The sequence below is a fragment of the Lewinella sp. W8 genome, from assembly GCF_004375085.3.
Taxonomy (GTDB): domain Bacteria; phylum Bacteroidota; class Bacteroidia; order Chitinophagales; family Saprospiraceae; genus Neolewinella.
In genome coordinates this window covers 1-57,671 of the sequence record NZ_SNAQ03000001.1, presented here as the reverse complement: position 1 = coordinate 57,671, position 57,671 = coordinate 1, and the positions used below count along the sequence as shown (strand labels likewise).

41 protein-coding genes and 1 tRNA gene (1 of these 42 running past the window's edge) are annotated in these 57,671 nt (G+C 55.0%); 11 read left to right on the top strand and 31 right to left on the bottom strand.

Annotated features, from left to right (window positions below; translation table 11 throughout):
• Positions 1-1,131: the 3' portion of an NADP-dependent isocitrate dehydrogenase gene (gene icd, locus E1J53_RS00210; protein ID WP_134269967.1), read on the top strand. Its footprint begins 99 nt before the window's first position; 1,131 of the gene's 1,230 nt are visible here — the last part of the coding sequence; the start codon falls outside the window, past its left edge; its stop codon occupies positions 1,129-1,131.
• 1,102 nt (positions 1,132-2,233) lie between these two features.
• Here the strand turns inward: icd and E1J53_RS00205 are convergent.
• The 9 genes from E1J53_RS00205 to E1J53_RS00165 form a co-directional block, all read right to left on the bottom strand.
• Positions 2,234-2,941, bottom strand: coding sequence for a sulfotransferase (locus E1J53_RS00205; RefSeq protein ID WP_134269966.1), 708 nt, complete (start codon positions 2,939-2,941; stop codon positions 2,234-2,236).
• 13 nt (positions 2,942-2,954) lie between these two features.
• Complete coding sequence (locus E1J53_RS00200; protein ID WP_134269965.1) at positions 2,955-3,623, bottom strand: hypothetical protein; 669 nt, start codon at positions 3,621-3,623, stop codon at positions 2,955-2,957.
• A 276-nt stretch (positions 3,624-3,899) separates the two neighbouring features.
• Complete coding sequence (locus tag E1J53_RS00195; RefSeq protein ID WP_134269964.1) at positions 3,900-4,637, bottom strand: LytTR family DNA-binding domain-containing protein; 738 nt, start codon at positions 4,635-4,637, stop codon at positions 3,900-3,902.
• Between the two features lie 19 nt (positions 4,638-4,656).
• Positions 4,657-7,680: a histidine kinase gene (locus E1J53_RS24595; protein WP_134269963.1), complete on the bottom strand. Its 3,024-nt coding sequence runs from the start codon at positions 7,678-7,680 to the stop codon at positions 4,657-4,659.
• Between the two features lie 26 nt (positions 7,681-7,706).
• Positions 7,707-8,084, bottom strand: a complete 378-nt coding sequence (locus E1J53_RS00185; protein ID WP_134269962.1) for a MarR family winged helix-turn-helix transcriptional regulator — start codon at positions 8,082-8,084, stop codon at positions 7,707-7,709.
• Between the two features lie 67 nt (positions 8,085-8,151).
• On the bottom strand, positions 8,152-8,919 hold the full coding sequence (locus E1J53_RS00180; RefSeq protein ID WP_134269961.1) for an alpha/beta hydrolase: 768 nt from the start codon (positions 8,917-8,919) through the stop codon (positions 8,152-8,154).
• 160 nt (positions 8,920-9,079) lie between these two features.
• Positions 9,080-9,763, bottom strand: coding sequence for a leucyl/phenylalanyl-tRNA--protein transferase (aat, locus tag E1J53_RS00175; protein ID WP_134269960.1), 684 nt, complete (start codon positions 9,761-9,763; stop codon positions 9,080-9,082).
• 5 nt (positions 9,764-9,768) lie between these two features.
• A complete protein-coding gene (locus tag E1J53_RS00170; RefSeq protein WP_134269959.1) occupies positions 9,769-10,062 on the bottom strand; it encodes an ATP-dependent Clp protease adaptor ClpS in 294 nt (97 codons plus the stop codon).
• Positions 10,063-10,106: 44 nt separating this feature from the next.
• Positions 10,107-10,574, bottom strand: a complete 468-nt coding sequence (locus tag E1J53_RS00165; RefSeq protein ID WP_134269958.1) for a redoxin domain-containing protein — start codon at positions 10,572-10,574, stop codon at positions 10,107-10,109.
• Positions 10,575-10,697: 123 nt separating this feature from the next.
• Between E1J53_RS00165 and E1J53_RS00160 the strand changes: the two genes are divergently transcribed.
• Complete coding sequence (locus E1J53_RS00160; RefSeq protein ID WP_134269957.1) at positions 10,698-11,588, top strand: DMT family transporter; 891 nt, start codon at positions 10,698-10,700, stop codon at positions 11,586-11,588.
• A 323-nt stretch (positions 11,589-11,911) separates the two neighbouring features.
• Here E1J53_RS00160 and E1J53_RS00155 read toward each other — a convergent pair whose 3' ends face one another.
• From E1J53_RS00155 to E1J53_RS00130, 6 genes are all read right to left on the bottom strand, one after another.
• Complete coding sequence (locus tag E1J53_RS00155; RefSeq protein ID WP_134269956.1) at positions 11,912-12,385, bottom strand: biopolymer transporter ExbD; 474 nt, start codon at positions 12,383-12,385, stop codon at positions 11,912-11,914.
• Positions 12,386-12,505: 120 nt separating this feature from the next.
• Entirely contained in the window at positions 12,506-13,063 is a 558-nt protein-coding gene (locus E1J53_RS00150; RefSeq protein ID WP_134269955.1) for a biopolymer transporter ExbD, read from the bottom strand.
• A gap of 21 nt (positions 13,064-13,084) precedes the next feature.
• On the bottom strand, positions 13,085-13,597 hold the full coding sequence (locus E1J53_RS00145) for a hypothetical protein (RefSeq protein WP_134269954.1): 513 nt from the start codon (positions 13,595-13,597) through the stop codon (positions 13,085-13,087).
• Positions 13,598-13,631: 34 nt separating this feature from the next.
• On the bottom strand, positions 13,632-14,345 hold the full coding sequence (locus E1J53_RS00140; protein ID WP_134269953.1) for a MotA/TolQ/ExbB proton channel family protein: 714 nt from the start codon (positions 14,343-14,345) through the stop codon (positions 13,632-13,634).
• A gap of 234 nt (positions 14,346-14,579) precedes the next feature.
• Positions 14,580-14,667 (bottom strand) — tRNA-Ser (locus E1J53_RS00135).
• Positions 14,668-14,774: 107 nt separating this feature from the next.
• On the bottom strand, positions 14,775-15,608 hold the full coding sequence (locus E1J53_RS00130) for a TatD family hydrolase (RefSeq protein ID WP_134269952.1): 834 nt from the start codon (positions 15,606-15,608) through the stop codon (positions 14,775-14,777).
• 47 nt (positions 15,609-15,655) lie between these two features.
• On the opposite strand from E1J53_RS00130, the gene E1J53_RS00125 reads away from it, so the two are divergent.
• Complete coding sequence (locus E1J53_RS00125; protein WP_134269951.1) at positions 15,656-16,327, top strand: viroplasmin family protein; 672 nt, start codon at positions 15,656-15,658, stop codon at positions 16,325-16,327.
• A gap of 15 nt (positions 16,328-16,342) precedes the next feature.
• Here the strand turns inward: E1J53_RS00125 and def are convergent, their stop codons facing one another.
• The 6 genes from def to E1J53_RS00095 all read right to left on the bottom strand — a co-directional run bounded on the left by def (position 16,343) and on the right by E1J53_RS00095 (position 24,366).
• Positions 16,343-16,897 carry a peptide deformylase gene (gene def / locus E1J53_RS00120; RefSeq protein WP_134269950.1) on the bottom strand — a complete coding sequence of 185 codons (555 nt, stop codon included), beginning with the start codon at positions 16,895-16,897 and terminating at the stop codon, positions 16,343-16,345.
• A gap of 63 nt (positions 16,898-16,960) precedes the next feature.
• Positions 16,961-17,371, bottom strand: coding sequence for a Holliday junction resolvase RuvX (gene ruvX, locus E1J53_RS00115; protein ID WP_134269949.1), 411 nt, complete (start codon positions 17,369-17,371; stop codon positions 16,961-16,963).
• A 272-nt stretch (positions 17,372-17,643) separates the two neighbouring features.
• Complete coding sequence (locus tag E1J53_RS00110; protein WP_134269948.1) at positions 17,644-21,120, bottom strand: efflux RND transporter permease subunit; 3,477 nt, start codon at positions 21,118-21,120, stop codon at positions 17,644-17,646.
• Positions 21,101-22,288: an efflux RND transporter periplasmic adaptor subunit gene (locus E1J53_RS00105; protein ID WP_173021309.1), complete on the bottom strand. Its 1,188-nt coding sequence runs from the start codon at positions 22,286-22,288 to the stop codon at positions 21,101-21,103. The genes E1J53_RS00110 and E1J53_RS00105 overlap by 20 nt, the downstream gene beginning before the upstream one ends.
• Positions 22,289-22,371: 83 nt before the next feature.
• Positions 22,372-23,727, bottom strand: a complete 1,356-nt coding sequence (locus tag E1J53_RS00100) for a TolC family protein (RefSeq protein WP_134269946.1) — start codon at positions 23,725-23,727, stop codon at positions 22,372-22,374.
• A gap of 9 nt (positions 23,728-23,736) precedes the next feature.
• Positions 23,737-24,366, bottom strand: a complete 630-nt coding sequence (locus E1J53_RS00095) for a TetR/AcrR family transcriptional regulator (RefSeq protein ID WP_173021308.1) — start codon at positions 24,364-24,366, stop codon at positions 23,737-23,739.
• 559 nt (positions 24,367-24,925) lie between these two features.
• Between E1J53_RS00095 and E1J53_RS00090 the strand changes: the two genes are divergently transcribed.
• From E1J53_RS00090 to E1J53_RS00060, 7 genes are all read left to right on the top strand, one after another.
• On the top strand, positions 24,926-26,122 hold the full coding sequence (locus E1J53_RS00090) for a hypothetical protein (protein ID WP_134269944.1): 1,197 nt from the start codon (positions 24,926-24,928) through the stop codon (positions 26,120-26,122).
• Positions 26,123-26,537: 415 nt separating this feature from the next.
• Positions 26,538-27,710, top strand: a complete 1,173-nt coding sequence (argE, locus tag E1J53_RS00085) for an acetylornithine deacetylase (RefSeq protein ID WP_253929742.1) — start codon at positions 26,538-26,540, stop codon at positions 27,708-27,710.
• A 133-nt stretch (positions 27,711-27,843) separates the two neighbouring features.
• Entirely contained in the window at positions 27,844-29,028 is a 1,185-nt protein-coding gene (locus E1J53_RS00080) for an OmpA family protein (RefSeq protein ID WP_134269943.1), read from the top strand.
• Between the two features lie 280 nt (positions 29,029-29,308).
• Positions 29,309-30,772: a DEAD/DEAH box helicase gene (locus E1J53_RS00075; RefSeq protein ID WP_134269942.1), complete on the top strand. Its 1,464-nt coding sequence runs from the start codon at positions 29,309-29,311 to the stop codon at positions 30,770-30,772.
• Positions 30,773-31,217: 445 nt separating this feature from the next.
• Positions 31,218-31,970 carry an SDR family oxidoreductase gene (locus E1J53_RS00070; RefSeq protein ID WP_134269941.1) on the top strand — a complete coding sequence of 251 codons (753 nt, stop codon included), beginning with the start codon at positions 31,218-31,220 and terminating at the stop codon, positions 31,968-31,970.
• A gap of 80 nt (positions 31,971-32,050) precedes the next feature.
• On the top strand, positions 32,051-32,644 hold the full coding sequence (locus E1J53_RS00065) for a TetR/AcrR family transcriptional regulator (RefSeq protein WP_134269940.1): 594 nt from the start codon (positions 32,051-32,053) through the stop codon (positions 32,642-32,644).
• Positions 32,645-32,685: 41 nt separating this feature from the next.
• Positions 32,686-33,645 carry a class I SAM-dependent methyltransferase gene (locus tag E1J53_RS00060; protein ID WP_134269939.1) on the top strand — a complete coding sequence of 320 codons (960 nt, stop codon included), beginning with the start codon at positions 32,686-32,688 and terminating at the stop codon, positions 33,643-33,645.
• On the opposite strand, the gene E1J53_RS00055 is transcribed toward E1J53_RS00060, so the two are convergent.
• Together E1J53_RS00055 and E1J53_RS00050 are read right to left on the bottom strand one after the other, a co-directional pair.
• A complete protein-coding gene (locus E1J53_RS00055) occupies positions 33,642-34,442 on the bottom strand; it encodes a hypothetical protein (protein WP_134269938.1) in 801 nt (266 codons plus the stop codon). The two genes, E1J53_RS00060 and E1J53_RS00055, sit on opposite strands and share 4 nt — an antisense overlap.
• Before the next feature lie 257 nt (positions 34,443-34,699).
• Positions 34,700-35,707 carry a hypothetical protein gene (locus tag E1J53_RS00050; protein WP_134269937.1) on the bottom strand — a complete coding sequence of 336 codons (1,008 nt, stop codon included), beginning with the start codon at positions 35,705-35,707 and terminating at the stop codon, positions 34,700-34,702.
• Between the two features lie 479 nt (positions 35,708-36,186).
• Between E1J53_RS00050 and E1J53_RS00045 the strand changes: the two genes are divergently transcribed.
• The gene (locus tag E1J53_RS00045) at positions 36,187-37,506 is read left to right on the top strand and encodes a GntP family permease (RefSeq protein ID WP_134269936.1); all 1,320 of its coding nucleotides are present in this window, start codon (positions 36,187-36,189) and stop codon (positions 37,504-37,506) included.
• A 258-nt stretch (positions 37,507-37,764) separates the two neighbouring features.
• On the opposite strand, the gene E1J53_RS00040 is transcribed toward E1J53_RS00045, so the two are convergent.
• The 8 genes from E1J53_RS00040 to E1J53_RS00005 all read right to left on the bottom strand — a co-directional run bounded on the left by E1J53_RS00040 (position 37,765) and on the right by E1J53_RS00005 (position 57,287).
• On the bottom strand, positions 37,765-48,207 hold the full coding sequence (locus E1J53_RS00040; RefSeq protein WP_173021307.1) for a T9SS type A sorting domain-containing protein: 10,443 nt from the start codon (positions 48,205-48,207) through the stop codon (positions 37,765-37,767).
• Between the two features lie 412 nt (positions 48,208-48,619).
• Positions 48,620-50,494 carry a CocE/NonD family hydrolase gene (locus E1J53_RS00035; RefSeq protein ID WP_134269934.1) on the bottom strand — a complete coding sequence of 625 codons (1,875 nt, stop codon included), beginning with the start codon at positions 50,492-50,494 and terminating at the stop codon, positions 48,620-48,622.
• A 37-nt stretch (positions 50,495-50,531) separates the two neighbouring features.
• The gene (locus tag E1J53_RS00030; protein ID WP_134269933.1) at positions 50,532-51,458 is read right to left on the bottom strand and encodes a bestrophin family protein; all 927 of its coding nucleotides are present in this window, start codon (positions 51,456-51,458) and stop codon (positions 50,532-50,534) included.
• 72 nt (positions 51,459-51,530) lie between these two features.
• Entirely contained in the window at positions 51,531-52,640 is a 1,110-nt protein-coding gene (gcvT, locus tag E1J53_RS00025; protein ID WP_134269932.1) for a glycine cleavage system aminomethyltransferase GcvT, read from the bottom strand.
• Between the two features lie 139 nt (positions 52,641-52,779).
• The gene (locus tag E1J53_RS00020) at positions 52,780-53,781 is read right to left on the bottom strand and encodes a sensor histidine kinase (RefSeq protein ID WP_368671721.1); all 1,002 of its coding nucleotides are present in this window, start codon (positions 53,779-53,781) and stop codon (positions 52,780-52,782) included.
• 12 nt (positions 53,782-53,793) lie between these two features.
• Positions 53,794-55,368, bottom strand: a complete 1,575-nt coding sequence (locus E1J53_RS00015; RefSeq protein WP_134269931.1) for a phosphate ABC transporter substrate-binding/OmpA family protein — start codon at positions 55,366-55,368, stop codon at positions 53,794-53,796.
• Positions 55,369-55,459: 91 nt separating this feature from the next.
• Positions 55,460-56,470, bottom strand: a complete 1,011-nt coding sequence (locus tag E1J53_RS00010) for a hypothetical protein (RefSeq protein WP_368671720.1) — start codon at positions 56,468-56,470, stop codon at positions 55,460-55,462.
• A gap of 130 nt (positions 56,471-56,600) precedes the next feature.
• On the bottom strand, positions 56,601-57,287 hold the full coding sequence (locus E1J53_RS00005; RefSeq protein ID WP_134269929.1) for a hypothetical protein: 687 nt from the start codon (positions 57,285-57,287) through the stop codon (positions 56,601-56,603).
• Positions 57,288-57,671: the final 384 nt, after the last annotated feature.

The following is a 57,671-nucleotide window of genomic DNA, read 5'->3' as shown; positions in this document are numbered from 1 at the left end:
TGGGCGGCCGCCAGCCGCGTCCTCCAAGCCGCCGTGCAAAAAGCCTATAACGGCGAAAAGGAAATCGTTTGGCGGGAAGTCCTCGCCGGACAAAAAGCCATGGACAATACGGGCGAATGGCTGCCCCAGGAAACGCTGGACGTCATCGGAGAATACCTCGTCTCCATCAAGGGTCCCCTCACTACCCCCGTTGGAGGTGGCATCCGCTCCCTGAACGTGGCCCTGCGCCAGAAGCTGGACCTCTACGCCTGCGTGCGCCCGGTACAGTACTTCCAGGGTGTTCCCAGCCCCGTCAAGAACCCCCAGGACGTTGACATGGTCATCTTCCGGGAAAACACGGAGGACATCTACGCCGGAATCGAGTTTGCCGAAGGCACCGACGAAAACGCGGCCTTCCTGCAGTGGCTCAAGGAAACCTACCCCGAGCGCTACGCCAAGGTCCGCTTCCCGAACACGGCCGGTATCGGCATCAAGCCCGTCAGCCAGGAAGGCACCAACCGCCTCGTAAAAGCGGCCATCCAGTACGCCATCGACAACGGTAAGGACAGCGTAACCCTCGTCCATAAGGGTAACATCATGAAGTTTACCGAAGGGGCTTTCCGCGACTGGGGATACGAAACCGCTGCCCAGGACTTCAACGGCGAAGTACTGGACGGAGGTCCCTGGCACGTCATCAAGACCGAAGATGGCCGCACCATTACCATCAAGGACGTGATTGCCGACGCCATGCTTCAGCAGATCATCCTCCGCCCGAAGGAGTACAGCGTAATCGCTACCCTGAACCTCAACGGTGACTACATCTCCGACGCCCTGGCCGCCCAGGTGGGTGGTATCGGTATCGCTCCCGGAGCCAACATCAACTACGACACGGGGGTTTCCATCTTCGAGGCCACCCACGGTACGGCGCCCAAGTACGCCGGACTCGACAAGGTGAACCCCAGCTCCGTAATCCTCTCCGGAGAAATGATGTTCCGCTACATGGGATGGACCGAGGCCGCTGACCTCATCATCAAAGGAATCGAAGGCGCCATCTCCAAGAAGCGCGTAACCTACGATTTTGAGCGTCTGATGGACGGAGCTACCCTGCTCAAGTGTAGCGAGTTCGGTGACGAGATCATCGCCAATATGTAAAAAGGACTGAATAACCGACCTGAGCTGGTTTTCAGTAATGAAGGGCGCCCGTAACCGGGCGCCCTTCTTCTTTTTTTAAGTGGAAGAAATGGCCATAGTGATACGAAGTATGTGGGTTAGCGCAAAGTTATAACCCTTGTTGTAGCATAGAGTTATAACCCCTTTCTCCTGGTATGTATTCCCTTAATAAACTACTTTTCTGGTATTAGGTGGAGGTGTGATACGGAAGTCCACCCATCACTGATTTTAGATAAAGACGGACATTTTTCTCGCTATCCAAGTTTGGTACTTTTGTCGGCCAAAAGTACCGCAAAAGCCTCCCGTCTAAATTGCCGGCTTAACGGGCTCACGGCACTTTTGGCGCCTACGAAATTGAAACTCGCCGCACACTACTTTTTTCAAAGAAAACCCATCGATTATCGACCCCTTGTTTTTCAAGCAATCATCAAGTATTGGCTCAAACACCAATTCCGCTTCACGGCCCAAAAGCACCGCTCCCCCTACCAGCAATTAAGGCCGGATATAAAATTTTTTCTCGTTGCTATCTTTGATTAAAGTATTTGCTACTTCCAAGCTTTCCTTAGGGGTTTGTTCGGTTTTTCCCTGCTCCCCCTCTTTTTCGGCCTTCGTCATCGGTAGGGAATGGAGGCCTTTGCGACCGTTGGCGCCAAGCTGTTGTATGAGCACCCCAAGGCTTTTAAAAAGTCCCTAATGATGTGTAACCGATTAGTGATCTTTTATCCACTAAGTAGGTTGCGAGTTTCGGCTTTGTAGGTCAGCAAAGGTCTTCATTCCCGTTAAGCCGATGATGCAGCCGAGGGCGTTCGCTTCGCGGCTACTTCGTGGTTGGCCCCACCTTTTGGCCAGCAAAAGGTGGAAAACTTATGGGGTAGAATTGTCCTTGGCGTTTTGGAGTAAATTTAGAGGTTTCTTACGTACCCCTAAGCTACTGCACTCATCTGACCCAATTTGTAAATTGTTACAACCTTCCTTTTGGCAGGGAAGAACTAAAAAAGACTGAATTCATCTGAAAGGACAATCTGTGTGCTATCAAAAGGGGTATAACCCTATGCCATCCCACAAGTACTACGGCCCTACGTTGCTAATAATTGCCAACCCGATGCTGCAACACTTCGGCGGGTAATTGGGTCAGTCCAAGGAAGCTGGCTAAGCGCCGCAGTTCTTCCTCCGCGCGCTCGTCGCACAGCGCCGCGTAATCCAGAAAATAGGTTTGCTCGGGCTTGAGCATCTGGCGGGCCATGGCTTCGAACTGCTGAGCATTATTCCTGAAGTAAGCTTCGTCCTCGGAGGTGGTAACGATTCCCATGGTCCTGGCCGAGGCCAGACACTCTTTCACGTCCCGCACCACGTACACCGTCCGGGAGGCGGGCAGGCGTTGCTGCCAGAAAGCCAGGTTGGGTGGGTACCACTCCGGCAGTTTCACCCCCCACCGCCGGTCGGTTCCGGCGGCCATTGCGTAGCCCTCGCACAGACTGTCCATTACCTTATCCTGCAAGAGGACGTAATCCTTCATGAAGGGCAGCAGGTCGGGAATCCATTGGTTGACCTTTCCGTCGATAACTTCCTGCAGCATCCGGTCGCGCTGCCCGCCGCCCATGGCGACCATTTGTTTTTTGTATTGCATGACCTGCCCCAACTGGAAGAAATCATCCGCCGCCAATTCCCCGAAGACGATGGCCTCCCCGGAGCCACAACACAAACGCTGGAGCAAGGTGGTGCCGGATCTTCTGACGGGTGCGGCAATGAAGATTGGCGCGTCCTGCTGACGGTCGTAGGTTGGTTCGGCCATAGTGTGGAGTATCTTAGGCGGGTAGGCTCCGTCGCACCAGTTCCAGGGTCGCGAGAGACATCAGCAATTGTTCTTCCTTGTCGTTGAGGTCATCGGGAATAAACTCGAAGGCCCGTTGGCTCAGGGGGTCCGTTTTGGAGGCCTGGGTCGTAGACAGGGCTCCTACTTCCCGGTTGCCAACGCTGATGGGAAGGTAGTTCTCTTTAGCCTCGGCACTGATCCGGGCCAATTCCTTTCCGGTCCGCTGCCCGAAAAGCACTTTGTTGTCGATGGTACCCACGGGCTGATCGTCAATCTCCAGACTGGTCTTACCGTTTTCGGTCCAGAAAACGTAATCGTGTTCCGCCGTGCGGGCGTAGAGTAACTCGTTGACCTTTTTGCCAAGGTACCGCCGGTAGGAATAGCTCACTACGGGTTCATGAAAAATGGTCGTAAAGGTGCCTTTCGCCGATTTGCCGGCGCCCCGCTTCACGACTTGCTTGTCCTGCGCCAGACTGAACAGGTCCAGCTCTTCTTTATTGAGGGGGACCAGATTCTCGCTCCAGCTATCCATATCTTCCTTCAGCTCACGAACCACGCGGGCGCGCTGCTTTTTACCCGGCATGCGGTTGGAAGACCACATCCGAAAAAGCATCATCATCGCTACGAGAAGTACTACACTCAGGATCGTCAAGGGTATCATAACAGAAAAGCTTATTGGCTAAGGTAAGAGCTTGTTTGGAATTTAGTAATTGACCTCCATTTGGCCTTTTTTGGCGCTAGCTTCGTTGGGAAAATCCTCACTTAGCGCTGCTAAAATCCAATTTTCCCGCCTTGCCACCACCAAAAAAAATCTCAAATCCGGTCAGACGACCAAAATCCCAAACAAACTCTAAGAAGATTACGCCTTGGCGCCCCGCATAGTTGTCCTGCTCGTCGATGGATTGCCGAGACTCGTCTTTATCGGGCCCGGACTACACTACCGGAGAAGATCAATGACCTCGGCCCTCTTCCTGCTGGCTACGGGAACTTCATCTCCGTTGGTCATCCGCAAATAGCCGCTGTCCACCTTCTTGAATTCTACCACGTGACGCAGGTTTACCAGATGAGATTGATGCACCCGAATGAAGTGATGCCCCTCCAGCATACCCTGATAGTGCTTGAGGGTTTTGGTCACGAATACCGGTCTTTCCTCCGTAAAGAAAAAACGGGTATTGTTCCCGTCGGCCTCACAACGAATGACCTCCCGCACCGGGGCCACCAGAATTTTCTCGGAAGTATGCAGAGAAATGCGGTCCGGCAATACTTCTGGCTGCCGGATAGTGTTGCGCAGGAGTTCCAGGCTATCTGCACTCGATATGCCGTGGCGCGTCCGGGCGCGCTGCAGGGCTTCCCGCAGGGCCTCCTGGTCGACGGGCTTCAATAGATAATCTACCGCCGCAAACCGAAAAGCGCGCACGGCAAATTCGTCGGAAGCCGTAATGAAGATTATCTGTGCGTCCAGGTCAGGGATCAGCTCAAGGATATCGAAACCCGTTCCGTCACCCAGCATGATGTCCAGGAAAAGCAGATCCGGCTTTAGCGACCGTAACTGCTTTGCCGCATCAATCACCCCCGCAGCAGTGCCAATGATTTCGAGGTCCGGCGCTACCCGGTGGAGGTCGGAGGTCAGGGCGGCCAGTGCTTCTGGCATATCTTCAACGATAAAGGCGGTCATGAATACATTATTAGGGTGGTTACCAGGCCGGTTGCACCGGAAAGTTAAGCACAACGCGGGTTCCGGAAGGCTGACGGTCTTCCAGCCTCACCGTTCCGCCCATTGCCCGCAGCCGGTCTTCGGTGACCTGCAGGGCCACCGACTGATGCCCCGGCTTTCGCTTCTCCCGGCGGGCCGCAGCAGCTTTCCGGCCAATGCCATCATCTTCGATGGTCACCAGTAACCTGCGTCCCCGAAGGACGAAATTGATGGTGACCTTTCCGGGGGTTTCCCGACCGGAAAGACCGTGGAGGACCGCGTTTTCCACGAAGGGTTGTAAGATCATGGGCGGAAGCAGCCAGTCTTCGGGGTCCTGCCCCTCAATACCCTGAATCTCGTAGTCAAACGCGAAGGGTTGACAAAACTGCTCCATGCGGAGATAGTCCTCCAGAGTCTTTATCTCCGCCGCCAGGCTGATGGCGTCCTTCCGGCTGTTGTCCAGGACCCCGCGCATCAGGCTGGCAAATCGATTAATCTGGTGACTGGCATCTTCGTCCTGCCCGCTGTCGACCAGCCCCCGAATACCGTTGAGGGCATTGAAAATGAAGTGTGGGTTCATTTGGAGCCGCAGCGCCTGTTGCTCCAGTTTCAGCAGCTGGTTACGCTTTTCCAGTGCTTGTCGTTTCTTGCTCTCCCGTCGCTCCACGTTCCGATACAACCCGTAAACAGTGCCGATCAGGAGGAGAATACCCGCCAGCGCCACCACCCCCAAAAACCAGGGCTTCCGCCAGGTTTGGGTGGTAATGCGAAACGCATAATGGGCCTCCTCGCCCCAGGTCTTACCGTCGTCCGTGGTGGCTGCTACTGAAAACTGGTACATTCCCGGCTCCAGGCCCGCGTAGCGGACGGCCAGATCGGCAGACGGCGGAGACCAGGAGGTTTCGATACCCTTCAGTTTCCAGCGGTACCGGATGCGCTCGGGATAACTCAGGTCAACGGCCCGAAAACGGAAATTGAAGTGATTGTCGCGCGGCTTAAACTGGGGGACACCGCCCTCCAGTTGATAGTCGGAAGTATTTACTTTCTCGTAAAAGAGATCAATCGATTCAAAGTGCACCCGCGGTGGGTCGAGAAAAACGTTGGGATCATCACGGACAAATCGTGTCAGTCCGTTCATGGTGCCGAACCACAGCTCTCCCTCAACGCCGGACACTACCGCATCGTGGCAGGTTTCCACCCCTAAGAATCCCTCCTCCGGCCCGTAATGCTTGATCCAGTCGGGGCGGCCATTTCGGTCCAGAAAAAGCCGGTATACTCCGCGTTCGGTGCCGATCCAGACCTCGCCGGCATCAACCGGCGTGAACAGCTGGTAGAAACTGGTGGTGGGCGGACGCAGGCTCGCCGGTAAAGGAAAGAAATGAAGATTTTCCATCCGGAGGTCCGTAAAGTAGATTCCGTATCCTTCCACGGCAACCCAGAGTTGGGTCGACAACCGGACCGCCAGTGCCCTTACCCGCCCGGGCGGCAATCCCTGGGCGTCGTCAAAGACCGTAACGGTTTTTCCCTCCCGAAAATGAATAACCTCCCCGGAACTAGTTCCAAGTAATACCCCGCCTTCCGGATGCGCGATGGCGGAGGAAATGGAGTTCGTGGGTAATGCATCCGTTCCCGCGTAGGGCCGCACCCTCCACAAAGAATCTTCCCGTACTACTTCCGCCAGTCCGTCGGCGTAGGTCACCGCCAGTACGCCCCCACGGTCACGGGGCAACAATTTCAAAATCCAGTTACTGGGTAACCCCTCCCGAACGCCAATACTGGTAACGGCACTACTGTCCAAAATCCGGATACCGCCCCCTTCGGTGCCGAGAAAAATTCGTCCCTGCTCGTCCTCGGTGATGGTCTTGATTTTTGGTCGCCCCGGGCTACCCCGTAGCGGGGGTTCCCGAAAGGAGGTTGAATCCAGGAGCTGAAGTCCGCCGGAAGTACCCAGCCAAAGGGTGCTGTCCCGGCTCTGGTGCAGGGCGTACACGCGTTCGCCGGACAATCCCTCCCGCAGTCCGAAATGCCGTAAGCCGGTTGGAATCATCCTGGCCAGTCCACCGCCGGAAGTGGCTGCCCACGCCCGGCCCTGATGGTCCAGGGCCAAATCCCGGACGTTGGGGTGCGGGAAGCCATCGGCCTCGCGGAAATTTTTCAGTACTTCCCCTTCGGGGTTGAGCAGCAGCAGGCCACGGTTTCTCGTGCCCGCAAGCATCTGCCCACTGGGTAAGGAGATCAGTCGCTGTACGTACCTTAGAGCCGGGGCCGGTTGCTCGACGAGTTCTTGGGTGGTTATGGAATAGTGCAACAGGCCCCGTTCGGCTACCCCCAGCCAAAATCCATCATCCCCCACGGGAAGTATGGCCTCTACCCCGCTCAATTCCAGCAAAAGTTCCGGATGATCAGCTTGCTCCGCAAGAGCATAGACGCCCCGGTCAGTAACGATCAGGGTCCTTTGGTCATCCACCGCCCTGATTTCCCGGATCCACTGCTTGCCCATTCCCGCAAAAATGCGGACGAGTCCGTATCCTGCCGCAGAACGGTCCAGGACGTAAAGGCCATGGTCGGTGCCCACCAAAGTTTTTGTGCCCCACCGGCCCAGGGCCCGGATGTTCATGGCTCCTCCGAGTACCCTGGCACCTGCGCTCGGCGCCCCCGGTAAATCAAAGAGCAGTGCGGTGATAAATTTTCCATCTTTATTCGAACGGATACTTAAGCCACGGTTGGTGCCCACCAGTAAGTGGTCATCCGACGTAAAGTCGAGGGCCGTGATGTAATCAGACGGTAGGCCATCCGCCTGGGTGAAGGTCTCGAAGGTCGCCCCATCGAAACGGGCCACCCCTCCGCCCTGTGTCCCCACCCAGAGATAATCCTGCGGACCGGAGACGAGGCTGTAGACCTGAGACTGCGGCAATCCCTCGCGGATGGAGTAGGTCAGGAAACCGTAGGGCTGGGCGTACAGGGCCGCCCCCCAACCGAGTAGAAACAGGATGAACGGCAGCCTTGAAGGGGGAATTTTTACCACTGGACCCGGTGAAATCAGTACACCTACTAATCTCCGAAATTATTCCGGATTTGTTGCAGCAGACTGGTGAAGGTCTCGTAATCCTCTTCCGTCATCCCGGACCAGGTCTGCACCCGCAACCCCTCGACTTTGGGAATGAGTAAATCGTGGATGCGTTCTCCTTCTGCGGTCAACTGGACCATGTAGCGCCGGCGATCGTTGGGAAATCTTTTGCGTTCCGCCAGCTTCTTCTTGGCCAGTTTGTCGATGATGCGACTGACCGTCGGCGCGTCCTTGAAGGTTCCGTTGGCCAGTTCCGTCTGAGAGGAAGCTCCCGCAATCCGGAGGTGGTCCAGCAGTACCCACTGTTCGGGGGTCAGGTCCACGCCGGCTTCCCGGAAAGTACGCTGAAAATGAGCTTTCATCAGGCGCGTGGTACGGTCTAGTAACGTACCAACATTAGAGTAGGATAAGGGAGGCAAAACGAAGGAATTATTGGTGTATTACTCGGTGAAGGTAATAGTCCAGCAGCAAATGCTCTGGTAACCAATGACTCCCCCGGTAGGGAAGGACCGTTACGGAGGGCAAGGGGCCGTACATTCCCGCGAGCCTTTCGTGGTGCAGCAGCGGGTCCCGGTCTCCCGCAAAAACGGTGGCCGAAATTCCCCGCTGGCCCAGTGCCGCTTCCAGCGCCTGTGGTTGCGGGGGAAAGTTCAGGACACTGCGCAGGGTCCCGGCCAGGCGGCGTCGGAATGACTGATCGCGGAGGTTATGGTGGAGGTATTCGGCGGAGTAACGGTTAATGATACCCCGGCGGCGCAACCAATTGCTCACCCGCAAGATTCCCCGGGGCCGCTTGGTGAGGGTAGCCAGCGGACGAACCATGCGCTTGGGCAGCGTATCCACCCAGTTGGTATAACGCCCCCCGGCGCCGTCGGGCGCCACGAGCGCCAGATCACGCAGGTCGGGATGCCGTAAATCCGGCAGACAGCTGCTCAGAATTCGTCCCCCCAGACTATGCCCCAGTAAGAACACCGGACGATCAGCGTAGGACGCCAACAGGGTATTGAGGAGCGAAGAAAAGTTGTCCGGGGTATACTGATCTGCGGCCCACTGGCTGTTGCCGTGGTAGGGTAAATCCGGTGCCAGCGTAGTGAATTCGTCCCCCAGACGGTGGGCCAGCCGTGCCATCCTCCCCCCGTGCCGGCCAAAGCCGTGCAGGGCCAACAGTATGGCCGGACCCTGTCCGTACTGACGCACGTAGATTCCGCTCTCCGTATTGGAGTCAGAGGCGGGTATAATTTGATTTGGGGTTACAAAGAGGTCTGCCAGAATGGGAATGTTTTACGAAAGATATACGACAGAGATTGTCCGGTAGTTCATTCCTTCCCGAATTTGGGGGTAGGAGAAAGCCCAGGGGTCAGGACCACTTACTGGCATTTATTTTACCGTCGATTCCGTCTCCCAACAGGGTAAGGAATTTTTTCCGGGAGATGGATCGTCCCCCAAGGCTCTTCAGGTGCTTGGTTTCCTGTTGACAGTCGATCATGGTGTAGCCCTCCACCAGAAGCCGGCGAACGAGGGAGATGAACCCAAACTTGCTGGCGTTGGGTTGGAGAAAGAACATACTTTCACCAAAGAACACCGTACCCAGCGCCAGGCCATAAAGCCCGCCCACCAGCTCGTCTTCTTCGTAGACTTCCACGCTGTGAGCCAGCCCGCGTTCGTGCAGGCTGACGTAGCCCGAAATGAGATCCTCAGTAATCCAGCTGCCCCACTGTCCGGGGCGATACAGGTTACGGCATTCTTCCATCACTCTCCGAAACTGGCCGTCGTACTCCACCCGGTATTTACCTTGATTAAAGTAGGGACGCATGCTTTTGGAGACCTTCAGCTCATCGGGGAAGAGGACGAAACGCGGATCGGGATGCCACCAAAGAATCGGCTCTCCTTCGCTGAACCAGGGGAAGTAACCCAGCTGGTAGGCGAAGAAGAGCCGTTCCGGGCTGAGATCCCCGCCGAAACAGGCGGGGCCAGTCCCGTTGGTCTGCAGGGGATCAGGAAATAATTCGGGAAATCGCGGATCGAGGCGAAATAGGGGCATGGAGACTATCTACCTTCAATGGTAGCCGATAGCCCCCGGTCGACCAAAGCTTCCCGCTTCGGGCGTAACTCGCTCAGGGCAGCGGACTTTACGGTTGCCTTGCCCTTGAAGTGAATCAACAGGGCCAACTGCTCGCTCTGCTCGGGGCTATGCCCCAGGACGTCAACGAAACACTTCATTACCCAATCGAAGGTGTTGTGATCATCATTGTACACAATGAGATCAGCGGGCTCTCCCGTCCCAACGTCAACGTCTTCGTCGAGCAATACATCTTCCTGTCCTGAGCTGGCGTATAACATGTTGTGCGGCAATAGTTTAAATCGAAGCTGCAAATAAGGAACCCCTAAAGTTGGGCCAAAGTTTCTTTTACCGCCCCAAAGTTAGGTAAATCTCCGGCTGAATCGAGCACCTCGGCGTAGCGGACGATGCCCTCCCCGTCGATCACGAAAGCCGAGCGCTTGCTGACGCCCTGCATTCCGAAAACGAAATTATCGTACAGCGAGCCGTACTGACGGCTGACCTCCTTGTTGAAGTCACTCAGAAGGGGGAAATTTAACCGCTCGGCCTCCTTGAATTTTGCCAGCGTGAACGGAGAGTCTACGCTGATGGCGACCACGTCCGTATTCATGTTATTGTACTCGGCCAGTGCGTCCCGCATCGTGCACATTTCTTCGGTGCACACGCCCGTGAAGGCCAGGGGGAAAAACAGCACGACCAGGTTCCGTCCCTGGTAATCCTGGAGGCTGACTTCTTTGGTTTCGTCGTTCACGAGCGTGAACAGGGGGGCTTTATCGCCAACTTTAAGGCTCATATTGCTGTGTTTGATTGCGTTGTTGATTATACACTAGGAGTACCATATTGTTGCGCGTAATCACCAAAATCCCGGCGCGGAATTATCTGCTCCCATTTTCCCCGCCCCACCCTATCTTGCGCCGTGACCTATTCAACTTCACGTGCCTATCTGGAGCTGCACCTCGCAGTCTTCCTCTGGGGTTTCACCGCCATCCTCGGCGATCTGATCACTCTCAATGCCCTCACCCTGGTGTGGTGGCGGGTGCTGCTCACGAGTATTAGCCTCGTTGCCTTCGTACGCCTGGCGGCCATGGTACGGGAAATTGGCAAACGGCAGTTGATCATTTACGCCGGTATCGGGGTCCTGGTCGCCATCCACTGGGTCACCTTCTACGGGTCCATAAAACTGGCCAACGCCAGCGTGGCCCTCATCTGCATGGCCACCACCTCGCTGTTTTCCAGCATCATCGAACCCTGGATCGTCAAACGTCCCTTTCGCTGGTACGAACTGTTGCTCGGTTTATTCATCCTGCCGGGCATCTGGCTGATTGCCGACGGGGTATCCAGCGATATGGAGGTAGGCATTTTGGTGGGGCTGCTGTCTGCCTTCCTCGTCGCCCTTTTCACGTCGCTGAACAAGCGGTACGTGGAAGGAGCCGACCCCCACCGCATCACCTTTTTGGAATTGTCCGCCGCTACCCTCTTTCTGACCCCATTCCTCCCATTCGTGGGGGACCTCCGCTGGCCCAGTACCATGGATTGGGTTTACTTGCTGGTGCTGGCGCTGTTGTGCACCACGCTGACCAACCTGCTCTTTTTGCGGGCCCTGCGGAAGTTGTCGGCCTTTGCCTCGAACCTGACGGTAAACCTCGAGCCCGTTTACGGCATTTTCCTAGCCTATTTCCTCCTGGACGACGCCGAGGAGCTGAACGGTCAGTTCTACCTCGGCACCCTCCTCATCATGATCGCCGTTTTCGGGTACTCGATCGTAAAACGCACCCTGCGAAAACGAATGGAGGCGGCCCATCGCTAAACGTCAACAATTGTGGTGGCCAAGGCAGGTGCCAAAATTATCCCGGTGGCCGCGTTGGTTGAAATGTTGGCTAAGCTGAGGCTGACGAATCGATGGCTTTGAAATCATGAAGCAAGCGACTCGACCACAACGAAAGGCAGGTAGGCTTATCCAAAAGCCGCGTGGTTGGCCCCCATGCCAGGCACGAGGTTTCCGCCTTGCTCCGTTTGGCGACGCTCACAGGACCGCATAATCAGGACCCGATCAATCATTGGGGTTGGGACATTAAAAAAGCCGCTCTCCCGGTGGGGAAAGCGGCTTTTCCGGAGTGTGCGGTTGATGCTCTAGAGGTCATCCACCCGCTTACCGGCAGAGTAGTTGACTTTCAACTGGTTACTCTTGCGGAGTTTGGTCTTTACGTCCTGAACGATACCCATCGTTACTTCACCGTCTACGCGGAGGGAGGAAGTAATGCGGGGGTGCTTCGCTTCGGGGACTTTCACTTTGTGCTTTTCGAGGAAAATGGGGATATCGTCTACGTTGGAGATTTTATCACCCAACTGGATCCGGGGGGAAGTACCGTACAGCTTCTGATTCTGCTTAGTGGGCCGGCCGATGTAAATGTAATTTACGAGCGACTTTTCCTCCAGCTTCGTCAATTCAGTTGCTTCGGGCGTATTCACCTGCAGCTTCAGTTCGGAATCACGCAGTACGGTTACCATCATGAAGAAGAAGAGCAACATGAAGATAATGTCTGGCAGTGAAGCCGTAGAAATTGCGGGACTGGACTTACCTCGTTTTTTAGAAAACTTAGCCATGATTGAATCTTAGAGGATTAAGGACAATGCTGTCCGTTAGATGCCGCCCGGGCGGCTGGTGGTGGGTGAAGGAAAAAAATTCAGGTGCCGGCTTACCGGAGTAAGCCGGCACCCGTAAGATTAGTCCTCTTCACCAAAGTTGGTGGGTTCCGCTTCGGAGATTACGAAGGGAATCTCGTCCCGGATGGCCTTCCGCTGGGCGAAGGGCATATCATCCGTGTAGGGTTCACCGTACCGTTTCATGGCCAGTTCATCCCAGAGTTCTTCGTAGGCTCCCTTTAGTTCGTTGTAAACTTCGAGGTAGGTTTGGTAGTTCGTACCGCGGTCGTTTTTCAACGAAATAATGGCGCTGGTGGGGCGTTCTGCGAGGTCAGGACGGCCGGCGGGGTTCATGATGAACTCCTTGGCGTTTTCCCGCAGGTCCCCGATGCGCATGGATTGCTCCCGCACCAGCAGCTGGTTCTGGGCGTTTACGAGTACGGAGTACACGTTACGCTCCTTCAGCTTCGTAATATCGGGCTCTTCATCAGACCAGGGCGGCAACTTTACGAGGATGCCCTTGTCTTCTGCGATCGTAGTTGTCACCAGGAAGAAGATCAGCAGCAGGAAGGCGATGTCCGCCATAGAGCCTGCATTGATCTCATTGTTCATCCGGTCTCTCGTCTTGGTCTTAGCCATGGTCGTTGGAAGTTTTGCGGATTACTTAAAGATACTGCGAATGCCGAATACCACCAGCGTAAGGATCGAAAGGCCGATCATCACCATGGCGGCCAGAATTGAACCTGAGATAAATTTCAGGTTTCCGCCCGTAAAGGTTGTTTCGTTGGAGTCTTCAAACTTCGCGATGGCGTTCTGAATCTCGGCGGATTCTGAGGCAATGTCACCATTGGCCGAAGAGTAGCCGACGAACACGATAATGGCAAGAACGGCGAGGCCGGCCAGTCCCTTGATGGAGCCTTTGGGGTTACTTGCGAACTGCATGATCCCGAAGATCAGTGCAGCAGCAACGGCTACCACGACCAGGAGGCCAGCAGCGTACATACCGAAGTTGAAGATGTTGGTCTCGTACTTCTCTTCTCCCGCACTCTCCGAAGCTAGCGTTTCGAAGACGGGGTCGGGAGCACTGAAGATGCCGCCGAGGAAGATGATGGTAATCAGCACTCCAATCCCGAAAGCCAGCAACTGGCCGTATTTATTCAAAAATGCGTACATGCTATTGATTGGATTTTGAAAGAATGAGGGCTGATTAGGCCTTGAAGCTGTTGTTCGTTGCCATGATATCTACCAAGGCAATTGAGGCATCCTCCATACGGTTTACGATACCGTCAATCTTGTTGACGATGTAGTTGTAGAGAATCTGGAGGATAATGGCCACGATCAGACCGAATACGGTGGTCAGCAGGGCTACCTTAATACCACCGGCAACAACTGCGGGGCTAAGGTCACCAACCGTTTCAATCCGGTTAAAGGCCTGGATCATACCGATTACCGTACCCATGAACCCGAGCATGGGCGCAATGGCGATGAACAGAGAGATCCAAACCAGGCCACGCTCGAGAAGTCCCATCTGAACGCTACCGTAAGATACAATTGCTTTTTCAACGGCATCAGGACCTTCGCTGCTGTGACGGAGACCTTCGTAAAGGACGCTCGCCGTGGGGCCCGCCGTAGACTTAGCTACTTCTTTGGCACCTTCCATGTCTCCGGCTTCAAGACGCTCACCGATGCGGGAGAGCAGCTTGTCCGTGTTGGTGGAAGCAAGGTTGAGGGTAATGATACGCTCGATACAGAAGGCCAGTCCGAGAATCAGACAGATCAGTACGATGGCCATGAAGCGCCAGTCGCCGTCGATGAATTGCTTTTTCAGTACCTGGAATCCAGCGGAATCCTGAGCCATCAGGTCCGTAGCAGAAAAAGCTACCAGCGAAAGGGCCGCCAGCGTCTTAAATAGATGTCGCATAGCCGTAATTAAGGTTTAACGAATAGTTTGCGCGTGAAGAGAAAATGCCAAAACACACCATAGTGGCGTGTGACTGGCAATTAATGTTTATCCACCGTTGTGGAAAGACCTTTAAGATACCACCAAGAAGGGGGCATCCGATAATGGAGGGCTAAATAAGCCACTTTTTTCCCGGAAACGAGGTAATAATATACCTTTTCTCCGAAATAATCCGGCTAACTGACCTCCGCCATGCGGAGAGGAAGGGATTCGAACCCTCGATACGGGGTTACCGTATACACGCTTTCCAGGCGTGCCTCTTCAACCACTCGAGCACCTCTCCAAAAGAATACATTCTCTTTGGGAATACTGTAATCCGTTGACCACAGCTCCCAGAATAGACGCAAAAATTGTAAAAACGATCAACAAAACAAAATTTTTATTGGTCGGCTACTCGTTTATCGCATCCTTTACGGGTGGTCTCAGGCCCCACCAGGGGCAGTCAGGTTTTGCAAACCGGTCAAGTTCAAAGAGTTGCCACGCATTCTGGCTCGTTAGTCGGCCAACTTCCTCCGGTGAAGTTTCCCAGAGCGTAGCAATTTTTTCGGCCACGAATTTCACGTAGGCCGTTTCATTCCGCTTGCCGCGTTTGGGAACCGGCGCCAGGTAGGGAGCGTCCGTTTCCAGCAGAATCCGTTCCCGGGGCAGCTCCAGCAGTACGGGTTCGAGTCCTCCGTTCTTGAAGGTAGCCACTCCTCCCATACCGAGATAAAAACCGAGGTCTACGGCCTGACGGGCCTGCGCCACATTTCCGGTAAAGCAGTGAAAAACCCCGCGTAGTTTCGGATTATTTACCCCCCTGATCAGTTCCAGCAGCTCATCGATGGCCTCCCGGGCGTGAATACAAATCGGCAAATCGTAGTCAATGGCCCACGCACATTGCTTCAGAAAGGCCTTCACCTGCTGATCCCGGAAGGTTTTATCCCAGTAAAGATCCATGCCGATTTCGCCGATGGCCACCCAGGGACGCTGCTGCAGATATTTTTCCACCACGGCCAGTTCCTCCTCGTAGTTTTCCCCGACGCTGACCGGGTGGAGCCCGATCATGGCCAGCACCCAGTCGGGATAGGCCGCTTCGAGGGCCAGCATGTCTTCGTGGCTGCTGCGGTCAACCGCCGGGAGAATCGCCAGGTCCACGCCGGCGGCCCGGGCCCGCTCCATCACGGCCGGACGGTCTTCAGAAAATTTGCTGCTGTAAAGATGGGTGTGGGTATCAATAAACATGGACGGAAGGTGCTACTCGGCACCTGGTTGGTGGTTACCTTCGCAACATGGCGAAGAAAAATAAGTTCTACGTCGTTTGGCTTGGGCACGTCCCCGGAATCTACACCGACTGGGCGGACGCTAAACGCCAGATTGACGGCTACAAAGGTGCCAAGTATAAATCATTTACGGATCGGCGACAGGCCGAAGCAGCCTTCCGTAAGGGTTTTGAGAGCTATATCCGCGCGGCTACTACCGGAAAAACTTCGCACCTGCCCGCCGGGGCAAAAAATCCTGGTACCAAGCGCCGGAGCAATGCCCCCACCACGGACCGCATTATCGGCCGCAGCATCAGCGTTGACGCCGCCTGCGCCGGTAATCCGGGAGTGATGGAATATCAGGGCGTAACCACCTCCGGGCGCAAGCGCCTCTTTCATCGGGCATTCCCCCTGGGCACCAATAACATCGGTGAATTCCTTGCCCTCGTGCACGCCCTGGCCTTCCTCAAAAATCAGGACCAACCCCAACTACCAATTTACAGCGACAGCCAGATCGCCATCGGGTGGGTAAAAAAGGGTAAGTGTAAAACGACCCTGGCCAGAAATGCCAAAACCGAAGAGCTCTGGGACTACATCGACCGGGCCGAAGGCTGGCTGAAGCAGAACCAGATCACCAATCCGATTTACAAGTGGAACACGAAGGTATGGGGAGAAATCCCCGCAGATTTCGGTCGGAAATAGGGGAACGGTAGGGCGCTATCGAATGAACTTCATTCGGTAGCGGACGTCAATTTCTCCTTTTTTGATTCTGTCCAGTTTCTTTTTCACCAGGCGCTTCTTAATCGGCTTAAGGTATTCGGTAAACAGAATACCTTCAATGTGGTCGTATTCGTGCTGAATGACCCGGGCGTTCATGCCGTCGAAAAACTCAAGATGCTCCACAAAGTTTTCGTCCTGGTACCGGATCGTCACGCCTTCGGGTCGCTCCACGTCGCCGTTGATGTCCGGGATACTCAGACAACCTTCATTGTGGGTCCAGTCTTCTCCGGATTCTTCCACGATTTCGGCGTTGATGAACACCTTTCTGATCCCCTTATCTTCTTCGCCTTCGTCCTGCATGGGGCGGCTATCCACAACAAATAGCCGGATGCTGAGGCCAATCTGGGGCGCGGCAAGCCCTACCCCGTTGGCGTATTCCATTGTTTCCCACATGTTGGCAATGAGCTCAGTAAGCCCGGGGTAGTCGGGAGTGATGGGCTTGGCAACCTTTTTCAGGACTGGCTGCCCGTAGGCGTAAATTGGAAGGATCATAAACTGAGGCGCATTTTTAACCAAACAAACTTCTTGGATGGAATGAGATCATGATGAGGAGGGTCAGCGTAGGGTTTCCATAAAATCCTGCAGAATTATCGTAGCGGCAATTTTATCCACCCGGGCCTTTTCCTGTCGCTTTTTTCGTCCAAGCCCCATGTCTAACATGGCTTGCTTCGCTCGCTGTGAGGTGTAGAACTCGTCTTGTCGATGTAGGGTAATGGCGGGATAAAGCTTCGTGAATTTACGCTCAAATCCCACAATTTCGGAGTGAATTTTGTTCGGCGTACCGTCCTTATGACGGCTCTCCCCGATCACCAAATCCCCTACTTGCTCCTCCTTCAGGTAGCGTTCTAACCACGCCAGAAGCTGCCCCGTAGGAACAGTTGCTAAACCTGTAGCAATTATTCGCAGGGGGTCAGAAACGGCAATACCGCATTTTTTTGCTCCGTAATCAATAGCCAGAATTCGCATGGTAATAACTACACACTTCCCGAAAAAACGTTAAATCCGGGTATTTAGTTGGGACAAAAATGGAGGCCAGAAGAAAAATATCGGGCCGTAAAGAACAAAAAAAAGTACATAAAGACTCAAATGTCCACTCCCTTTTGCCGGCCTTCACCGCTCCGGGGGCAATATTATGTTTTTATCGTACAAATTACCCACAAAAAGCAACGGCGAGGTCGGTTGGATGACCTCGCCGCTACTGCTGTGTTCCTGGCCAGAGTGGCCGGTAAACCAGGAGACTATCCGGACACCAGATTACTGTCCAGTACTCCCCCATCCTCTTCGGGTTCGGGAGGAGTACTCATCCCAAACCAACGTTTGAGCTTGCGACGCGCCCGGTAGATCAACCACAGCATCACCGGAACCACTACCAGCGTCAGGAAGGTGGCAAACACCAAACCGTAAATCACCGTCCAGGCCATGGGGCCCCAGAGGGCCGTATTGTCACCCCCCAGGAAGAAGTTATTGCTGAAGCTGAGATCACCGATGAAGCCGAAGAAGTCGAAGTTGAATCCGACGGCCAGCGGAATGAGCCCCAGCACCGTAGTAATGGCCGTAAGCAGTACGGGCCGTAACCTCGTGCCACCACCAATAATGATGGCCTCCTTAATGTCTTCCAGGTCCAAATCGGAAATCTTCTCCAGCCCCTTCTCCTCCACCTTATTCTGCATAAGGAGAGTGGTGTAGTCAATGAGTACGATGGCGTTATTGACCACTACCCCGGCCAGAGAGATGATCCCTACCCCGGTGAAGACTACCGAGATTACGCCCCCAAAGAAGAAGTAGCCCAGCAGCACCCCAATCGTAGACAAAACCACCGAAGTGAGGATGATGAAGGGAGAACTGATACTGTTGAACTGCGTCACGATGATCACGAAGATCAGGAACAGGGCAAAGATGAAAGCTCCGAGCAGGAACCCGATGTCTTCCTCCTGTTGCTGCTGTTCGCCGGTGAACTCGTAGGAGAATCCCTGCGGCAAATCGTAAGACTGCAGGACCTCATCAATTTGGGGAATGATCTCGTTGGCGTAGTAGCCATCCAGCACGTTTGAGCTGATGGTGATCACCCGGTCGAGGTCCTTCCGTTTGATGGAGGAATAGGTAGAGGTGTAGTCCACCGAGGCGACCGTACTGATGGGGACCTGACTGATCTGGCCGGTGGCCGGATCTCGGAAGGTAACCCGCTGGTCCAGTAGTTTGTCTACCTCATTGCGGTCAGCATCGGCTAATCGGATGAAAATGGGAAATTCGTCTTCTCCGAGCTTGTACTTGCTGACTTCCTTACCGAAAACCGAGGTCCGGAGTGCGGAGGCAATCTGGAAGGTAGAGAGTCCGTAGCGGCGGGCGGCTTCCCGATCGACGTTAACCGTCAGCTCCGGTTTACCCACTTTGATGTCGGCCTGGAGCTGCTCAATACCGGGAATCCCCTGAGCGTTGATGTAGGAGATCACGTCGTCTCCCAGTGTTACCAGCTTGTCGATGTCCTCTCCGCTGATTTCCAGGTTGATGGGTTTGCCGGTGGCCGGGCCGTTGGGGTTTTGGTCCACCGTTACCAGTACACCGGGGATTCCCCGGACTTTCTCCCGCAATTCTTCCATGATCTGGCGGGTGCTCACCCCTCCACGGTCCCGGAAGGGGGCAAAGCTCACCGTGATCCGCGCCTTGTTGGGCGTGAAGCCCGGCTCGGGGGGCTGGTTGGGGTCGGAAGTATTTTCACCGATTTGGGTCAGCACCGCCTCCACTACGTCGCCGTACTGTTCCAGGTGTCCCAGCATCCGGGTTTCCAGCTCCCGCGCCACCTCGTCGGTAGCCGAAATATCGGACCCGATGGGCAGTTCTACGAAAGCATTGACGTAGAGCGGATCCGCACTGGGGAAGAATTCGACCTTTGGGGGGAAGAACCTGGTAAGTAGTGAAGCAAGCACCAGCAATAAGAATGTGCCCCCCAGTACTGTCCTGGAGTACCGCAGGGCGAACCGGATGGTCCCGTTGTACCGTTCTTCCAGCCAGGGGAGGAAGCGGCCCTGAAAGACAAAGGAAGCGGGCCGTAGGGCGAAGAAATACAGCAGCGTAACGATGATGGTCACGATGGCAAAGTTGAACAGCCACTGCTGCCCGGCGGCCAGGCCCAGTAGACCTACGCCCAGCATTACTGCCATCGAAATCAGCACCCGATTGCGCTTCTTTTTGCGTCCGGCCGCCGTTTCGGAACGGGCGTCCACCTTCATGAAACGGCTGGCAATAACCGGGTTGATCACCAGGGCCACGATCAAGGAAGACAACAAAACCAAAATCAGGGTAATGGGAAAATACTTCATGAACTCCCCCACGATTCCCGGCCAGATGGCCAGTGGAAGGAAGGCCGCCAGGGTAGTTGCCGTGGAGGCAATGATGGGCCAGGCCACCTCACCCGCACCGTACTTTGCGGCATCTTTGGGTTTGGTTCCCTGCTGCATGAACCGATAGATATTCTCCACGATCACGATGCCGTTATCCACCAGCAGTCCCAGGGCCAGAATTAGGGCGAAGAGCACCACAATATTCAGCGTAACGCCCGTCAGCCAGATCCAGAGAATACCCATCAACATGGATAGTGGGATGGCAATTCCTACGAAGAGCGCGTTGCGCAGTCCCAGGAAGAAGAGCAGTACCAATACCACCAGAATCACCCCGGAGATGATGCTGTTTTCCAGGTTTTCCACCTCCGTCCGGGTATTGTCCGACTGGTCGTTGAAGTACGTAATTTCCAGATCCTCGGGTAACCGTGGCATCACTTCGGCCACGGTCTGCCGCACGCCGTCGGCGGTACTCAGCAGGTTTTCACCCGATTTCTTGATGATGTCCAGGCTGATCACCGGCAACCCGTTTGCCCGGGCAATACTGGTTGGATCCTCGTATCCGAAGGAAACGTCGGCAATGTCCCGCAGGTACACGAGCCGCTGGCGTTCATTCTTTACGATGGTATTGGACAGCTCCGAAACATCATCGTATTCACCCACCACGCGGATGGCCCGGCGGAAGCCGTTGGTAATTAACTCTCCCCCGGAAAGCGTAAGGTTTTCTCCCGCAATGGCGTTTTCGATGTCCTGAAAACTGATCTGGAGACTTTCCATCTTCCGGACGTCAACGGAAACTTCCACTTCCCGTTCCTGAACGCCCTTGAGGTCTACGTTGCTCACGCCGTCCACTTCCTCCAGTTCGTCCTCCAGTAATTCCGCGTAACGGCGTAATTCTTCGGGCGGATAATCACCACTGACGTTGACCGTCACGATGGGCAATTGAGAAAGGTTAATTTCCAGTACCGTAGGGTCGGTATCCAGGTCCGTGGGCAGTTCAGGCTTGGCCTGGTCCACGGCGTCCTTGGTCCGGCGAACGGCATCGTCAAAGTCTTCGTCGGAGTTGAATTCTACCGTGATGACGGAAAAATCCTGGATACTCGTAGAGCGGATGACCTTTACACCGTCAACACCCTGAAGCTCTTTCTCCAGCGGTCGGGTTACGAGGCTCTCGATGTCCGCCGCACTGTTTCCGAAGTAGGGGGTATTAATGTATACCTGAGGAAAATCCACTTCGGGAAATTGTTCCTTGGGTACCTGGTCATAGGCAAACAGCCCGAAAATCAGGATCATAATGGCCAGCAAAAAGACGCTGGTGCCATTGTCGACCGCCAGATTGGTCAGGCTGAAGGTTCGTTTTTTACTTTCCTGGTTGGCCATTGGTAATGGGGTTCTGGCTGAGGGTAATGAGTTGTTCGTCGACCAGGCCGCGGGCTCCGGTCGTGATGATGCGGTCACCGGCGGTGAGGCCTTCGGTGATCACGGCCATGTTATTGTAGGTAGCTCCCGTCTTGATGAAAACCTTACTGGCCATTGTTTTACCGCCCTTCTCGTTGGCAATAAAGACGTAGCGCCGACCGTCCACTTCCTGCTGAATCAGGTCCTGGCTCACCACTAACAGGTCTTCGGCCGCAAAGTCCAGCACCTCAATTTCTGCCAGCAGGTTGGTCTTTAGCTGTGCGAGATAACGACCGGGGACGTCCACTTCTACTTCGAAGGTGCGGTTAGCGGGGTCAACGGTGCGGCCAATACGCACCACCCGGGCCTCAAAGTCCAGGTCCAGTGCCGGCACGATGACCTTAACCTGCTGACCACGTTCCACCTTGGCGAGCAGTTCCTCCGGAGCGTCGGCAATGACTTTGAGGTCATTGGTACTCAGAATGGAGGCAATGGGCGCGCCCGGCATGGCATTTTCTCCCGCCCGGAGCATCACCCGTTCAACCGTGCCGCTGATGGGGGCATAGACATTCCGCTTGTTGCTCTGAACGTCAATGGCCGCCAACTGCTTTTGCAGTCGCTCGTAATTATTCTTTGCCTGGAGGTACTGGATTTCCGAACCAATTTGCTGGTTCCAGAGGCGTTCCTGGCGCTCGAAAACCGTCTTGGCCAGTTCCGTCGCTTTCTCCACTTCTTCTCGCTGGGTCTCAATGTCCTCCACGTTCAGCACGGCAATGAGCTGCCCCTTACGGACCAGGTCGCCATCGTCCACCGTCAATCGGATAATTCGTCCCGGAATCTCGGCCGAAGCCATGGCCGTTTCGTTGGCCCGGACGGTCGCCTGAACGTTGGTGTAGTTCTCAAAGGATTGGGGGTTCAGCGTCTCGTAAGTGACCAACGTGGCGTTGGGCGCAAAGGAGGGGTCAAGGACGGCAATGGTATCCTCCAGAGCCTCGATTTCCTGGGTCAGCTTGCGCAACTCGGCGCGTTTTTCCCGAAGCAGTTCTTGCTTCTCGGCCAGGCCAGCGGGCAATTGTTCTTCTTCTTCGGCGCGTCCGCAGGATGCCATGATCAGCAGAAGCGCAAAGCCCAGGATTGGTAAGCGTTTCATAGTTCTTGATGTTGTCATTTGATGGGGAATTGGGAGTGAGCATCAGCCGGTATTCGTCCGGCCCGTATTAGGGTTAAGTGAGGTTATCGGCCCAGGGCCAGGAAGAGGTCTTCTTTGGCAACCAGCGCTTCGTAAAGAGCATTGAGGTAGTTGGCCTGTGCTTCGTAGAGCGCCTGCTCCGCCTGCACGACCTCCAGGCTGGCGCCTACGCCCTCCCGGTATTTGATTTGAGTGGTTTCGTAAATCCGCTCCGCCAGGGCTACGTTATCCTTGGTGACCGACAGGCGATCCTGAGCCGCCGCCAGGGTGGCACGGGCATTGGTCACTTCCAGGGATATTCCCCGGGCCAGGTCTTCCCGCTGGTTGACGACTTTTTCCTGAGACAGACGGGCGCGTTCCACCCGGGCGCTCCGGCCACCAAAGTCATAAATGGGAATGCTGGCGGTAACCCCGACGAATATCGTTGGAGCCCAAAAGCCGTCGCTGAAGTTGTCGCCCTGGTACTGATACTGGCCACCAACGTTGGCGTAAACCGTGGGCAGGTAGGCGGACTTCTGTAATTCCAGGTTTAAGCCCTCTAGATAAATCACTTTATCCAGCAGGCGCAACTCCGGGCGTTGTTGGTAGGGGACATTTCCCGTCATCGCCGCCAGTTCAACTTCCGTTTCCAGTTCGTTGAGATCATCGGCCACCGTGAGTGGTTCGTCCAGGGGATAATTGAGCGTAAACTTCAGGGCCCGCATGGCATTTTCCGCCTGCTGGGCAATCTGGTCGCGTTGACTCTTGAGGTTGTTCAGGCTCAGAACCAAACGGTCGACATCCAGCTGTTCCACAAAGCCCGCCTCATACTGGGCGCTGGTTTCCCGAAGCAGTTTCTCCAGATTATCGATGTTGCGGTTCAGGATTTCTACGTTGGTTTTGAGCAGAAGGACCGGGAAATAGGACTGGGCTACCTGAGTTCTTACTTCCCGCTGGCGATTCTCCAGCTCAAGGTTATAGTAGTCCTTACTGGCCCTGGCGGCCCGTAATCCCACGAAAAATGATCCGTCAAAGAGCATGGTGCGTGCGTTGATACCGCCCACCAGGCTGTTTTTCAACTGAAAGGCAATGCTCTCCGGAGCATTCGGGTCCCCCATCGCAAAGGCTTCGGGTAGGGGAAGCTGAGGAACCTTCAGGTAGCGGGTATAATCAATGGAGGCATTGATTTGGGGCAGTCCCGTACTGAGACGCTCCTTCACCACCTGTTCGGCATCCAGAATGTCTACCCGGGCATTGCGCACCGCCGTGCTGTTGGCCAGGGCGTAGGAAACCGCGTCGGAAAGACTGAACTCCGGTGGTGCGGCTACATCCTGCGCATAGATGGGTGGTGGGGCGAAGGTGGCCAGCAAGAGGAGCACGGCCACAGTTTTGATTAGGTACTTTTGGGGAAAGTGGGTCATGACAAATAATTAATCAAGGGCTTCTTTTTTGAGATAGGTCTCAAGTCGTTCCCGCCCGAACTGATTCACCAGTCCGTTGAGGTGATAACTGGCGTGCTCACGGATGACGTCCGTGATGGGGCGCTCGTGGGCGGGGAAAATGGATTTATCGATGATGATCATCATCATGGCCACGTAGAGCTTGGCGATGATGTCCGGCTGCAAATCATTACGGTACAGTCCTTCCTCCATACCTCGGTTCATATTAGCCTCAACGGACTTAAGAAAGTCCTGTTGATGGGCCTGCATTTGCTCCCGCCACAAGCCAGGATAGTACTTCTGAAGGTCATGAATCGTGGTGGGGGAAATGGCCCGCATCTGGCGAATGAAGTAGCGACTGTTGCGCAAAAATTCATCGATGGCATCTTTGGATTCCCGCAAATTTTCCTGGATGACTTCCAGGTCCTTGCAGGCATCATTTACCAGGACGAGCTCGATCAGGTCGCGCTTGTTGTCGACGATCTGGTAGATGGTCTTTTTGGACACGCCCATGTGCCGGGCAATGTCGTCCATACTGACACTCTTGAGTCCCAGTCGCATGAAAAGACCGTCGGCCGTTTCAATCAGTTTCTCCTTTATGCTTGCTTCTTGTGTACTCACGCCCCGGAAACGACAGAAACTTTTGCAACGTTCAAAGTTTCCTACGTTTCTGACGCTTTCTTGACAAAAGGCTGTATGCCCGGGATCCCCGCACCATTTTGACGTGGTAACTCCTTGCCAAGACTCGTCCTCGAGGGTTTCTTCCAACGGTTGTCCGGCGTTCATGTGGAGTGTTGATTTTGGTGAAACGATCATAGTTTTCGGGCGGCAATTCGGCAGTGGGCTACTGCTTCCTACCTACCTGGGTATTACCTTGCGTCGCTGGATTACCCGGTACCGGTATCGGCCTAGCCGAGTATTCCGCTTTACTACACACTCCTTTGCATCTTACTTAAAGCAGCACCCCGAGAAGTCATTACCGTCGGGATCACTGATAAAACAAAAACCGTCAACGCCCGGGGCGGCTGGCGAAGTTGCGCAACAGCAGCACCAAAGTGTATCGTCCCTACCGGCCAGTACGACGTCAGAAAGACAATGGTTGGCGATCAGCGGACCATTTTAAAACAATTTTTGTTTTACAGATTATAAAATTAAACTTATTTTTTGATATTTGCAACCCATGGCAGCTCCCAAAAAAAAGCCCCATACCGAGCGTTTCATTCAGGATGCGGTTGCGGACCAACTGAATAAGCGGTATTACCGCCGAAAGCCAGCCTACGTGAGTACGGAAGTATATACCCGGCTGAAGCGCGCCGACGTGATGATTTCTTTCATGCGCGCACGAAAGCGTCCTTACGTAGTGGTTGTAGAAGCAAAGAGTCGGACGACCATCCATCAGCTCAAACTGCAGGAAAAAGATAGCCGGGTGCGGTTCATTGCTCAATTAACCACGCTGGGGTTGATCGTAGGCCTTTCCGCCATTTTGGGCTATCAGTGGTACTTCAATGCCCTGAATACGCTGCTCCTGATTGGCGTATTTGTGGTCGGAAGCCTACTAATCGGTACGGTTATCCGCTGGCTGGAGTTAAGTATTGCCAGTAGTATTTCCGCCATCGAACAACTGAGTCGCTATCCCGCCAATGAACACTGGATTGCCGTCGGGGAAAACACTTTCGTGCGGCCAGCTGAGTACCAGGCCCTGAAAAAGCAGTGCCGCAAAAACGGCGTGGGACTGATCGTGGTTAATCAACGGGGGAAAATCCAGCTGCGGGTAATTCCGAAGCCCCGCCACACATTCAATGATTACCTGGGTAAATACGGTAAACGGAAAGACATTTTGGCCACCATTGACCGGAACCCGGACTACGGCCCCACTCCTCCGGAACGCGCCAAGAAACGCCGGCAGCTGCTGAACGCAACCCTTTTACTGAGTGTCGTAGGACTGCTCTCCACCATTGCCTACGAAGAGAACTATGGTCCGGTGGTACCCGACCCCTTTGAACCCGGCTGGGAAGTGGAAGCGGAAGTGGTCGCCCCAGCTACCGAAGCTCCCATCTCGCAGCCCGAACCAGTAGGTTGCACAGATTTTTTGGTATCTGAACGGTCCTTTGTTGTCGTCGACGCCCTGCTGCGGGAAGACAAGGCCCGCGCCCGGATTGCGGAACTGGCTGCCGCGGGACTCACCGGCCAGCGGATGGTCCCCACCGAATGCCTGAACAGCTGGCCAGCACCGGGGCGTTTTGCGGTCGTTACGAGTATTCTTTTCCCCCACCGTCCCGAGGCGAAAGCCGCCGCCGAACGCTACCGGGCGTGGTGTGAACAAAAGGGTCTCCCCGCCGCCTACGGGCGAGCGGTCAAGGTACGTCCTGGCAAATAGGATTTTGCCCCGAAAGAGGGCTCCCGCTAAGGAACTATCAACCTTCCATATCCTCCGTAGTTGATCGCCGTTGTTTTCTTCTCCCATCCCACCTCAGCCTCTGCCTTAACGACCGGCCTGCGGAGCAAGCCTACTCCGGATAACATTCCTAAGCCTTAGCCACTTCTATTTCCATCTCCTTAGTCTCAGCCTTAATGACCGGCCTGCGGAGCAAGCCTACTCCGGATAACATTCCTAAGCCTTAGCCACTTCTATTTCCTTCTCCTTAGCCTCAGCCTTAATGACCGGCCTGTGGAGCAAGCCTACTCCGGAGAACATTCCTAAGCCTTAGCCTTAGCCTAAACCTTAGCCTTAGCCTTCTTTTTAGCCTTAGCCTCCTCCTTTCCTATATTTACCGGCCAAATTAGTAAACTACATGCCCCAGACTCTTCCCCGAACCATGACCGCCACCGAAATTCTCACGGCCCTGGTGTCCTTTCCCATCTTTGGTGGGGACGCCAACCTGGAAATTGTCAAGTGGATTACCGATTACCTCGAAGGCTACGGGGTAGCGTATCAGCTGGTGTATAACGAGGACCGGACCAAAGCGGCCATTCATTGCCGGGTAGGCCCCGCAACGGATGGTGGGATCATCTTAAGCGGCCACCTGGACGTAGTGCCGGTTGCGGGACAGCCCTGGAATACTGACCCCTTCAAGTTGACCCTGATCGGCGATAAACTGTACGGCCGGGGCAGTTGCGACATGAAGGGCTTCGCGGCCTGCTGTCTGGCTACCCTACCCCATATGCTGGAGCAGCCAATGACCAAGCCGGTTTACTTTGCCTTCAGCTTTGATGAGGAGATTGGATGCCGATCCGGTGATCTTTTGGCGGCAGCCATCCGGGACCATTATCCGGAAACGCCCGCCGGAGCCATTATTGGGGAACCATCGATGATGGTACCCATGGTGGGGCAGAAGGGCATTATGGTATACACCACGACGGTGACCGGATCTCAGGGCCACAGTAGTCGCATTAAGGAGGAAGTCGACGCCATTCACGAAGCCGCCCGGCTCATTCTATGGCTGGAAGGCAAAATGGACCGTCTGATTGCCGGGGGAAGAATTGATGACCGATTCACGCCTAACCACACCAGCATTCACGTGGGTAAGATTAACGGCGGAACGGCCTTTAATATCATTGCTAACCAGTGCTCCTTTGACTGGGATTACCGCAACATCCCGATGGACGATGCAGACGAAATTTTTGCCGAGTTCGAAGCTTATTGCGAAGAACGTAAAACCGTTTGCCGGAAAATTTATCCGGAATTTGATATTGTTCACGATGCAATGCACCCGCCCGTTCCACCGCTGGATACCGATGAGGACGCGAAAATTGTAAAACTTGTCCAGCGTCTGACCGGCGAAACCCAAACGGGGACCGTGGCCTACGCCGCCGAAGCAGGACAATTCTCCAATGCAGGTTTTCCTTCCGTAATATGCGGCCCCGGGGATATTGCCCAGGCTCACCGGGCCAATGAGTTTGTGGCCGTTGAACAGTTGGAGCGTTGCCAGCAGATGCTGCAAAAATTAGTCGCTCACCTCAGTTAATCCCGCGTTACTTCCGGGGATCGTTGCCATCCGACCGTACTACAATCCCTTCTTTGACGTTATCTTGTCGAATGCGGGGGGTCAGAACCAAAGATGCTGACCAGCCGTTACTTGCCCAATTAGCCAGTGTAACATGCGCTTTTCTTCCCTATCCATACTCTTTTTTTGGGTGCTGTTCATGCCGTTTAATGATGTGTTCTCCCAGGAGGAGGGCATCGTGCATTTACGAAACCCCTCCTTCGAAGATCTTCCCCGTAACAGTGAGCCTCCACGTGGGTGGACGGACTGTGGGTTCCCCGGTGAAACCGCCCCGGACGTACAACCCGACCCGGAATTTTTATTTGAAGTAAGAAAGCCCGCCTTTGACCAGAATACATACCTGGGTATGGTCACCCGGGATAATGATACCTGGGAAAGCGTCGGCCAGCAACTTACTACCCCCCTGGTTGGAGGGCAGTGTTATGAGTTTCGGATTCACCTGGCCCGATCCGAAATTTATATGAGCCGGAGTCGCCGGACGAAAGCAAGGGACAACTACGTTGACCCCATCAAACTGCGCATTCACGGCGGTTACAGCATCTGTGATAAGGGCAACATCATTGGGGAGTCCGCCCTGGTGTACAACTTCGAATGGCAGGAGTTCCGCATTAAGCTCCGCCCGGAGGATAACTACACCCACATTATTCTGGAGGCCTTTTACAATACGCCCATTCTGATTCCCTACAACGGAAACATCCTGCTGGACAACATTCAGCCACTGGTCCCCATCGATTGCGACAAGAATATTTTCCTGGACGAACCGGCGCTGGTGCAGACGGAGGTGGAAAACCCGGAAGACAACATACGGGTCAGCCCGGTAGTCCCCCGCCAGGATACCCGGGGCCCCGCCCCGGCCCCGGCCAACGGAGAACCCAAGGAGCCGACCGTGCGCCTCGGCCGTACGGAAGCCGTCCTGAAGAAAGGGCAAATTTTTGCCATCGAAAACATCCGTTTCAAGGCCAACAGTGCTGAATTGACCCCCGATAGCGAAGAAGCACTCCAGGAGATCGTTGGCTTTCTGCAGCAGAATGAAAACGTCATCGTTGAAATCGGAGGACACGCCAGTAGGATGGCCGGTAACACCTTCGCCGCCTCAGTTAGCGAAGACCGGGCAAAGACGGTGGTCAGCTACCTTAAGTCCTATAATATCGGTTTTGAACGAATGATTCCCCGCGGCTACGGCAAGAGCCGACCAGTCTGTCTCGACAGTACGCAGGATTGTAACAAACGCAATCAGCGGGTGGAGGTCAAAATCCTTGAATTTAAAGAGAGCCGCTAGGGTCAATGCGCGAGTTTGGCTGCGCAACGAGACGTTAAAACCTTCACAGGCTCTTTCACGGGTTATCCCGCTTAATTTCCCGACAAGCCAACACATTGTGCTTCCGGGCGTTAAATAATTAGCTGACGTTGAGCTCCCCCGGGAGCCGTGATTACCTTATTCCCCGGTAGTCCATCCGAAAGATTGTATCTTCGTCGCCCGCGGGAACGCCCGCAATACCATATCACACCGTCCGCAGGCCTGGGAGAATCGGCTTGCGCACTATACCAAGCCATAATAAATGGATCATCATCCCGAACAAACTCCGGACAATCCGGAGGAAGAACCGGTCGTATACTTTGACGAATTAGACATTGCCGATGAATTGCTAGATGCCCTGGACGACATGGGCTTTGAGCAGTGTACCCCCATCCAAGCGAAGGCCATCCCCCCCAGCCTCGAAGGTCGGGACGTCCTGGCCGTCGCCCAAACGGGAACCGGAAAAACCGCCGCGTTTCTGCTTCCCATTCTCGATAAGCTGGCCCGAAACCCCGTTAAAAAGGTAAATACCATCATCTTGGAACCCACCCGGGAACTGGCCATGCAGGTCGACCGGCAGCTAGAGGGGTTCAGCTACTATACTTCCGCTAGTTCCATTGCCATCTACGGCGGCCGGGACGGAAGAAGTATGGAACAGGAAAAGCGGGCCCTCAAAACCGGCGCTCCCATTGTGGTAGCTACCCCCGGGCGACTCATCGCCCACCTGGACCTGGGGTACGCGGACCTGAGCGGCGTGAAGCACATCGTGCTGGACGAAGCAGACCGTATGCTTGACATGGGTTTCGTCAACGACATGTTGAAGATCATCGACATGTTACCGAAAGAAACCCTGCAAATTCTATTCTTCTCGGCCACCATGCCACCGAAGATTCGGAAGTTCAGCCGTGACATTCTGAAGAATCCGGTAGAAATCAGCATCGCAATTTCCAAGCCCGCCGAAAAAATTGACCAAAAGGCCTACGACGTACCTGAACCGGCAAAAATCAGCCTCATTGAGCATATCCTGAAGGACAAAAAGGATATGGAACGCATCCTGATTTTCTGCGGTCGTAAGAAAACCGTCCGTGACCTCACCCGGCGACTACAACGTAAGGGCCATAAAGCCGAAGCCGTTTCCTCCGATCTGGAACAAAGCGATCGGGAAGAACGCCTCCGGGAATTTCGTTCCGGAGCCATCCCCATTATCGTAGCCACTGACGTTCTCAGTAGGGGTATTCACATCGACGGTATTGATCTGGTCATCAACTTTGACGTACCCGGTGATGCGGAGGATTACGTCCACCGCATCGGACGAACGGCCCGTGCCTCCGCCGAAGGAGAAGCCATCACCCTCATCAGCAGAGAAGATCGTCATCGATTCCGCCGCATCGAAGATCTGGTGGAGAAAAAAGTTCGCCGGGTAGAACTCCCCGAACACCTTAAAGCAAGACGAGGAGATGATGACCGTGACCGTGACCGTGGACGGGGCCGAGGAGGAAAAAATCGCAACCGGGGACGAGGCCGGGGAGGAAATAAAAAACGATCGGGAAACCGTCCACACAAAAACAAGGGAGAAGCTTCCGGCGAACCACGGTCGGAAAAAAGAGATAACACTTCCAGGAAAGAAGGTGGCAATAATTCCGGCGATAACCCATCCGGCAGACGTAAACAGCGTCGGGGCCGGGGCCGGGGGCCCCAATCCGGAGGATCCCCCCAGGATAATTAAGGCCGGATAGTAATCATTACTAAAACGCTGAGCTATCGGAGCGGTAACGGGTTTCCCGTTACCGCTCCGCCGTTTTCAGGGTAGTCAGCTTCGGAAAATAATTCTATTTGGGTGATAAAAATTTCCCGCTTGAGATGTTGAGTCTACAAGTGTTCGGACGCCGTTTCACTCGGCTAAGCCTTCGCAAAACAGGCTTCCGACCACAGTTTTCCCGGGGCTGAACGGTACATGACGCCCCGATAGCTATCGGGGTGGCTATCGGGGCCGGCAAGGAAGGTCTGGTCAAACGGTGGGTTTTCATCACCCTAAACCCCATCCGATCTTTTCACCGGTAGACTCCAAAAAAATAGCGAAGGGGGTAAAACTTTATTTTGAACCGATCGTTACACACTAAACAGTAACGATCGTTACAAAAACAATAATAACCATTAAACTTAACCTACTCATGGCAGACTTAACTGGAAAAATCGCAATTGTAACCGGAGGTAGTGGAGGCATTGGTCTGGCTTCAGCGCGCGCGCTGAAGGCCGGAGGTGCAACCGTGGTCACCAACGGAAGACACGACCAGAGAGCCGAAGAAATCCGTCAGCAGTACGGAGATTTGTACGACAAAGTATATACCGCTGACGTCGGTGTTGTGGCCGAGATCAACGCCTTCGTCGATCAGGTCGGTAAGGACTACGGAAAAATCGACGTCATTTTCGCCAACGCGGGCTTTGGTGAGCCCGCTCCCCTTGGGCACATCACGGAAGATAATTTTGACAAGCAGTTCAACGTCAACGTGAAGGGGGTAATCTTTACCGTACAGGCTGCCCTACCCTACCTTTCGGAGGGGGCCAGCATTATTCTGAACTCCAGCATTGCCAATCAGCTGGGCTTCGCCAACTTCAGCGTATACGCCGCCACTAAGGGTGCCGTGAAAACCCTCGGGAAAATCATGGCGGCCGAGCTGGTCGGTCGCGGCGTACGGGTAAACGTGGTCAGCCCGGGACCGATTGAAACTAACTTCTTCGCCGCTACGGGGATGAGCGAGGAACAGCAGGCGCAGGCCGCAGATATGATCAAGGCCCAGGTACCGATGGGACGCTTCGGAAAGGCCGACGAAATCGCTGGTTACGTAGCCTATCTCGCTTCTGATGCCAGCACCTTCATGACGGGTACTGAAGTGGAAATTGATGGAGGGATGGCCACACTCTAAAAATCCATGACAAGATTGTGCGGGAGTCCCCTTAATTTGGGTGCTCCCGCCTTTTATTTTGCTACATACCAACACTAACCATGGCTCGAACCAAAGGATTTGACGAAGCAACCGTCCTGCAACGCGCCCGCGACCTTTTCTGGGAACAGGGCTACAAGGCAACTTCCATTCAGGAACTGGAAGTTGCTACCGGTCTGAGCCGTAGCAGCATTTACCGTTTCTTTGGTGGCAAGCGCTCCCTGTACGATCAAACGCTGGAGGCTTACCAGAAGGAAAACCTCAGGGGAATGCGGGAAATCCTGGCTGCTCCGGGAAATCTTCGCACCCGCCTTCAGGCCCTGTTCAATCGCATCCTTGAAGCCAAAACCAAGCCCGGCAACAACTGTTCTGCGGGGTGTTACATCGTTAATTCCACCACGGAACTGGCCACTACCTGTCCGGATAACTTTGGCTTTGTGGCCACCAACCGGAAAAAATTTGTTGCCGTACTCACCGAAGCAATCCGCCAGGCGCAGGCAGCAGGGGAAATCGCTGCGTCGGCCGACCCATTGGCCCAGGCCAATCTCCTCTTCGTCGGCTACAACGGGCTACAGGTCGTTACTAAAACCGGGATGCCCAACGAGGAACTTTCCGCCACCATCGAGCAGTTGCTGTCCGGATTAGCGTGGGCCTAACTCACTTCGGAGGATTGCATTACGCCCCCTATCTTCGAGCGATGCCAAGAGATTATACGGCCTTCGCCAACCGACTCAGGAAAATGGCCCGCCACTACGACAAGTGGGCGCGGCGACAGGAACTGGAAGCCTATCGCATCTATGATGCTGACCTTGATGAGTTTCCCATTACCGTTGACCGCTACGGGGAACAGCTTTACGTAGCGGTCTACCATCGTCGGGGAGAAAACTGGGACGAGACGGAGTGGCAGGACCGCAAGCTGGCCTACCGGGACGTACTGATGGAAGTCCTCGAATTGGGTCGAGACCAGATCTTCTTTAAATTACGCAAGCGGCAGAGCGGCAGTAATCAGTACGAAAAGTTATCCATCGTCCAGCGGGAGTTTACGGTGGTTGAGCATGATCTGGGCTTCATCGTCAACCTCACTGATTATCTGGACACGGGACTGTTCTTGGATCACCGACAAACCAGAATGATGGTCGCTAAAGCAGCCAGAGACAAGCTCGTGTGTAACCTTTTTGCCTATACCTGCTCCTTCAGCGTCTACGCCGCAGCCGGAGGAGCCCGGCGGGTAGACAGCGTTGACCTGTCAAACACTTACCTCCAGTGGGGGCGGAGGAACTTTGAACTCAACGACATCAACGCCGAGGAACATCGCTTCATCAAAGCCGACGTCCTGCAGTGGCTGGCGGAGGCTCCGGCAGCAACCTACGACCTGATCGTGCTGGACCCTCCCACCTTCTCCAATTCAAAAATGATGCAGGACGTGCTCGATACCCAACGGGATCACGTACAACTTATTCAACAGAGTATGCGGCTGCTTCGTCCCGGAGGGACGCTCTACTTTAGTACGAATTACCGGAAGTTCCGGCTGGACGAAGATGCCCTGCAGGGCTTCCGGGTCAAAAACATCACCAAACAGACTCTCCCGCCAGATTTTCGCAAGCGAAACCTCCACCAGAGCTACCGCATCGAATTTAGCCGCGATGATGAGGCCTAAGGCGTAATCCGCTGTCGTTGTTCCTCGGGAATATTCATCAGGCGAAGGCGGCGCCCCCACACCAGCACCTGTCCTCCGTATACGCATAACCACAAAAGCAGAACGGTAAAGGACAGGGATTGTCCGATCCCGTACCAGGGACGTGACCTGAGGTCGGCGTGTAAGTATTTGAAGGCGAGAAAATCTGCTCCCGCCAGGATGCCGTATACCAAAATGAACAGTAAGCACCCCTTGAGCAATTTTCGTAAGTACCACAAAAGCCGGGGCAGGCTACGCTTCTTCAGCTGTTTCCGGCGCCGACGTAGATAAGCATAACTGAAAAAAACGTATAGTGGCCAGCCGGCCAGATACAGCATCTGTTCCAGCCCACCATAGAAGGGGTTGTAGAAGTAGCGTCCGGTTGGGTGCCGCCAGTCAGGAACCATCCAGATGGCCAGGAAGTAAATGACCTGACCGGTCGGCAGTGCCAGGTGTTTGGCGTCGGTCCAGCGAAACTTATAGTGGGGGTACAGGCTCACCTTAACGTGAAAGAAAAGTAAGACTGGTAGCCAGAGGCTGTAGTAGATGGGCTGATACCTCCAGGAAGGATAACTTTCCATCCATCCCAGAAAATCGACCATGAAGTGCAGCTGGGTGAGCCCCCCCAGGATGAGCAGGGTCCCGTAAAGTGCGTTTGCCCGCCGATCACCGGACCGCTTCACGAAGAAAAGTGAACCGATAACTCCCGCCGTCAGAAGGGTGCCTACCATGCAGATGGCGGGCAGGTAAACTTCAAGAAACTGCGAGGCGGTGGGCATGCTGCGAAGGTAACGGCTGCGGCCGCACGATCCTAAAGTTCATCGACCGGATACTTCCATCAAGTAGCGATCCATTGCGGGGGTAAAAAATTGCCGCGTTTGCAGCGCCCCTAATTTTAGTGGGTTGGTAACTGCAAACGCGGCCAAAAACATTTCATCATTAAGCCTGAGAAAGAAAATAGGGTGTTTAGGTGTGTGAGGGATTAGGTGGGGTTTTCATCAGGTGGTTTAAGGGTAGGAGGGATATATGACCCGCATTACTTTGCGGTAATTTCGTCGGCCTTCAATTCCTTGAAGAAGGTTTTCAGGTACTTGCTGATTTCCCGCTTGCTCTTGCCACTCATCTGCTCGAAACCGGCTACCTGTCCCATCAATTCTTCTTCCAGGTCCAGGAAATACTGCTTAGCCCGGTAGAAATCGGGGTCGGCGTCGGCGTACTCCCAAATCAGCGTGCGGTCAGTTACCCGGGTTTCTCCCAGGTTAGGGAATCCGGAGGCGTAGCTGGCGTTTACCAGGCCACTGAAGTCGAAGTCATAAGGTACCGCTACCGTGCTACCACCGGGTGCCTGCATCAGCTTAAGGTTGCGGACCATACTGGTGGAAAAGTCGGAGTTACCGATCATGTACTGAAACAGGGCGACCGTTTCGGCGTTGGTAACCTGCTGAGCGGGGAGCGCAAAGCAATCATCACAGTTCTTCATTTCCATGCCCATCCGTTCGCGCAACTCGTCGGTGTCTTCGATGAGAATAGCATAGCTGGTAACGGTGCTCTGATCAACGGTGTTGACGTAGGTCACGGTCAACAACTGGGTGCGGAAACTGGCCGTAGGGTTGACGGTATTGTAAAGTTCGTAGGCCAGTTGTTCCCGCAGGATGGCATCTTGCCCCTCTTCTCCCTCGGTACAGTGCGTAACGAGTTTGAAGTCATTGTGGGTGTTCAGGCCGAAAGCCCGCAGGTTGTCCTTTTTGAACTGCAACTTCAGGGGAGGGATGGTGCAAGTGCGGCGACGGAACCGACCGCGAACGGAAACGTCCAGATCAAGTACCTGGCCGTTAGCAACTACCTGAGCGTCGATCTCGCCATCCTTCTTGCGGAATACTTCAAGCGAATCGAAGTTGACGTGAAGCTCAATATTGGTAACGGACTGATTTTCCCATTGGTCAAAGAGACTTACGCCTCCCTTCGGGTTAGCGCCCTGGGCGCTGGCAAAAACAGCACCGCAAAAAAGAAGGCTGAATATGAAGGTGAAAAAGAGGCGTTTCATGATTACTGGGTTAAAGCGGTTTGGTTAAAAAGACTTTGAGTTATTGTTTTGGTTGCACGCTGATAATGAATGAAGTACGTTATCTGCGTTTTGATATTTCAAAGATGCGGGTTGTTACGGGTTCCCGAAAATTTGTTCGAGTGCTCCTAGGTTTCCGTCGACGAATGCGTGTAATTCTCGATTAACGGAATGTGACTATTGGCCAATTTGCCCGTCTAAACCCTCTTTTCCTGACCAATATGGTCAAACAACTGATCTCATTCGACCAGCTGGTAGTAAGTATGCCAACTCCGTGCCAGAAATTAAAATAATTGAAAATCAGCTATTTAAGCCTGTGAATAATTTTTAACTTGTTCGGTTTTGAAACCTCAGCGTTCGAAATCGAACACCTTATTCACGCTGATGGCCCGGCCACCGGCCACCGATTCGCACCATCGACTACCGTTTCCTATTTTGGGGGGGAGCCTTAAACGTACTCCATGCTTTCAGGAATCCCCCTTTTACTGGCCATCGCCGGTGCGGTCATCTTTTTAATCCTCGCCGGCAGCAAATTTGGCTGGCATCCCTTTTTTGCCCTTCTCCTCACCGCGTTGGGTCTGGGGATCATCATTGGTCTTGACGTTCCGGAGATCGTGCGGCTGCTCAAAGAGGGGTTTGGGGGACTGATCGGTTCGGTGGGACTTTTAATCGTCCTGGGAAGCATCATCGGAATTGCGCTGGAACGTTCGGGAGCTGCCCGTACCATCGCCGACCTCATTGTGGGGAGCGGTACGGCCATCGGTTTACGGCTGGTGGTACTGGGGGCCATCATCTCCATTCCCGTGTTCTGCGACAGTGGATTTATCATCCTTGCGGGCTTACTACCGGCCCTGGCCGTGCGTGCCGGCGGTAAGGTGGCGCCACTGGCCCTTAGCCTTGCCGGTGGCCTGTACCTCACCCATACCCTGATTCCTCCTACTCCCGGTCCGCTGGCCGCCGCCGCTAACCTTGGTGCCGATGGCGCCGTGGGGACCATCATGTTGCTGGGGGCCCTGGTGGCCGTGCCGGTTATCTTCGTCACCTGGAAGGCCAGTGCCTATTTGGGCAGCAACATCACCGCCATCCCCCCCGGGACGACTGCTTCCGACCAGGAACAAACGCCTTCCCTGAGCGCCAGCCTCTGGCCACTCTTGTTACCGATTATCCTGATCGCCCTCGGTTCCGTGCTGTCGCTCACCACCGACGAAACGGGAATATTTCGCTACGTGAGCTGGTTCACCGATCCCACCATCGCCCTGTTGATGGGTACCGTCCCGGCGCTCCTACTACCCTCCCGGCAGCCCAAAACGGACTGGATTAAAGACGGACTTGCCGTGGCCGGCCCCATTCTGATCATCACCGGCCTGGGCGGCGCCTTTGGCGCCATCCTCAAGGCGTCCCCCCTGGCCAGTGACGTAAGCCAGTGGGTGGGAGAGGAACCCTTGTCCGGCACCACCCTGTTGCTGCTCAGTTTCGGGATTGCGGCGCTCCTTAAAACTGCCCAGGGAAGCAGTACGGGGGCCCTGGTGATCACCTCGGGAATCGTGGCTCCCTTGCTCCCCCTGGCGGATTTTTCCACCGCTACGGATCTCGCCCTGGTCACTCTGGCCATCGGTGGCGGCGCCATGAGCATCTCCCACGCGAATGATTCTTACTTCTGGGTCGTCACCCGCTTTTCCGGCATCGACCTCCGGGAGGCCTACCGGAGCTACACCCCCCTGACCGCCGTAATGGGCGTCATGGTCATTCTGACGGTGTTGATCCTCCACTTCGTCTTGTGATGCCATTTCCCGGCCGCCGGGCACGACCCTGCACCTGCACTTGTGCCCCTTTCTGCCCTTACTTAACTACCCCGAATACCTGCCAGCTAGAGCTCCCGATAGGGCGATCCATTTTGGCTAAACGCAGGTGCCGGGCAAATTGCTGCGGAGCAGTGACCGTTCGTTCATGCCCGCCCCATAAACACCAAGCGGCGTCGGGAAAACCCGACGCCGCTCGATCTTACCGGAGTCTCCTCCGATGACATTTTATTGCAATCCTTATTCGATCACAATCATCCGCTTGGTTGCGTTCCAGTCTCCGGCCGTCACGGTATAGCTGTAGACTCCGGAGGTATTATTCAGTGCGTCACGGGTAAGGAGCAGGCTGTTGTACCCCACAAATCCTTCCTGACGGAATTCCTTTACCAGGCGTCCGGCAGCGTCCGTAATCACGATGACCACTTCCTTCTCCGCCACGGGCAGCTCGAAACCGATGACGGTTTCCTTGCTCACGGGGTTAGGAATGTTTTGCAGCAGCTTATAGGTTCCGCTCGTTTCCAGTTCGGGCTGATTGAAGGCCAGGGATACGCCCATCACCTCATCGCCGTAAGCTTCCGCAGCCGTGAAGCGGCTACCAACCGAAAGTACGTTGCTGAGTTTATCCTGAGCGTTGGCCCGTACGACGATCGTAAAGAGCACTTCCTCGGGGTTCCAGCTGGTCGGAGCAGCGGTTCCTGACCAGTTCCAGCTGGTCGTGATCAGTCCCTGGTTGGCGTAACGCCAGCCAAAGTTACCCTGAGCCACCACACCCGGAAGAATCTCTTCCACCTCAATGGCCGTGCGGTCAAACTCCAGGGTGAACTGGTATCCGTCGATGGTATTCAACTCAGCGGCACGTACCGGGATGGAGTAGGTCTCGCCTGCTTCCAGGTTGAGGTTATCCACGTCCAGGTTAAAGGAACCCTGTGGGTTTTCACCGCGTCCTTCGAGCTCGCTGTTCGGTACGGCACTTCCATTTACGTCACCAATCTTCACGGCCAGGAAGTCTGCATCCAGCACGTTGGCCGCCAGGTTGTTGAAGTTCATCACCTCGGGGAAGGCCTGAGACCATGGGTCCGCAGGAACCGGGAAGTCGTGGCCGGCGGGGATGAAGGTCCAACTTGGCATGCCGTTCGGGAATTCATCGGACAGGCCAAGAATTACCCGGCGGATCGCAATGATGTCCGACACGTCGATGTCGTCCGTTCCGTTAACGTCCGCAGCAATCAGCTTGTAGGGACTGTCGAGTTCCGCCACCCCAAGGATGTAACGGGTAATCTGAACGATATCTGAAGTCCGGACACCGTTGAGGTAGTCCTGGAAGTGAGATGGCGTCAGGATGTAGTCCGTTCCGTAGTTGAGGTTCGTGAAACGCAGTTCACCGTCGGCCTGGGTGACCATGGTGTAGAGCTCATCACTTTCGCCCTCCAGGGTTACCTCTACGTTCTCTACGGCTTCGTTAGCTTCCGTAGTAATCAGGCCGGCAACGGAGCCAAGGCTTCCACCACCGTCACAGAGGTCGGGCTGGAAGGCCTGCACTTCAACGACCACGGAGCAGTAGTCGGTGTTGTTGTTAGCATCTACTGCGTATACCCGCACGGGGACGTCGTCGCCGCCGAAGTCATCACAGGTGAATTCAAGGTTGGTCTGACCGCTGGTAGGATCAAAGCCGGCCTCACCCGCTTCGGCCTCGGTGTAGATATTGTACTGATCGATGGTGTTACCGAAGCAGTCGTCTACGTCTGAGGCGATGAAGTCAGTAGCCCAGATGACGCCCATTCCACCGCCATTGCCGTCGGGCATGAGGGTTACGGTCAGGGTCTGGATACAGATTGGGGTGGGTGCCTTGTCGGGAGATACGCAGAATTCAATGACCTGAACGTCAAAGTTTCCACATCCATCTGCGGCATTCACCCGAATGGCGTGATCGCCAACGGGGATGTCGCTCATGTTGATGGTGTACAGGCTATCCATCTGGCTGATCTCCGCACTCGTCAGGAAGCGCGTCCGCTCGAAGGCGGTGGCTACCCCGGCGTAGTCGGCGTCCAGTTCTACCGTCACGGAAATATCGGAGCACTCATCGAAGGCTACGAAATCCAGCGTCACGTCAGCGACACAGTTCTCACCGATTCCGGCGAAGCACTCTTCCACGTCTTCGGCTTCAATGATGGGTTCCACCTCGTCGTAAATCTTCACGAACTGAACGTAGCGGAAGAATCCGCGGCTGTCGTCCTGGGCGTAAGGATTTGAATCAATGTTGTCGTCGCCGTTGTCATCATCACCACTATCCGTAGGATCCGTGTCGTTCAGATCATCTCCGTCATCGAGGGTGATGTCTTCCTGAGGACTCGGGAAGGGATTGAAGAACAGGTCGTCGAAGTTACTCAACCAGGCTACGTCATCACTCGTAGTGGTGGCGTCGATACCGGGACGTACGTGGAGGTACATTAGTTGCGTTTCGGGGTTACGCCGTCCCTCACGATCGCGGGGAATCAGGTAAGCCTGACCGATGCTGTTGTACTCACACCAGTTGATGATGTCGTAGGTTACTTCCAGCTTGAAGCATTCTTCGGAAGCCGTGGACTGCGTCCGGAAGGTATCCACGGTGGTGTTGATGGTGATCAGGTCACAGGCACGTCCGTCGATACCAATGCTATCGTACTCGGGTACGATGGCGCAATCGGCTTCGGCGTCCAGCGGGAAGGTCAGCGTGTAATCGAAGACACCGTAAACCCGAATCTGCTGTACACAGGGAGTAGTGTTGGTCAGGCCAACACCATCCGTGACGGTGAAGACACGGGTGTACTGTCCAACGCCGCAGCTGTTCACGTCTCCGCTAATGGTCTGCGTGATGGTCAGGTCGTTACAGTTATCGCGGCCCGTTGGTGCGCCAAAGGCAGCGTTCAGTTCCTCGTCGGTGGCCTCGGAGAGGTCAGCGGGAAGTTCTGCGTTAAAGTCGACGCAGCTGAGGTTAACGTTGTTGGGAGCGATACAGGTTGGCGCGAGTTTGTCCTCCACCAGTACCTGCGTCCAGCAGGTAGCGGAGTTCTGGTTCTCGTCGGTTACCCGCAGCTCAATCGTAACCATGTTGTTTACGTCGCAGCAGCCAACTTCAACGGTTTCACCCCAGGCGGAGAACGTAGAATCAGGCAGTGCCTGACAAGCTGCGTCCTGGTTGAATACCCGGCGAATTTCCAGGGTAACGGGGCTACAGTGATCGTAGCTTTCTTTGTCCACATCCTGCGCGGATACGAGAGCAAAGCCGTTGCCGTCGAGTGAAACGTTGAGTCCGTCTTCACAGCTGGCCAGCGGCTCCACCAGGTCAACAACGGTTACCGTGTAACGGCCTTCGCTGTAACGTCCACACTCATCTTCGACCTCGTACTGAACGGTGTAGGAACCGGGAGCGAGATCAGAAACGATGAAGCTGCCGTCGCCCGCCTCTTCCAGCGTACCGCCGCTGACGGATACTTCGTAGGTGAAGTTAGAGCAACTTTCCTGAACAACTGGCGGCGCGATGATGTGGAAGCCATCACAGCCAAATGGCGTGGTGCTTACGGTTACGTCGTCCGGCAGGTCGATCACGGGGTTCTCGAGATCCAGCACCCGGATAATCTGAACGGCCTCCCGTGGGTTAACGCCAGGAACGATGGGCTGACAGGTGTTCCGGACCTTCCAGGTACGAACAATCTCATAGCTTCCCGCACAAATGTTATAAACTTCATCACTGTACAGGTAGCTGGCACTACAGAAGTTAGTAGTGAAGATGTTAGAGCCATCCGCAACGGTGGGGAAGCCCGTGTTCTCGGGATCCGTCAGGGTGGGATCTTCGGCGGCGGCCACACAGCTGATGGCGGGATTATCTTCTCCATCCAGGTCGACGGGGAAGATCACGTCATCAAGATCAAAGGCCTCAATGGTGATGGTCTGTACGCAGCTGGCGGCGTTGCCGTAAAGGTCCGTCACCGTCCAGGTACGACGCAGGATCGCGCGGGGATCATCACAAGCTTCAAAGCGTTCCAGGGTATCGGCAAAGGTTACTTCCGCACCGGCAAGCGCACAGCTCAGCAGTACGGGAACTCCCATGACGCTGGTGTCCGTTGCGGCGTTACAGGATACCGTCCGGTTATCGGGACAGATGAACTCGGGAGCTTCGAAGAAGCCGACGTTGATTACGCCCCAACAGGTATCGTCGTTCCGTGGGTCGTAAACCATGTAGGTGATGGTCTCCCCGATCTGATCGATGCCGACCACGTTATCGGGCAGCTGTACCAGTTCACCGTCCTCATCTTCCTGGAAGATGGTCAGTTCGTAGTTATCGAAACAGTAGTACTCACGACCAGCCAGGACCATGGAGGGAATGATCTCCTGCTCACAGTCTCCGGGAATGTGGACGTTGACCTCTCCGATACACGCCATCTGCGGGTTTTCGGGGATGTATTCCAGCACGGTTACCACGTAGGTACAGGTCGTATCGTTGCCCGCCGCATCGCGTACGGTCAGCATTACCTCGTTTACGCCAATTGGCAGGGGTAGGCGCCAGTCTGGCTCAGGAATGATTTCCGTTACCTCACAGTTGTCGTCCGTAAACCAATCTACGCCGCGGACCGGGATGTATACTACGTCACACTCTCCGCCATCCAGCTGAATGGTGATGTCTTCGGGACAGATGAGGGTAGGATCTTCTACGTCCTCTACCGTCAGGTCAAATCCACAGTTGCTGACGTTACCGGCAGCATCCGTGAGGGTGTAGTTTACGTTGGTTACCCCTACGCGGAAGAAGTAGGTGATCTCCGTATTCTCGGGGAAGATTTCCAGCGTCTGTTCGGTTTCAACCTCACCGTCTTCGAAGGTGATGGTCATTTCCAGGGTACCACCCGGGCAGTTATCGAACAGGATGGGGTGGAACCAGGTGAACTCTGCACCACAGAAGCCTTCATCATTCGGAATGGTCTGGGTGTAGTCGGGGTATTCCTCCCGCGAGCTGATGAAGAGAATGTAAGACTCAATGGTAGCCGTCTCCGTGCTTTCCTGGCCGTTGTGACCAATTTGCAGGATCCAGTCGCCATTGGCGGCTTCTCCGTTAAAGGCTTCAATGTCACCAACCGGCATCACGAGGTCTCCTGCATTGTTCAGGATACCACATCCGCCCTGGTCAATTACCGGACCGAAGTCACCGTCAAAGGTGAATTCAATGTCGTCGGTTCCTGCACAGACGGCGTCAGCCAGTTCGATGGCCGTACCCTCGGGGCTGATCAGGGTGATGGTCAGGTTACCGAGGTTACCGACGCTTCCCGCCAGGTTGAGGTTAAGGTCAGCGATGTCGTACACTTCGGCCACGTTGATTACCGTTTCGCTGCACTCACCGTATTCGATTTCAATTGGGCCACCGACGTAATCGAAGTAGGGGTCACCGTAGAGACCACAAACGGCGGGCTCATCGTCGGTGATGGTGACGTCGAAGGAGCATTCTACCCGTACGGTAGGCTGGGCCTGGATGGCCGTGGAAGCACCGTTGGGCGTTGGCTGGGCCAGGCCGGGATTGAGAGCACCGATGGTGGTGGGCAAACAAGCCTCGCCGGGCGCAAAGTCCGCAGCAGAGTCCGTGTCCCATACCGTGGTACGTACAATACCGGACCCGTATACGGGGCTGATGTTGCCCGTCCAGTAATCCGTGATGGCAAAGCCACCCAGGTTGTACTTGGGAGGAGCCAGGCCACTGATGTCGTAGCCGTTCATGACGGCCACGTCCAGAATGGATCGGGACAGGCTGACGATGTAAGCTGCGGGATCAGTTGGTCCCAGATCATCGGAATCAGGAACGTTGAAGTACTTATCGGCGGGAGAGTTGGTACCCTCTCCGTAGTGAATGGTCAGGGTCTCGCCGGGAGCAAGAATGGTACCGGTCGGGACGGCAAACTCTTCGGATACACCGTCGCCATGCAGACGCTCGATCATCAAACAACTCACGTCCATGTTGGCGCGGTTGAAGTTGGTGATCTCGAGGAAGTCGGTGGTTGCGCTGGCGTTATCGGCCGTAAAGGCAGGAACCGGGACGGTTCCATCCACCACGTCGGTAATGTTGTGGGTAATTTCCGTGATCAGCAGCAGGGGCATGTCCTGAACGGAGTAGCTTACCGTGCTGGTACCGAGTTCAAAGAATTCGCCGCTGGCATCATCGAAACCACTGGCAACCTCGTTACCGTCTTCATCGTCGATGCGGTATACGATGGTGAGGTTATCAATACAGTTGTCGTCAATGTTCGTCGGGGCGATTCCCTCCACGACGGCTCCACAGTCGCCGTCGTCATTCGTCTGGGTTACGTCTTCGGGGCAATCGTAGGTGGGCGGCGTGTGGTAATCATTAACAATGATCTTCACGTCACACCGTACGGAGTTACCCGTGGGGTCAACGGCCTCGAAGGTGTTGATCGTAATACCTACGGGGTAAAGGTCACCGGAAGTAAGGCCGGTATCATCTACCTGGGTCACCACGGGAATGCTACAGTTGTCCACGGCCAGTGGCAGGGAGTAGTTAGCGAATGCCGCACACCAGGTTTCGGGAGCGTCCACGATCACCGCGGGCTCGGGACAGTTGATGAAGCGGGGCGGATCATCGTCCGTCACGGTTACTTCAAAGCTGCACTGGGTAAAGTTGCCCACGGCGTCTTCCGCGTAGTAGGTGACCGTTGAGGTCTTCGTATCGGGGTCTACGTGCTGGAAGCGGTACTCGCCAAAGAACTGGTCGGGCAGCGGGTTGGTGATGTCGGGGTTCAGCAGGGCCGTAATGTCAAAAGGACCGGCGATGGAACCATCAGGGTTGGTGATGGTGTAGGTGTAGAGGATTACGTCACAGTTATCGGTAGGCAGCGGGTGCTCCCATTCGTACTGCGCCTCACATACTTCAGCTTCCGTAAACAGATCGACGGGACCAAGGTCTTCGCAGAGAATCTCCGGCGTACCGTTCTCATCGTCGTTATCACAGGAACCGGAGCGGAACAGTTCACAACCGCGGGCATCCACGATGGTGAAGGACCAGGTCGGCTGGGTGTAATCCACCAGCAGGTTACCCAGATCCTGGGTGAAGTCGCTGATGTCGTGTCCGTTGTCCGTGCTGAAGGTGTAGGAACCGTCAACGTCGTCGGCGACACCGTCGCTGTCCACGTCAAGCTTGACACCACCGTACTGGATGGTGTAGGGCTCCAGACCACCAGAAACCTCACCGAGGTTTACCACGCGATCATTCTGTACGATACACTCACACTCCGGAGATTCCATCGTGAGGGGCTGGCGTACTTCGAAGGTCGAGTGAACGATCTCGAAACATCCCTGGAGGATATCGTTGGGATCAGCACCGGGGATTACCAGTACGTAGGAAACGGTTACGTAACCACTTCCCGTTCCGGGCGTGTAAACACCGTCAGGCGTGATCGTACCGGGATCGTTGGAAGAACCAACGGCGGGAGCGAAGGCAGAGATGGCAAACGCACCCACGGTAGCGCCGAGGAAGCTGCTGTTCTCTACGTCGCGGTGGTTCAGTACCGTTCCGTCGGGCAGCGTGATGGTCATGTAGTTGGCAAAGTCTACCTGGGCGGGGTTGGTCGCTTCCAGACAGATTTCGGGAGCATCCAGCTCCAGGTCGATGCCTTCGAAGAAGTCATCCACTTTGATCTGCGCCAGACAGGTACGCTCGTTGTCGTTGTCGTCCGTAGCGCGGAGCGTTACCAGGTGGTAACCCACGTCGCCACAGTCGTAGGAAACGGAAGCACCGAAGTCTTCGTTTGGCTTGGCGATTTCAATCGTCAGATCCGTATCGCAGTTATCGGAGCTACCACCATCGATGGAAGCGCCGAGGGCGTTGGCTTCGGCGTAAACGGTTACGTTACCCGTGTTGTCGAGTTGAACGTCAACGTCCACACACTGGGCGATTGGCTTTTGGAGGTCAGAGACCGTAACCATGACGTCGCAGGTTTGCGACTCGTTTTCGTCGGTGACGTCGCCGTCGCCGTTAATGTCCACCAGCATGGTGTAGGTAACCGTGCTCACACCGAGGGGGAACGTCAGTCCGCTGGCGTCGTTGTGCGTACCGCGAGCGGCGGCGGAGTAGGGAGTGATCGCATCAGCAGTAGTGCCGTCAGCAAAATCGATGGAGTAGTTCAGGATGGTGGCGCAGTTGAGGCCCTGCTTGGGGGTAAGGCCCGTTACTACGGCATCACAGCGATCAACGTCCGTTCTGGCGAAGGCGTTGTTGGGGCACTCCAGGACGGGGTCACCCGTGGTAACCACTACGTCAAAGGTACAGGTGCTTTCTACGGCAGAGCAAGAGTAGGCCGTGTAGGTAACGGTATAGGTACCGGGCTCCAGATCAGAGCCGATGATGGGACCAGCCGTCTGGTAAACACCAGAACCGTCAACGGTCACAATGGCGGGAGGCGTTCCGTTAAAGTTGGTCGCATCCGTGCCGGCCGTACGACCGCGGTAGGGAAGAATACCCGCACCACAACCGTCGTAGGCTACGGGGACGGACCAGTTAACTTCCGTGTCACAAATACCATCCTCGGAGAATACGTAACCGGATTCGTTGCAGTTAGCAAACTCCGGAGCGCTGTTGTTGATGACCGGAATCTGAATGGTTTCGGAATCCGTAAACACCAGATCCACATTACAGGAAGCCGCCGCAATCAGGTCTTCAATGATGACCCCTACGATGGGAATGGCACCGATGGGCAGCAGTTCCAGCAGGTTAATGGACTCGTCAGAAATGACGCCACAGGTACCGGAAGCGTTGAAGGGCCAGGACACTACGTTACGCACGGTGATTACACCATTTGGTCCCTCTACGTTATTGGGGATGGTGGCCTGATCGGGGAAGTTGGCGTTACCCGTCTGGTTGGGGAAGCCATATTCGGAAACGATGAAGTCAAAGGCACCGTCACCATCGGTATCGGCCACGACCGTACCACTACCCCCTGGGCCACCAACCAGATCGGCCAGGGCATCAAATACGAATTCTCCGATGGTCTTGTCACAGGCTTCTTCCACGAAGGCGGGGAAGGGCAGTGGGTCCAGGCAGAAGTCATCCACGATGGGCAGTGGGATACAGATTTCGAATTCGATGACGAAACAGACCGCACTGGTTGCCGCATTAATGTCGCGGATTTTATCCCCTCCGGTAGCAATGTCCCCAAAGTCTCCGGGGAGGCTACCTTTCCAGTCCAGATTGAAGGATTCGTCAGAGCAGCTGATGACGCCAGGGTAGTTAGAGAGTTCCGCTTCGATGAGCTGAGGACCGTTCAGGGTGAAGAAGCTACAGGACAGGGCCAGGTTGTTCATTTCGTCGACCTCACAGACGTCAACGGCGTCCAGATCGGGTTCACATTCGCTGTCGAAAGCGGCGTTGGCGCCACAGTCGTTGCCGTCGTTGAAGACCGTGTACCACCGACAGGTGGTGGTGGAACAATCTTCGGGGTCCGTGATGCTACCACAATCAGCACTGGTGTTCGTTTCCGTAAGGCAGAGTTGATAGGTAAGCTGGCTACCGGCAGCCGGGGCAGGGATAGTAAAGGTTTCCCCCTCCATAACCGTAGTCGGCGTCATGTCGGAATTAAGCCGGTAGGAGAATACGGGATTCCCGCCGGTGCTGGTCCGGCCCAGGCTCAGGTCCGTTGGTTCCGTAGAACAAGTTGGGGAGGTAGGTCCGTTAATCGTCAGCATTGGCGTCGGCGCAATGGTGACCAGTAATTCTTCGGTGCTGGTGTAGGGGCTGTTACAGGTTCCGTTGTCAACCGTGTAGGTAACCATGTAACATCCGCCATTGGGGTCCGGAGTGAACGTATTGCCGTTCACCATTTCTCCGGGGATGGACCAGGTTCCGCCACTGGTATTTCCACCATCATACATGACCTCAAGGTTGATGGCTTGGCCAGATGCTCCACAAGAAATGGTGGTGGGCTTCAGGTCCACATCGGGGGAGGCAGTGATCGTAATCGTTTGCTGGGCGGAGAACGTGCAGCCGTTCACCGTGAATTCGTACTGAATGTTGTAGTCTCCCGCATCAGCCATCGTGGGGTCAAAGGCACCCGTCATGGGGTTCAAGGCAGGAGTAGCGGGGAAACTCTTGTAGACGGCAGTCCCTCCACCAACGCCGGCGGCGGGCATACCATTATAGTTGGCCACCATGCCATCCGTACAACGATCAGCGGGGTCGTTGAGCGTCACGGGAACCGTGTAGTTAAAGCTTACCGAGCGAACCTGGGCGTTGAACTGGTCACCACCAGCACCACCATTAGTCCAGCCACCACCAAAATTCCGGTAGCTGATGTCGATGTCCCCGTCGTTCATGTTGCTCATCAGGTCGTTCTCCACGTTAGTAGCGTTAACGTTGAAGGTCTGACAAACGGGGGCTCCGGCGGTGGGCGTATCGCCAAAGGCACCAATGCTGGCAAAGTCCTGGCCGGAAATCCGGACCGTCCAGGTCTCACTTCCTCCGTTCATGTCTCCCCAGAAGCAGATTTCAACGGCTACCGTAGAAGTGATGTCTACGTTCAGGGCCGCCGGTAGCGCCGCCACGCTGGTGGCGAAGGGAGGAGTGTCATCATCCAGGTCCATGCTGACCGTCCCCTGGGCCCCAGCGGTAAAGGTGCAGGGCGCCTGGGCCAACAATTCTCCGGAGGAGAAAGCCATCAGGACAAATAACAATAAGGGAGTCAAAAGGGAAATCCCGATGCGGCCATACCGACTTCGGGTGTTCTGACGACAATTGCCGCCAATAGCTAGTGTAGAGGTCATCATTTCAAGTACTTGAGATTAAGATTGAACGCAAAAGGTCAAAACAGGTGCACCAGGGCACAAAAAACACTCGGTACCTAAGCACGAGATTACGTCCCAAAAGGGGGACAAAACCCCGTTTCAGGACTATAAAGATGGCAATAAGATCGCGGAGTTTCTGGGCTTCATCCTGAAAATACCGGTTTTCAGGTAGTTTTACGCACGATTCATCTTAGTTCTCGCGCTTTTCACCCGCTTTTGTATAAGCTGCAAATCAAAAAGCCTAGACAAAAACTTGTCCAGGCTCTTCGATCCCGCAGGAGTTTTTCTATTGCTTCACCACCGGTATTCGGACCACGCTGGGGTACTCCTTCGAGTGATGAATCACGTTCCGGGCCACGACACTTTTTGCCTCATCGTAATTGTTCCCTCCGGTGTTCAAATTACGGGTAAAGCGCGGAAAATTACTGCTGCTGACCTCGATCCGCAGCCGGTGGCCGGGCTTGAAGTAATTGCTGGTACTCATGGGCGTAAGGTCCACTTTATAGACTTTCCCGCCTTCCATGAAGACTTCCTTATCGTAGCCCTCCCGGTACCGGACCCGTTGGATGGTCTCGTCCAGATTGTAAGCTCTCCCTTCCGGGTCCACGTCAATCAACTTGATGGTGAGGTCCGTGTCCTTCACGTCGCTGGACAAGTAGAGGGTACTTTCCACAAAACCACTCATCTCCGTCCCTTCCTTAAAGGGCTCGCTGGTGTACACCAGGATGTCGTTGCGGGTTTCCATGGGGCGTTGGTCGAAAGCGCCTCCCCGGACGGCATCCCCCGTACAACAAACGTTTCCGCCGTAGCTGGGTACGGGGTTCATGGGGTCATAGACGAAACTATCGGCCTGATCTTTGGCCGGAGCAGTAGCGACCAATCGTCCGTTGCCGTACATGGTGTTGGCCCCGCCGTCGCTGTCCAGGAAGAAGTTGACCATCTCGGCCGCCGGTGGCGGCCAGGCCGTGGATTGCTTCCATTCATTGCTCCCCATCGTATAGTATTGCACCCGCGGTAACGCCTTAATGCGCGTCGACTCCGTGCCCTTCAGCCACTTATCAAACCAACCGTGAATCAGGTCGTCGTAATCCAGCCGGGCATCGCCCACGCTGCGCTCCCCGACGATGGTGTTTTCCGTCGCCCGGGTATAGGCACAGTGGAGCGTGGGAGCGATGACGAGGTACTGGTTTTCCCGTCCCGCGGCGGATTCGGCGTTCTTCCGCACGTGGTTAAACAGTGCCAGGTTCGGACTGATGGACACGTCGTACCAGCTCGTGAACCAGAAGGTGGGCACGTCAAAGGGCATGTCGTCGTGGTACAGTCCCCCTTCATACCACTTGGGATCATTGGGCTTACGGGTAATCATCTCTTCGTAGATGCCCATGGGACCACTCTGGGCCCGGATGATGTCCTCCACCGGCAGGGTTTTGAGGCCTTCCTTCCAGGACACCCGCGGATATTCGGGGCTCATGTCATAAAAGCGCTGAAGGCGCAGCAGGTCCTTGCGGTCAATCCCCTCCGGCAAGCGCGGGCGCATGGGATCGTGCTGGACGCCGTACAGCCAGGCCGTAAAGAGCATTTGCTGGGCGCCACCACGGTACCAGTTACCCTGTTCGTAGTAGTCGCCGATTCTTCCCACGCCGGCGCCGTACCCCATGGGCACCATGGCCTTCAGGGCCGGGTGTCCGAGGCTGGCCACGGCCATTTGCCATTCGGCGGTGGAGCTGCAACCGTAAAGGCCCACGTTTCCGTTGCTCCAGGGCTGTTCGGCCATCCAGGTGAGGGCGTCGTATCCGTCCGTCAGGGGAACACCGAGGATGTCCCATTCACCTTCACTGTAGTAGCGGCCCCGTTCGTTCTGGACGACGTAGGCGTAGCCGTCCTGCACCCATTCCAGGGCACGCTGGTAGGTGCGGGTGCGCTCCTCGCCGTCCACCCAGCCGTTCATCTGGTAGGGGGTGCGGCTGAACACGATGGGATATTTGCCGTCACCTTTGGGGCGATAGACGTCGGTGGCCAACCGTTTCCCGTCCCGCATCGGCACCATAATCTTTTGCTCGATGATGGCGACTTCGGCCAGTTTTTGGTAGGCTTCACTGTCTTGGGCGCGCGCGCAGGTGCACAGAATGACCAGTAGAAGCAAGCTAAATTTGGTTCTCATGAAATGGGCTTTTGCCCGGAAGATAGCAAACCCACCCCTAAAATATTTTCGTGTAGAGCTCCCGGGGATCCTCCGGTGCGGGAGTACGGTCTTCCAGAATCTCAAAGACGTTACGCCGGATGGTTTGTGCAATACTGCTCGTGGGCAGGTCATTGCAGTCCAAGCCAAAGGGGTCTTCGATTTCCTCGCCCATCAATTCCACCCCCAGCAGAGCAAAAAAGACCAGCATGGTCAGGGGAACGGTGGTCCACCCGAAGCTGCTTTCCAATCCCAGGGGCAGCAGGACGCCGTAGGCGGTGATGAAAATCTTCAGATACACGGCATAACTGAAGGGGATGGGCGTTTTTTTGATGCGCTCACAGGCCCCCAGGATATCCAGTAAACTCTGGTGCTGAGCCTTGATGTTGATGTAGTCCCCTTCGTTGATGTCGCCCCTCCGGTGGGCCTCGGCCATTCGCTGATAGATCCTTAGGGCGATGAAGTTGGGAATATGGTCTTTGGTCTCGTAGTAGGCCCGTTCCTCCGGACTCACCCCAACGAGTTGATCAAGGTCCGTCCCCTGCCGCAGGTGCTCGGCCAGGGCGATGCAGAAGTTGGCAATGTGCCGGGCCATGAACCGGCGGATGCCGTCATCTTCGGCCGGCCACATACTGTCAACGTAGATGGCCATATTTCGGGTATTGTTGACCAGGGCTCCCCACTGCTTTCTCGCCTCCCACCAGCGATCGTAGGCCGTGTTGGTCCGAAACCCCAAAAAAATGGACAGGATGACCCCCAACAGGGAGAACATCATGGTGTCCATGACCAGATAATCGTGCCACTGGTAGGTTTCCACCACCCAGACGAAGGCGGCCGCATACACTCCGATGCCAATCACGGAGCGAAAGATTTTGGTCATGGTCCACGAGCGGAACAAGTGGCTCATGTCACCAAACCAATTGTCATTGGATTTATAAAGAATCATGGGTAAGCGTCAGGTTTGCAATCAAAATACGCCGCCATCACCACTTACCCGATACCGATTCTTTTTCGCTGACTACAGGAAGGGAATTTTCACTACCTCCGCCGGAAGCTGTTTCCGCCCGAGATCAATTTGAATGGCCGTGCCGGGCGTGTGGTTGCCCGTGCTCACGTATCCCAGTCCGATGGGGTAATCCAGGGAGGGGGAATGGGTGCCGCTGGTGACTTCCCCGATGGTTTCACCTTCAGCGTCAAGAATCGGGTAGCCCTGACGGGGCGCCCGGCGCCCCTCCAGTTTGAAGCCGACCAGACGACGCGTCAGCCCCGCCTCTTTTTGCTTCACCAGGAAATCCCGGCCGACGAAGTCCCCCGCCTTGAGCTTGGTAATCCACCCCAGCCCCGCCTCCAGCGGAGAGGTGGTATCGTTGATGTCGTTGCCGTAAAGACAATACCCCTTTTCCAGTCGCAGCGTATCCCGGGCTCCCAGGCCACAGGGCTTGATCTCCAGATCCGCTCCGGCCGTCATGATGGCGTTCCAGGCTTTTTCTGCGTGCTCTGCCGCCAGGTAAAGTTCAAACCCTCCGGATCCGGTATAGCCCGTGGCGGAAAGGATGACGTTGTCGATTCCCGCCAGGGTCCCCCGCCGGAAGTGGTAGTAGGGGATCTCGGCCAGTTTGGTATTCGTCAGGAGCTGCAGGGCTTCCGTTGCCCCGGGCCCCTGAACGGCCAGTAATGCCGTACGGTCGCTGATGTCAATCATTTCCGCGCCGAAAGAATTGTGGCTGCTGATCCAGTCCCAGTCTTTTTTGATGTTGCTGGCGTTCACGACCAGCATGTAGGAGGGCTCCCCGGACTGGGAGTCCATCTGGGGGTTAGCCGGCAGCCGGTACACCAGTAGGTCATCCACGATGCCACCTTCGGGGCGCGGCAGGCAGCTGTATTGTGCCTGTCCTTCTTCCAATCGATCAACGTCATTGCTGGTGACGAACTGTACCAGATCACGAGCTCCCGGTCCCCGCACGATGAATTCGCCCATGTGCGAGACGTCGAACATGCCTACTCCTTCCCGAACGGCCTGGTGCTCTTCTTTCAGTGAGGTATAGGTCAGGGGCATTTCGTAGCCGGCAAAGTCAACCAGCTTGGCGCCCAGCGCGCGGTGGACTTCAGTCAGTGGTGTGGTTTTCATACGATTGGTTATGGCTGTGCGGCGAAGGTCGTGCTTTTCCCCGAATTAGCCCTGCTCCATCCAATGGTACGGATATAAAATCCCTCCCGGGTGTGTTTGGGGGGCTTCCCCTACCCTGTCGTCCGCGCCAGCTATTGCATTAGTCGGCTCCTTTAGTGGGCAGGTAAATCATGAATTTCGTACCCTTCGGTTCGTTATCCATGACCTCCAGGGTCCCGCCATGGCGTTCAACAAGTCGCTTGACGATGTAGAGTCCTAAACCGGTTCCCTTGGTTTTCCGGGTATCTTCGCTACCCACCCGGTAGAATTTTGTCCAGATCCGGCGCTTTTCCCGATCCGGGATGCCGATGCCATTATCGGAAACTTCCCAAATGAGTTCCCGCGCTCCGCCACGTTGCAAACTGGTATGGATGACCGGGTTGGGCTGACTGTACTTTGCGGCGTTCTCCAGGAGGTTGACGGCAACACTCGTGAGGCCCAGACGATCACCGACGACGGGGCGCAGATCCGTTTCGATATCCACGTGAATATTCGCCGTTTTGTACTTCATGGCTACCTGATCGGCCGCGTCCTGAATCAGGCTTCCCAGGTCCACCTCTTCTTCGTTGATCTGGTAGACGTTTTCCAGCTTGGCGCTCAGCAGCAAGTCATTGACCAGGGCCGTCAGGCGGTCCGTTTCGGCCAGGGCGTTCGTACTCAGCTTCTGCTGGATTTCCGGTTTGAGTTCTTTGCGTTTCTGAAAGGTTTCCAGCACTAATCGAATGCCGGCCAACGGTGATTTAAGCTCGTGGGTAATACTCAGCAAAAAATTTCGCTGCTGCTGGGCCGCACTGATTTCCTGCCGGAGGCTCCGAAAGAGCAGATAGATGCCGCCGGCAAGGCTCAGCACCAGGAACACGGCTTCCCCAATGATCATGGCCTGCTGTCGCTCAAACTGGCTCGTCAGGTCCCGGTATCGCTGGGTCTCCCGGAAGTCTGCGGGGGCCTCAATACGTCTCTCCACGGCCATCCGGTAGGCCAATTCATTGACGTTGGCAACGTGTGCCTCCTCATTTTTCCTTAACAGAAGCACGGACCACCAACCAAAGGCCAACAGCATATACGCAATAATGGCATAGGTAATCAGTGGTAGTCTTCTCACGGGCGGGGGAGCTTACTCCTTGACCAGTTCGAAGTCCGTACGGCGGTTCTGGGCCCGGCCACTGGGGCTGCTGTTGTTGGCAATGGGCTTGTCCGGACCATTACCGATGATGATGAAGCGGTCCGCATCCATATTGTATTCGCGAATCAGGTAACTGGCCACTGCCTGAGCCCGTCGCTTACTCAACTCTACGTTGGTGGTCCGGCCACCGGTATTATCCGTATTTCCTTCAATACGAATCCGGGAATTACCGAAGGCCTTCGCGATGGGTACGAATTCTTCGTCGATGATCTGTTTGGCCAGATCATCCAGGGTCGAAACTCCCGTAGCGAAATTGATACTGATGCGCTTCGTGGCGATGGCTTCCTTGGATGCTCCCTCGGATTCACTCACCGGAGCAAAATCCGCCCGGGCTTCGGCCTGGTGTTCGTTACCAGCCAAATTCGTGTTGGCGTCTACGACAAGGTTTCCGTAGCCTACCGTCCGGAAGGGGGCTACGCTACCCGAAATAAATCCGAGATTTTTGTAGTCCTGAGCCATTCTGCGGTAAAGGTCTCCCCCCGTTACGCCACGGAAGCTGCTGTTCTGCTCGAAGAAGTTAACGTTATCGCCGTGGGTGGTGAGTCGAACGTTGTTGATCATGCCGAGTGCATCCGCTTCGCTGAGCGCCATTTCCCTTCCGAGAATACGCGCGGCCTTTTGCTTGGCGGCGTCTGATCCGTTAATTTCTGCGGCACCGCGCATCCAGCCTTCGTAGAGTTTTTGGAGTTTATCGCGATTAGCTTCCACGTAGCTACGCTTGGCAAAGAAGACGTCAGCGATAATGTTAGACGCCGAACGGGTGCTTTCCAGAATCTTGGCGCCCGCTACGGCACGCACGCTCAGTTCGTCGTCCGGAGACCAAACAACCGCAGCGTCTACCTGCCCACTCTTGAAGGCCGCAGCCGCTTCGATGGCGGAAGGCTGTGCGAGAATATTGATGTCCGAAGCCTTCAGGCCACCGGCATCCAGGAGCCACAGCAAGAAAGAGTGACTGGGCGTGAGTTCGGCTACGGCAACGGTCTTGCCCTTGAGGTCCGCTACCGAATTGATGCCCCGCTTAACGACGATGGCGTCTCCTCCCCGCGACCAGTCTGCCTGCCACAGAACAACCGGGTCAAAGGCCTGCAATTCCGGCATGATGGTGGGCATGGCATCAATCGTGTACCAGTGTACGTCGATATCACCGTTCTTCCATGCGTTCAGGCTAGCGGGTACGTCGTCGTTCAGGACGAATTCGACGTCAATGCCGTATTCTTTTTTAAACCGGCTTTCGGCGGAAGGCTTGAAGCCTTCGTTGAAGTACTGGCCACCAGCGTATCCCCCCCAGGTTACTACGCCCACCCGAATGGGGTCTCCGTCGCTGCTTCCTCCTCCAAAGAAGCCACCGTTATCATCACTCCCGCTCGTGGTGGCCGTGGTTCCGTTACCCTGGTTGAGGATTCCGTCGAGGAGTTTGCCCCCAGTGAGGAAGTTAAAACCGAAAACGATCGCCAGCAGGATCAGGATCGTGATGAGTAGCTTACTGAAGGTTGTTAAGCGTGCCATAATTTTTTAGGATAACCTACCCTCCCGCTCAAGGCTGGAGTTTAGGGATAGGAATAGGAATGTTCTACGGTAAAGTGTGTGTGTGTGTGGTTTACTCGAAGAATGAGTCGTATTGGTTCTTGCTGTTGCCCGTCCGCTGCCGCTCCGGGATGGGAGCATCGAGATCAAGCACTTCAGAATCGCTTTCGGCTTTGAGTAGGAGCTGGGACTTCTCTTCGCCCAACAACAGGCTGGTTGATTCTTTTTCCCACTCTTCGAGCATCTTCATGCCTTCTTCTTCAAACACCCCATTCTGGAGGTCTACGGAGTCCATGAAATTGGCCGAAAGCTCCATGAAGCGTTCCATCTCACCAACTTTATTGGCCACATCCTCGGTGATGTTTTCCATTGCCATATCAAACATGGCCCGCTGATCCGGATCTCCGTTGATGATGCTCATGGCAGATTTCATCGCGCCGTGACTGGCGTGAATGGCCTTCCGCTCCTGTTCCTTAACGGCAACCTGATCTTTGATGTCTTCGGCAAGGATCTGGCTGTTCTCGTACATTTTAGTCAGTACCCGATACAGTACTTCCATTTTCTTGTAGAGTTCCTCGAGGCGCATGTTACTGTCCTTCAATCGTCCGGCCCGACGACTTTTCAGGATCATTACGTTCCGCTTGTTGGTCTCCTTCGCCTTTCCGGCAAGTTTGAGGTTATTGCTGATTTCCCGCTCATTGTTCACAATGAGCTCCTTCAGCTTATGCATCTGAGAGCGGAGCTGAGAGATCTGCTTATTCATCTTACGCAGATTATTCTGCAGCTCTTCCACGTAAGTCTTCAGAATACCGATGGGGTCAATCTGGACAAACATACCGGTAATCGCACGCATCACACTCTTGTACATGTAGAATATGAGGTTACGCATCCTGGGGTCCAGCGCCATGTAAACAATCGCTCCCAATACGGCCAGCGCAACTACGAGGCCAATTGTGGTGCTGATAAACGACATAATTGCCGCGCCGAAAGTAGTGACAACAAATCCGACGCCAGCTATCGCGGCCAGCAAGAAAATGAGGCCCGTAATACCTTCCGGTCTTTTCCAGAAGGACTTCTGTTTCATTTGTGGTGCTTCCATATTTAATTTTTCCTGGTCTACGCCATGGTCAAAGATAATCAACCCGTTGGCCTTAACAAAAAGCCTTCACGAGGTCAAAGTTTTGGTTCCTCGACGAGCGTCCTGATTTTCTCGACTATTTCAGATACTCCTTCATCAACTCAATGTCTTTGGTGATTCCGGCGGTAATGGTGGAGTAAGTGGTTTCAAAATCTGCCTGGGTAGTCGCCAATTTTTGGGTGCTCTTCGAAATAGTCTGTTGAAGTTTTTGTTGCTCCTTTCTGGTTTTCTCGATCTGAGCCTTGAGCTCCTTGATTTTTGCCTCCTGTCCGGCAATCTGTTGATCCAATTGGGTGAGCTGGGCCTCTTTGTCCTTAATCTGCTGGCTCTTTTGTCCCTGGAGAGCCTTTTGAAACTTCTGTTCCTCCTTCTTTAAGATGTTCAGGTAGTGTTGCGCTGAATCCGTTAACTGCTGAGGAGTAACTCCCATTCCCTGAGCCGCCGCGTAGGCCGTTTGGAATCGGACGCCGTCCGTGAAGTTCATCTTCTTCAAGTTCTGGAGCGCCTTTTTATATTCCAGATAGTCAAATCCCGGAAGATTTGCCGTTTCCATTGCTTCCATCAGCACCTTAACGAATCGATCGTTGATGGCACCGGTCACCGGCCCCGTAGTTGCCGTGGGAGGAGTACTATCGGAGGCAGGGGCTTTCGCCGGCGTTTTGGCCGTGTTTCCTGCCGGGGCGGTTTTGGGGGATTGAGTTGTATTCTTCTTGCCCTTTTCTGGTTCTTCTACGATGAACAAGGACTTAAGGTTCTTCCACATAATGAATGAGTAAGTAAGCTTCGGTAAGCTACGATCAAATTCTTAAGTAAGCCAAAATTTCCGCCACAGAGATGGCTCCTTCGCCCTGCCCGGCAGTTTACTTGTTGATCCTGCCCGACGGATTCAAACCCTCCGGTTTCAGACAGGCCAGGTTCGCAGTTATTCATCTTCTGACGGCCCTCATCAGCTAAAACGAGAACGGCCCCACCGAATTGCTTCGGAGGGGCCGTCCTCAATCGCTACCCTCGGGTAGCTAGATGATCAGTTTATGCTTAGCGCACAACTACCATCTTCTTCGTAGCGGTGAAGTCACCGGCAGTTACCGTGTAGCTCAGTACACCGGTAGCTCCGCCGAGCTCGCTTACGTTCAGCTCGATTACGTTG

Excerpts from the sequence above, each read along its gene's own strand:
- argE (WP_253929742.1), top strand. The coding sequence starts at position 26,538 with ATGCCCCAGACTCTTCCCCGAACCATGACCGCCACCGAAATTCTCACG.
- E1J53_RS00130 (WP_134269952.1), bottom strand. The coding sequence starts at position 15,608 with ATGTTTATTGATACCCACACCCATCTTTACAGCAGCAAATTTTCTGAA.
- gcvT (WP_134269932.1), bottom strand. The coding sequence starts at position 52,640 with ATGAAAACCACACCACTGACTGAAGTCCACCGCGCGCTGGGCGCCAAG.
- E1J53_RS00125 (WP_134269951.1), top strand. The coding sequence starts at position 15,656 with ATGGCGAAGAAAAATAAGTTCTACGTCGTTTGGCTTGGGCACGTCCCC.
- E1J53_RS00065 (WP_134269940.1), top strand. The coding sequence starts at position 32,051 with ATGGCTCGAACCAAAGGATTTGACGAAGCAACCGTCCTGCAACGCGCC.
- E1J53_RS00075 (WP_134269942.1), top strand. The coding sequence starts at position 29,309 with ATGGATCATCATCCCGAACAAACTCCGGACAATCCGGAGGAAGAACCG.
- E1J53_RS00170 (WP_134269959.1), bottom strand. The coding sequence starts at position 10,062 with ATGTTATACGCCAGCTCAGGACAGGAAGATGTATTGCTCGACGAAGAC.
- E1J53_RS00145 (WP_134269954.1), bottom strand. The coding sequence starts at position 13,597 with ATGTACGCATTTTTGAATAAATACGGCCAGTTGCTGGCTTTCGGGATT.
- E1J53_RS00100 (WP_134269946.1), bottom strand. The coding sequence starts at position 23,727 with ATGACCCACTTTCCCCAAAAGTACCTAATCAAAACTGTGGCCGTGCTC.
- E1J53_RS00015 (WP_134269931.1), bottom strand. The coding sequence starts at position 55,368 with ATGGCACGCTTAACAACCTTCAGTAAGCTACTCATCACGATCCTGATC.
- aat (WP_134269960.1), bottom strand. The coding sequence starts at position 9,763 with ATGCCCCTATTTCGCCTCGATCCGCGATTTCCCGAATTATTTCCTGAT.
- ruvX (WP_134269949.1), bottom strand. The coding sequence starts at position 17,371 with ATGCGAATTCTGGCTATTGATTACGGAGCAAAAAAATGCGGTATTGCC.
- E1J53_RS00060 (WP_134269939.1), top strand. The coding sequence starts at position 32,686 with ATGCCAAGAGATTATACGGCCTTCGCCAACCGACTCAGGAAAATGGCC.
- E1J53_RS00155 (WP_134269956.1), bottom strand. The coding sequence starts at position 12,385 with ATGGCTAAGTTTTCTAAAAAACGAGGTAAGTCCAGTCCCGCAATTTCT.
- E1J53_RS00040 (WP_173021307.1), bottom strand. The coding sequence starts at position 48,207 with ATGGCTTTCTCCTCCGGAGAATTGTTGGCCCAGGCGCCCTGCACCTTT.
- E1J53_RS00140 (WP_134269953.1), bottom strand. The coding sequence starts at position 14,345 with ATGCGACATCTATTTAAGACGCTGGCGGCCCTTTCGCTGGTAGCTTTT.
- E1J53_RS00080 (WP_134269943.1), top strand. The coding sequence starts at position 27,844 with ATGCGCTTTTCTTCCCTATCCATACTCTTTTTTTGGGTGCTGTTCATG.
- E1J53_RS00150 (WP_134269955.1), bottom strand. The coding sequence starts at position 13,063 with ATGGCTAAGACCAAGACGAGAGACCGGATGAACAATGAGATCAATGCA.
- E1J53_RS00205 (WP_134269966.1), bottom strand. The coding sequence starts at position 2,941 with ATGGCCGAACCAACCTACGACCGTCAGCAGGACGCGCCAATCTTCATT.
- E1J53_RS00045 (WP_134269936.1), top strand. The coding sequence starts at position 36,187 with ATGCTTTCAGGAATCCCCCTTTTACTGGCCATCGCCGGTGCGGTCATC.
- E1J53_RS00010 (WP_368671720.1), bottom strand. The coding sequence starts at position 56,470 with ATGAAACAGAAGTCCTTCTGGAAAAGACCGGAAGGTATTACGGGCCTC.
- E1J53_RS00050 (WP_134269937.1), bottom strand. The coding sequence starts at position 35,707 with ATGAAACGCCTCTTTTTCACCTTCATATTCAGCCTTCTTTTTTGCGGT.
- E1J53_RS00110 (WP_134269948.1), bottom strand. The coding sequence starts at position 21,120 with ATGGCCAACCAGGAAAGTAAAAAACGAACCTTCAGCCTGACCAATCTG.
- E1J53_RS00165 (WP_134269958.1), bottom strand. The coding sequence starts at position 10,574 with ATGAGCCTTAAAGTTGGCGATAAAGCCCCCCTGTTCACGCTCGTGAAC.
- E1J53_RS00035 (WP_134269934.1), bottom strand. The coding sequence starts at position 50,494 with ATGAGAACCAAATTTAGCTTGCTTCTACTGGTCATTCTGTGCACCTGC.
- E1J53_RS00185 (WP_134269962.1), bottom strand. The coding sequence starts at position 8,084 with ATGAAAGCTCATTTTCAGCGTACTTTCCGGGAAGCCGGCGTGGACCTG.
- E1J53_RS00055 (WP_134269938.1), bottom strand. The coding sequence starts at position 34,442 with ATGCCCACCGCCTCGCAGTTTCTTGAAGTTTACCTGCCCGCCATCTGC.
- E1J53_RS00105 (WP_173021309.1), bottom strand. The coding sequence starts at position 22,288 with ATGAAACGCTTACCAATCCTGGGCTTTGCGCTTCTGCTGATCATGGCA.
- def (WP_134269950.1), bottom strand. The coding sequence starts at position 16,897 with ATGATCCTTCCAATTTACGCCTACGGGCAGCCAGTCCTGAAAAAGGTT.
- E1J53_RS00200 (WP_134269965.1), bottom strand. The coding sequence starts at position 3,623 with ATGATACCCTTGACGATCCTGAGTGTAGTACTTCTCGTAGCGATGATG.
- E1J53_RS00195 (WP_134269964.1), bottom strand. The coding sequence starts at position 4,637 with ATGACCGCCTTTATCGTTGAAGATATGCCAGAAGCACTGGCCGCCCTG.
- E1J53_RS00030 (WP_134269933.1), bottom strand. The coding sequence starts at position 51,458 with ATGATTCTTTATAAATCCAATGACAATTGGTTTGGTGACATGAGCCAC.
- E1J53_RS00070 (WP_134269941.1), top strand. The coding sequence starts at position 31,218 with ATGGCAGACTTAACTGGAAAAATCGCAATTGTAACCGGAGGTAGTGGA.
- E1J53_RS00005 (WP_134269929.1), bottom strand. The coding sequence starts at position 57,287 with ATGTGGAAGAACCTTAAGTCCTTGTTCATCGTAGAAGAACCAGAAAAG.
- E1J53_RS00090 (WP_134269944.1), top strand. The coding sequence starts at position 24,926 with ATGGCAGCTCCCAAAAAAAAGCCCCATACCGAGCGTTTCATTCAGGAT.